The organism is Streptomyces sp. NPDC002520 (assembly GCF_053595235.1).
Genome location: NZ_JBSFXG010000020.1, coordinates 56119 through 113136, shown reverse-complemented (window position 1 = coordinate 113136; position 57018 = coordinate 56119). Strand labels below are relative to the sequence as shown.

Below are 57018 nucleotides of genomic sequence, written 5' to 3'. Positions count from 1 at the left end.
GTTCCGGTCGCTCCAGTGGATCGAGCCAACCGGACATCCAGCGCCTCGATCAATCGGGCTGACCATCCCGGACTGTTGGCGAGTGTCAAGATCCAGCGCCAGAGTGAGTGTCAAGCGCTCGCACCGTATCAGCCGCAGATAAGCCCCTCAAGGCGCACCCGGACTCCCTACGTCCGTCCAAGCCGCCGTTATGGTCTGCAACCCCCCGCAGCCACATGCCGTTCGAGCGCCGCCGAACGCCTGGGCCGGGGCCTGTGCGCCCGCTAAGCGGCCATCACGTCACGGCACCATCACCGATATTGGGCATCAGGGGCCCACGATCGTCTCGACCCGGGCACGCGAAGACGCGAGGACGTCCGTCGACAATGCGCCGCGCTCAACCGTCGAACCCGGCATGGTAAAAGCCATGGATGGCGAAATCACCCGCTGTTGACATCACGTGTGGGAAAAGTGGTGGTGTCGATATTCACCCGCTCCCCGGTTGCCAGGGTGAAGCTGACCGGCTGGCCGTACGGGACCTCGACGACCGTTCCATACCCGGACGCCTGGGGTTCCGACATCAGCGTGACCATCTTCTCGAACGGGTCGGCGATCATGTAGAAGCCGATCCCGAAACGCCCGTACTTCTGGACGTTTCGCACATAGTCCTTCTCGTCGCCCGGCTCGGACGGGACCTCGACCACCGCCAGCACGTCGAGGCAGGAGTAGCTGTTCTTGCGACGCTCGGCGTCGAAGTCGACGATCGTCAGGTCCGGCGCCGCGTCGTTCTCGCCGGGAAACGTGATGAGCACATCCCCGAAGACCCGCTCTCGAGCAATTCCCGCAGCCTTCACCGCGTCCTTCACGTCGGAGACGGTCCAATCCTGCTCCGGGCTCTGCGGCGTCATGATCACCCTGCCGTCGAAGACCTCGACCTTGTAGCCCTCGGGGATGCCTCCCCGCTCGACCAGGTCGTTCATGATGGACATGGGAGCTCACCTCCTATGGGCATTATGGCTGGCCGGGGGCGAAGATGCGGCCAAGCCGGGCTTTCCGACGCCCCGCACGCCCGATGTCCCCTTGGCCAGACAGTTCAGATAGTGAGGATCCTGTGGGTGGGTCGGCCAAACCGCGACGAGGTAGGGCCTCGGCTGCTGGCTTGCAGTACGAAAGGCGGCCCGGGAGGGGGCTGGGCACGGAGGGCAGAAAGGCACGGAAAAAGGGTGAGAGTGCCTTTGCGTGCCTCCTCCTTCTGCTGGTAGCGGGCGTCGCCGTCCTGCTGGCACTGCTCGACGTGTTCTGGGGAGACGACACATGGCGCTGGGCAGCCGACACATGGCCGGGCGGAGCGTACGGGTTCGCGGTGTGTCTGGGGGCTGCCGCTCCCTGCCTGCTCGCCCTGTCAATCTGGTCGCTGAGCAAGGCCGGCCGAAAGTCGTGGCAGATCCACCCCGCCCGCGCGGCGGGTCACACGCTCCTGACCACCCTGGCGACGGCGTCCCTCTTTCCCTTTCTCTCCCTCGCCTTCAACGCCATGGACAGCGGCAGGGGTCGACACCACTCCGGCTCACCCAGCTGGGCGTTCAGCCACTACCCATGGCTGTGGATCCTCGGACTGGCCTCGACCGTCGGCGGGGCGGTACTACTCATCGGGGTTCTCGTCGTCGTGAGCCGCCGGAGAGGAACCTCGTCAGGCTGACGTGGACCGTCCGGGCAAGCTCGTCGCCACCTTGAAATGGATCGCAATCGGGAGAGATAAGCCCCACGTGGGGAGGGTTGGTGTCCGAGCCCCGCGTCCCTACCCCAGATGGGTGCCGCCTCCAACGCGAACGCCGCCTCGCCCTCTACCTCGCCACCCTCGGCATCGACACCTTCCCACGTCGCATTCACGGCATACGCGTGGGAGCCGCCCGATGACGGCCCTGGCTTCAACGTCTACGCGCGCCCGGGCTGCGCCAGGTACTTCCCGCTGCTTCTTACAGACGTGCTGGAGTTGCCGGACGCCGCTCCGAGGGCATCCCGCATGACCGTCCACGTCCACAACGACAGCCGAGACGAGGTCACCTGGAGTCGCATCGATCCCCGCACCGCACTGCCGTTTTCCCTCCGCGTATGTGATCACGATGCAGAACATCGCGAAAGAGAAGCGGGTCCTCGCAGTCCTGCAGATGCAGCGCTCCAAGGCGTCCGGGGCCATCGCTCGATGGGGGCACGATCAGCACACAGCACACGCGAGGTTAGTACCAATTCGCCCCGAATTCGTACTCTTTGCAGGGAAGTTCGCTCTGGCGAAACCGGGAAGCCCACCGATACCGTCTTCACTCTTGACTGACTTCTGTCTCACGGGGAGCCCACTGTGAAACGCCGCTCTGTGCCCGTTACTGCCGCGCTTGCCACGACAGCAGCGCTGATACTGACTGCTTGTGGCAGCGGGGGCGGCAGCGCCAAGGCCGGTGACAAGATCGCGGGAGCGGACACTGGGAGTCCGACAGCGGCTTCGCCCGGGGCGTCGGCTTCCAGTACGACCGGCCGACCGGAGATCACCTTCCCGTCGAACGCCAAGAACCTCTTCGAAGATCAGAAGACAGACAATGCGACGAAGGACGCGGTCCTGGCGGATAGCGCGATGAGCGTCAACTCCATGGACGACGCGATCTTCAAGGGAAGCACGGACACGAAGGCTCTCGGCTTCTACAACGCAGACAAGGCCCTGAATGCGGCAATCACCTATGTACAGGGATACATCGACAAGAACGACACCTGGGTCGGCGAGACCCGGTACTTCGACCGAAAGGTGACTCTCAAGGGAGCCAAACAGGCTTACGTCACCTATTGCTCCGACGAGAGTAAGTCGTTCCTCAAGAACAAGAAGACCGACAAGGTCGACAACACCCCGACCTCAGCCGACAGTTACGTGCTTTATCACACCTCGCTCGCCAAGAACGAACAGGGAGTCTGGCAGACCACGAGTATCGTGTCGAACCGGGGGGACAAGACGTGTCAGCCATAAGGAATTTGCTCAGGACGGCGACCGTGGTCTCGCTGTCCTGCCTTCCCGTACTCGCGTCCCAGGCGGCATACGCCGGCGGCCGTGGTGACGCCGGTACCGTCGGCCAGAACCAACAACAGGGCAATGCCAGCGACGACGGGACCCTCTCGGCGAGCGTGATCGTCTACGACCGCTCCAAGAATGGCTCCACGAGCTCCGTCGGCCCCCTCACCCCTACTACCTCTTGGGCCCCGCCCGCCTGCTGGTACGCCCCGAAGTACACGCCCTCACAGTTGCAGAAGTACCTGATGCCGATCTGGGCTGCAGAGTCGACGGGCCACGAGTGGGATGCCAAGCAGCGCGACCGGTACGTCGACGGCCACCCCTACAAGGACTTCAACAAGAGCAAGTCCGGTAAGGGCTACTGGTGGGACTCTTATGTCGACGAGAATTTTCCGCCCGGCTGGGACAAGTGCAGCAAGCCCATCTTCTGGGTGAACAAGGGCGCGCCACCACCTGCCGAAATCAGGAACGCTGTCACCCCCAGGATTCTCGCCGAACTCGCCTACAACGAGATCCGTGTCCCCGGCACAAAGGTGACCCTCGCGCCCGCGGGCACCACGAAGGTCAACCTGCCCACCTGGGCCTGGCTGGACGGCGCAGAGTTCAAGCCGGTCTCCGTCACCGCCTCCGTACCGGTGCTCGGGATCTCCGCGACGACGACCGCCGAGCCCGTGTCGCTGAAGATCGATCCCGGTACGGCGGACGCAGAAAGTTACCCACGCTCCGGGGTCTGCGAGATCAAGAACGGGCGCATCGGCGAGCCGTACGCCACGGGCAAGGCGGATGAGACCCCGCCGTGCGGCGTGAACTACCTGCGCTCCTCCGGGAACGGCTCGTACCCGCTCAAGGCGACCGTTACCTGGAAGATCCACTGGACGGGCTCCGACGGCACGGGCGACAACCTCTCCGACGGCACCTTCGGCACCACCCAGGACGTGGTCGTGCAGGAGGTCCAGGCCGTCAACCGCTGATGAGACGTCGGCGGTCTGCTTTACTCAGCCCCGCCCTCGTTCTGGACACCCCGGGCAGAAGCCGCGCTGATAGCGTCGGAGCCGGGGTTCCGAGGGCGCACACGTGCCTTCGCCTGTTTGCAGAAGGAATAGCGAACGACCCGCACAGGAGGGCGAGCGGATGACCGACCATGGGACCGACGCAGCCTTCGCCGACCCGGCGACCGTCCGTGCCTGGCGGAGGGAACGCCGCCGTTCACGCACCAACCTGATCCTTTGGATATTTAGCTTGCTGGGCAGCGTAGTAATCGTTGCAATCCTGAGGGACTGGGTGGGCAACTTTGTCGCGACCACCATCCTCGTCTTGCTCGTCACTGTGACCGCAGTGGGGATTGGTTTCGTCTCGCTCCGCTGGGAGCATCTCAGTCAGATGCGAGACGTGCTGAGGGCGTATCCCTGGCAGAATCACCCTCCGCTCGGAAAGGCGCATCCTGCGGGCATCGAATACTTCCACCTACCCGATCCCGACGGAACGCAAAAGAGCATCAAAGTTGCCTTCCGGAGATACGGCCTGGGCAAGAATTGGCAACGCGCTGTGATGGATTCCAGATCTGCCGGATTCAGGTTCGCGGGCGACCCGCGGTACGCGTGCGTGGTCGCGTTGCCCGGCTATCGGAAACTGCTAGCGGTACGCCCCCAGCACCCGCACCTAAACAGCGATGGCACGCGGCCGGAGAGAGTGACTGAAGCATCCTGGCAGCGTGCACAAGAAGCCGGCATCAATGTCGCACCATCGCTCCAGGAACAACGCCGCAAGCTGGTGTACTCAATGTGGAAGAGCATCCGAAACAATCGATCGACCCCATAGAGCGCCACCTCGGCACTGCCACCAAAGCGTAAGCGAGGCCTCCATGCCGGAATTCCAATTCACCATGATCGCCGGGCAGGGCGACGTCAAAGACGGGCTCACGTTCGGTCATCTCGAAGTCCGAGGAGCGACTGGACAAGCCTCCTCGCGGACTCGCGACAAAGACGGCGGCCTCGGCATTCAGGTATTCGTTGTGCTGCCAGACCTGCTGGACGGTCTGGGTGCCCTCCTCAGACGCGGCCGGGGAACCTTCAAGTTCACGGACCCAGTGTTTTCACTGAAGTTCAAACTCGACAAGCACGGAACGCTGACCATCTCGCATCGCCGGACAGTCATTGATGAGATTGCGCCAGAAGTTGCGGCTATGGAAGTCTGGTCAGCGGTACAAGAATTCACGGGCAATTATCTCGGCAATGTCACAGAAGTAACAGAGTTCACCGAGCTCTCAGACAGCGGCGATATCCAGTTCATCAATATTCGCGCGCGAGTCGAAGCAGCGATGGCACGCTTTCAGAGCACACTGACTGAACTTAAGAGCTGAGCGCCGCCTTAGCCGGCAGGATTCCAGGCTTGTATCCAAGACCTCCGCCACCGCCGCTCACCGTGTCCATGAAGACACCGCTCGTGTCGAAATCAGCACCGAACAAGGTCGTATTGACAGTGGCCCGGGTCAAGCTGGTCACGAACCCCTGGGCAGCACCCACTGTGCTCGTACCCAAAACGTTCTTGCCGTTCAGCGCCATATTGAGTTTGCCGAACTGTTTCCGGTCCATATTGAACATGCTGCTGCGATAGAGCTTGCCCGGCAGGTGGGACAACCCCTTACTCACCAGCGTGCCCATACCGGCTCCGATGACGTTGCCTGTGAGGTTCTGCAGAGCGTTCTTCTGCATCTCGCTCCAACCGCCGTTGAGAGCGTCCTTAAGTGTCGTCTTCATCTCGCCCTTGGCGAACACGAACGCGACCTTGCGGAAGCCCTTGAAATCCTCGCCCATGCGCCACACCTTGACGAGGCGGGCGAAGGCGATCTCTGCCTTCCTGACCTTCAGCGCCATCTTGAATCCGCCCACGAACTTGCCCGCCTTCGCCAGCATGGCTGCCTTGCCGACCACCGGGATACAGTCCAGCACTGCGAAGAGGAGATCCCCCCATCCGGCCTTACCCTGGGCGAACTTGGCGATGGTGTCCGCGAGCACGAGCAGGGCCGCAGCCAACACGAACCACACCAGTGGACCGCCGATGAACAGCAGCAAGATCCCGGCGACGGCCACGAAGATCTTGGCGGCAACTACAGTCCACTTCCAGGCCGTCCCGAGCCAGTCCCCGACCTTCTCGTACCACTTCTTGTTGTGGATCCCGACGTCAGACGCCTTGTGGATCTCGTGGACGAGCTTCTCGGCAGCCTTGTCCTGGTCCTTTCCGGCGCCCTCCGCCTTCGTCTTCAGCTCTGTCAGTTGGGCGTGCAGGTTGTCGACCTGGCTCTGCATCGCCTTCTGGTGGTCATTCGCGTGTTGGGCGTCACGTGTCGCTTTGCGGACATGCTCCGGGTCGGGTGCGGGAGCGTCACCGGAGGGGTTCTTGAGCTTGTCCTGCGCGGATTGGGCGTTGCTTGCGGCAGTGGTGGCACTGGCCAGTCGGGACTGCGCCCGGGAGAGGTCACCGCGCAACGTCCGGGCCCTGGCCAGCGCGTGGTCGGCGGTCGTCTGAGCGTGCTCCATCTTCCCGGCATAGGTCAGCAGGGCGCCCGCAACTATGTCGTACGAGTCGTGCAGCTTCTGCAACTGGGCAGGAAGTTTGCCGATGTGGTCCTTGAACGCCTCCATGGCCTTGCCGGCCGATTCCTTGAGGACCGAGTCCTTCGATGCGGAGCGCATGCCCCTGAGCGCCAGGGAGATGTCCTCGACGAAGGTCTGGTACCGCTGGGCCTGGAGCGTGATCTCGTGCGAATCACCGGGCGTCGGGTCATCGTGCAGGTCTAGGTTGTGCCAGTCGGTTGGGCGGGCCATCGAGGTCAACCCTCCGTGTCGAGGTCGGCGCGGTACACGAAGCGGAACGTGCTGGTGATGAGGTCGAAGAGCTGCAGCATCGGCTCGACCAGCGCCAGTTGCGGTGTACTGGCGCTGATGACGGCGACCTTCGGGTTGTTGCCCGGGAAGGGCACGAAGGTCTGCATCATCACCGCGCGATAGCTACGGTTGTCGTCCGGAATCTCGATGTCCTCAATGCCTTCGGCACGCGCCGCCTCGCCCGCCTCCGGCAATTTCACCAGGCGCACGCGGCGCCAGGGATCCGTGGGACGACGGCCGGGAGCAATCGGCGTCAGCACCCGCAGGAATGTGTCAAGAGGAGTGGGGGCGGTCTCACCCGTGGCCTCGTTCACGGCCTCGGTCACACTGATCATGAGGCTGGCCACCATCGGTTCGTCGTCGACGATCTCGCACATGGAGCCGGAGTAGACGACGTTGTTCTTCCTGGCCTCGCGGGCCACCTTCTTCAAGGTCTTGACCAGATCGGCCTGGTACGCGGCCAGCTCCGGCCTCTGCTTGATCCGCTCCGCCACCACGTCGCGGATCGAGCGGTTGACCGTGGCGGGGTGCACGTCGAACTCGTACCACGTGCTGGGGACCTGGATGTTGATGCCGATGACGTCTCCGGGGGCGGCCCCGGCGAACGGGTCCTCGGTGAGGGTTTCTTCAGTGCCCACCCTTGCCCTCCTTCTCGTGCTTGCGGAGGGCGTTCCTGAGATCCGCGTCGAGTTTGGTCATCTTGTCGACGATGTCCTGCGCCATCTTCGCCACGCCGTCGAGGCCGACGTCGATCTCCTTGCGGCCGTCCTTCCAGCCGTGCATGAAACCTTCCATGGCGTCCAACGCCGAGCTCGAGCCCAGCTCCCCATGGCCCAGCTTGCGATCGACCTGGCCGGTGTCATCCATGCGTTTCTTGATCGACCGCAGTCGGCCGGCCAAGGTATCGAGCCCGGCCAGGCTCACGACGAGATCACCCTTGGACATTCCAGAATCCCCCAATAGCCAAGAGGCGGCGCGTTGTGATGCAAGTTACCTTCGAACATGCAACTGCTGAAGAGCACTTATCTCCGCGAGACCCACGGCTGTCGCCACCTGCGGCCCGCTGAGGCCAAGCACGCCGAGGCGTGACATGCCGGTGTGACGGAGCGACGCGTTGCGCGCCCCGTCACCTCCAGTACCCGGCTGCCGCGTCCCTTACTTGCCCTTCGCCTGCTGCGCCAGCTGGTGGTCCAGCTGCTCGTACGCTTCCTTGGCCTTCGTCAGGAAGTCCGACAGGCCGTGCAGGCCGTGGATGGTCTTGGCGGCGCCCTTCGTGAACTCCTTCACGGAGTCCTCGTACGCGCCGGAGGCCTGCTGGGTGGTGAAGCCCTGATCGACCAGATGCGAGACCCGCTTCTCGACGTTCTTGATGCGGTCCTCGAGGTCGTTCATGTCCTTGATCAGGTCGCCCGCGACCTTCTCCATCTCGGCATAAGTAAGGTCTGCGCCCTTGCTCTTGCCCATGACGGATCTCCCTCCCGTTGTGCGTTGCCGCAGGGACCTCCCCCGCGGCGCGCTCGGACCGGCGGCCTTGCGGTCCGGCCGTCCGCATGAGCAAAGATCCTACGGGTGCGAACCCAGTGGCCGCAGGAGTCCCTCAGATACGGATCGGTGAACCGGTGAGCCTCCCATTGCCGACGGCAAAGCCGGGACGGCTAAGGTCGATCCCACCGTTGAGTGTTACCAGTGTTTTCCGCGTTCCGGGGGCGGCCGCGGCCGTACGAGGAGGACGAACGTGCGCCTGAGTCTGACCGTCGCCGATCCGGTCGGCGGCACCAGCGTCGACGTGGTACTCGACGCCGATCCGGAGTCCACGGTCGGCGACATCGTCCGAGAGCTGGGCCGGCAGGTCGGTATCCGCAGCGGTCCGGGTGACGGCGACATTGCGCAGATCATCCCCATAGGGACGCATCGCGAGGGCGGCGTCGCGTCCCCCACCGGACCGCTCGCCTACGTCGACGGGTACCCCCTCGATCCACACGCGACCGTTGTCGGGTCTCCGCTGCGTGACGGAGCCGTCGTCAGCCTGCACGACCCTGCCGGGTGTCTGTTCGGCGAGCCCACCGGCATCGTGGAGTTCCGCGTGGTCGGCGGTCCCGCTGCCGGAGCCGTGCACCGGCTCGGCGTGGGGAAGTACGACATCGGCAGTGGTCCGGCGGCGCATCTGCGCGTCGAGGATCCCGAACTTCCGGCGCGTGCCGCCTCCCTGGCCATCGCCATCGACGGCGCCTGCCAGGTCACACTCCACGGCGCCGAGGGCACCGTCCGCCTGGACGGCGATGAGTTCAGCGGCGGCGAGTGGCCGCTGGGCGCGCAGCTGGCCCTCGGCAACACCCTGCTGGAGATCATCGGTTACACCCCGCCCAACGCGGCCCTGAAGTGGTCCGACGACGGCATCGGGCTCGACTACAACCGACCTCCGCGGCTGCGCCCGGCCGACCGCCAGACGCACTTCTCGCTGCCCAACCCGCCCGGCGACTACGAGGCCCGTCCCCTGCCCTGGCTGATGGCGCTGCTGCCGCTCGGCGGCGCCGCCGTGTCGGTGCTGATGTTCGGCCGCTGGTACTACCTGATCATGGCGCTGTTGAGCCCGCTCATGCTCTTCGGCAACTACTTCATGGACAAGAAGCACGGCCGGAAGTCGCACGCCAAGCAGGTCAAAGAGTACAAGGAACACAAGGAACGGATCGAGAAGGACGCCCGGGAAGCACTGGCCACCGAGCGATCGGACCGGAGGCAGGCGGTCCCCGACCCGGCCGCCGTTCTCGCCCTCGGCACGGGGCCGCGCACCCGGCTGTGGGAGCGTCGGCGTACCGACGCCGACCATCTGCTGCTGCGTTTCGGTACCGGACACCTGCCCTCCGAGGTGGAGCTGGACGACCCGCGGCAGGACGAGCACAAGCGCAAGGTCCGCTGGTACATCGAGGACGCCCCGGTGGCGCTGTCGCTGCGGGACCTCGGTGTCGTCGGCGTGGCCGGACCCGGAGACTCCGCGCAGTCGCTGGGCCGATGGGTGATCGCCCAGACCGCCGTCCTGCACAGTCCGTTGGACGTGCAGTTCTATGTCCTGACCGACAACGACGCCGGCACCCGCTGGGACTGGGTGCGCTGGCTGCCGCACGCGCGCCCGACCGGGGGCCAGGACGTCAACGTCCTCATAGGCACCGACTCCGAGACCGTCGGCGCGCGCATCGGCGAACTGACCCAGCTGCTCGACGCCCGCCAGAAGGCACTCCAGCAGGGCGGGCGCGTCAAAGTGGACGGGCCCGCCTTCGCCGACCCGGACATCGTCGTCGTCTGGGACGGTTCCCGGCGGCTGCGGTCGATGCCGGGTGTCGTACGGCTGCTGCGCGAGGGTCCGGGCGTCGCCATCCACTCGATCTGCCTGGACGAGGAGGAGCGGTTCCTGCCCGGCGAGTGCCAGGGCGTGGTCGTCGCCGAGCCCCGGCATACCGAGGCCGCCCCCGCCGTCGTCCCGGCGGCGGTCCAGCCCGCCGGCGGCTTCCCGTCGTTCCAGGCGTGGCACCAGGCCGCCCAGCCGGTGGAACAGGTCCAGGAGGAGCCAGAGTTGCGGCTGCGGGTCGAGCAGAGCGGGGCGCTGCGCAAGCGGAACGTACGGCCGGACTTCGTCTCCCCCGCCTGGTGCGCCCGGCTGGCTCGTGCGCTGGCCCCGCTGCGGGACATCAGTGGCGAGAGCGAGGACTCGGCGCTGCCCGGATCGAGTCGACTGCTCGACGTGCTCCAGCTGGAACCGCCGACCCGCGACTCGATCGCCGCCAGGTGGCGGTTGGGCGGGCAGTCGACGCTCGCCGTCATCGGTGAGTCGTACGACGGCCCGTTCGGCATCGACATGCGCAAGGACGGCCCGCACGGCCTGATCGCCGGTACGACCGGTTCCGGCAAGTCGGAACTGCTGCAGACCATCGTGGCCTCGCTGGCCGTGGCCAACACCCCGGAGAACATGACGTTCGTCCTCGTCGACTACAAGGGTGGGTCGGCGTTCAAGGACTGTGTCGAACTCCCGCACACGGTCGGCATGGTGACGGACCTCGACGCCCACCTGGTGGAGCGCGCCCTGGAGTCGCTGGGCGCCGAGCTGAAGCGGCGCGAGCACATCCTGGCCGCTGCCGGCACGAAGGACATCGAGGACTACCAGGACCTCCTGCGCAGGGATCCCTCGCACGCACCCGTCCCCCGGCTCCTCATCGTCATCGACGAGTTCGCGTCCATGGTCCGCGACCTGCCCGACTTCGTCACCGGCCTGGTCAACATCGCCCAACGCGGCCGTTCGCTCGGAATCCATCTGCTGCTCGCCACGCAGCGGCCGAGCGGTGTCGTCTCGCCCGAGATCCGGGCCAACACGAACCTGCGCATCGCGCTGCGCGTCACGGATGCCGGCGAGTCCACCGACGTCATCGACGCGCCCGACGCCGGACACATCTCCAAGAACACACCGGGGCGGGCGTACGTCCGGTTGGGCCATGCCTCTCTGATCCCCTTCCAGTCCGGCCGGGTCGGTGGCCGGCGGCCCGGCGCGGCCGACCCGCAGACCCTCGCGCCCTGGGCGGCCCCGCTGACCTGGCAGGACCTGGGCCGTGCCGCGCTGCGCAAGCCGAAGGCCGAAGTCCGCGAGGACGACGAGATCACCGACCTGAAGGTGCTGGTCGACGCCGTCGGGGAGGCGAACCGGGCACTGGGCATCCCGGCGCAGCACTCCCCGTGGCTGCCCGCGCTGGAGGACACCCTCCTCCTCGACGAGATCCCGGCGATCAGCGCTCAGGGTGCGCTGCCCGCGGCCCCGTACGGTGTCGAGGACCTTCCTGCCGACCAGGCCCGTCGCCCGGTGGCCGTCGACTTCGCCACGTTCGGGCACCTCCTCCTCGCCGGTGCCCCGCGCACCGGCCGGTCGCAGGTGCTGCGCACCATCGCCGGCTCGCTGGCACGCACCAACTCCTGTGCGGACGTGCACCTGTACGGCATCGACTGCGGCAACGGCGCCCTGAACGCGCTGACCCGGCTGCCGCACTGCGGTGCGGTCGTCGGCCGCAACCAGCTGGAGCGGGTCGAGCGGCTCATGGGCCGGCTCTCCGGGGAACTGACCCGGCGCCAGGAAGTCCTTGCCGAGAAGGGCTTCGCCGACATCGGCGAACAGCGGTCCTCGGCCTCGCAGGACGAGCGGCTGCCGCACATCGTGCTGCTGCTCGACCGCTGGGAAGGGTGGTTGCCCACCCTCGGAGAGCACAACCACGGTGACCTGACCGACCAGATCCTGGCGCTGATGCGCGAGGGCGCGAGCGTCGGCCTCCATGTCGTCATCACCGGTGACCGGCAGCTCCTGGCGGGCCGTATCTCCTCGCTCACCGAGGACAAGTACGGTCTCCGGCTCGCCGACCGCGGCGACTTCTCGATGCTGGACATCAACGCGCGCAAGGTGCCCGAGGAGATCCCGCCGGGCCGTGCCTTCCGCGCCGAGACCGCCGCCGAGACACAGTTCGCCCTGCTCGCCGAGGACACCACCGGTCAGGGCCAGGCAGCCGCGCTGCTGGCGATCGGCGACGCGGCGACGGCACGGGACGCCGAGGTACCGCGCTCCCGTAGGCCGTTCCGGGTCGACGTGCTGCCGAACCGGATCTCCTTCGAGGACGCGTGGGCGATGCGCACCCCGGAGACCGCGTCCTCCCCGCTGTGGGCCCTGGTGGGCGTGGGCGGCGACGAGCTCACCGCGTTCGGCCCCGATCTCGCGGAGGGCGTCCCGGCGTTCGTCGTGGGCGGCCCAGCCAAGTCCGGCCGCAGCACGGTGCTTTCGAGCATCGCGCGCTCCTTCCTCGCGCAGGGCGTACGGCTGGTCGTCGCGGCGCCACGTCCGTCCCCGCTGCGCGAGCTCGAGGGACAGAACGGCGTGTTGAAGGTCTTCACCGGCCGCGACATCGACGAGGACGAGCTGGAGGAAGTCATCGGCTCGGCGACGTCCGAGGAGCCCGTCGTCGTCCTCGTCGACGATGCCGAGGTACTGGAGGACTGCGACGCCGAGGACGTGCTCAAGCGGATCGTCGAACGCGGCAACGAGGAGGGGCTCGCCCTGGTCGTCGCGGGTGACGAGGACGAGATCTGCTCCGGCTTCTCCGGCTGGCAGGTCGACGCCAAGAAGGCCCGCCGCGGCATCCTGCTGTCCCCGCAGGAGTCGGGCTCGGGCGAGCTCATCGGCATCCGTACGACCCGCAGCATGGTCGGCGGCCCGATCACTCCGGGCAAGGGCATGCTGCACCTCGGCGGCGGCGACCACATCACGGTGACGACACCGCAGTAGCGCAGGCGCCGGCAACTGCGGTTCGGCGAGCTCGGGGGTTCCTCGCCCCCGAGTCCCGGCGGCGCGGCCACCGGCTTTCCCGCGGCCGAACCGCCGGTGCCGCAGGAGCCACCGGTGCCGCCGGAGCCGCCGGAGCCCGGCCGGCCGAAGGGCCGGTGGGGCCCGGCGGCGGCCGGCTCGTGGGCTCCGAGGGGCTGCCGAAGCGGCCCTACGGCCGCAGCAGATCCACCGTCACATCCGCCGGGAAGCCCGTCGTCGGACCCACCCGGCGGGCGAACTCGGTGACCGCCGCCAGCTGGGGGGCGCCGAAGCTGAAGTCGAGGGTGGTGAAGTACTGCTCCAGGGTGGCCTCGTCGAAGGCCTCCCAGCGGGAGGCCTGTTCGGCGACCTTGGAGACCTCTTCCAGGGAGAGGTTGCGGGATTCGAGGAAGGCCTCGTGGACCTGGCGGGTGACCTCGGGCTCGCGTTCCAGGTAGTCGCGGCGGGCGGCCCAGACCGCGAAGACGAAGGGCAGGCCGGTCCACTCCTTCCACAGGGCGCCGAGGTCGTGCACGTCCAGGCCGAGCTTGGGGCCGTAGTGGAGGTTGGCGCGCAGGGCGGCGTCGCCGATGAGGACGGCGGCGTCGGCCTCCTGCATCATCAGGCCGAGGTCGGGCGGGCAGCTGTAGTAGTCGGGCCGGACGCCGTACCGCTCGGCCAGCAGGAGCTGGGCAAGGCGGACCGAGGTGCGCGAGGTGGAGCCGAGGGCGACACGGGCGCCGTCGAGCCGGTCGAGGGGAACCTGCGAGACGATCACGCAGGACATCACGGGGCCGTCGCAGCCGACGGCGATGTCCGGGAAGGCCACCAGGTCGTCCGCGTTGCGCAGGAACTCGACAAGAGTGATCGGGCCGATGTCGAGATCGCCGCGCACGAGCTGCTCGCTGAGCTTCTCAGGGGTGTCCTTCGTGAGCTCGAAGTCGAGGAGCGTGCCCGTTCTCGCGAGCCCCCAGTAGAGGGGCAGGCAGTTCAGGAACTGGATGTGGCCGACGCGCGGCCGGGTGCGGGAATTGTCCACATCGCGAGACTAGACCCCATGCGGTACGGTCCTGGGACCGACCCCTTCGTCAGCACACCCATCCGGTGGTTCAAACATTCGGGTGACGTGATCTTGGCCCCTATTGCTTCCGGCTGCCTGCGTGCTAAGCTCACCGCAAGTTGCAGTTTGGTTTCCCTTGCAGTACAGAGCCTGCGGAGCATGTGACCGCGGGCTCTCGTCGTTTTCAGACGAATGCAATTGTGCAGCACCGTTTCGCACGTGCAGGTTCTGGAGCAGGGCAACCCTTTTGAGCCCAAGGAGGGCTTATGGCTACCGGAACCGTTAAGTGGTTCAACGCCGAAAAGGGCTTTGGCTTCATCGCCCAGGAGGGCGGCGGCCCCGACGTCTTCGTTCACTACTCCGCGATCAACGCCAGCGGCTTCCGCTCCCTCGAGGAGAACCAGGCCGTGAGCTTCGACGTGACGCAGGGCCCGAAGGGTCCGCAGGCGGAGAACGTCACCCCCGTCTGATCTCTGCCTGATCGCAGAACCTGAGTGCAGTACCCAAGGAGCCCCGCGCCGCAAGGCAACGGGGCTCCTGCCTTTTTCCGTTCATTTCCCGTTCATATGACGGCGCGCGAGTTCGCACGTGTTCACATGTGCTGCATGACCAGGACGAACTTCGTTCCGGCGGCGAGCGCCTCGTACGCGTGCGGCACATCTCCGCGGTACGACATGTAGTCCCCGGGGCCCAGCTCGACGCCTTCTCCGCGCGGGCCGGCCTTCATTTTCCCCTCGGTGACCACGATGTGTTCGGTGGTTCCCGGAATGTGCGGATCGGAATCCCGGACGGTTCCCGGCTCCAGCCACACGTAGTAAATGTCCCGGCGCACTCCCGGCGGGCTCGCCGACAGCAGCGAGGCCAGGTAGCTGGACCGGTCGGAATGCACCGTGGGGCCCTCGCCCGCCCTGATGACCTGGACGGCGGGGCTGGGCGGCTCGACGAGTGCACTGAAAGGCACCCCGAGGGCCACCGCCAGCGCCCAGATCGTCTCCATCGACGGGTTCCCGCTCGCCGCCTCCAGCTGCGACAGCGTGGACTTCGCGATGCCCGCGCGCTTGGCCAGCTCGGACAGCGACAGCCCGGTGCGGGTGCGCTCGCGCTTGAGGGACGCGGCGATCCACTCCATCGGGAACCGGGCGGGCGGCCCGGACGGCGTCTCGGCCGACACCTCGGGCGCCCCTTCGGGCGATGCCTCGGACATGTCGTGCGCTCCCGTTCGCTTCATCGGTACGATCGTTCGTCTTGACGAACAAACTTACTGCTGTCCAGTATAAAAAACATGCGTTCGCCACTCCGAACACCACCCCGTACACCCGATGACCACGCCCTGATCCGGGACAGCTCGCTCGTCTGGCTGGCCAGCGGCATCGTCGGTGTCTCCTTCGGCGCCGTCTCCGTCGCCGGCGGGCTGCCGATGTGGGTGCCGGTGCTGATGTCGCTCGTGGTGTACGCCGGATCGGCCCAGTTCAGCGCGGTCGGCGTGCTGCTCGCCGGGGGCGGGCCGTGGGCCGCCGTGGCCACCGGGCTGCTCCTGAACACCCGTACGGCGGCCTTCAGTCTGGCGGTGGCGGACCTCATTGGTACCAGTCGGACGACCCGTTTTCTGGGCGCGCATCTGGTCACCGACGAGACGGTCGCCTTCGCCCTCGCCCAGAGCGACCCGGTACGGCAGCGCCGGGCGTTCTGGATCTCCGGGCTGGGTCTGTTCGGCGTGTGGAACCTCGGTGTGCTGGCCGGCGCGCTCGCCGGGGGCGCACTGGGTGACACCGCCCGCTACGGCCTGGACGCGGCCTTCCCCGCCGTCCTCGTGGCCCTGGTACTGCCCGCGCTGCGCGCGGACGCGGTGGTGCGCAGGTGCGCGCTGGTGGGCGCGGCGCTCGCCCTCGCCGTGACGCCCGCCGTACCGGCCGGGGTGCCCGTGCTGGTCGCTCTGGCCGGGCTGTTCCTGCACCGCCGAGGACCCCGGGGGGCCGCCGCGTGAACGCCACCGTCGTCGTGATCCTCGCCCTCGCCCTCGGCACGTACGCCTTCCGGCTGGTGGGGCCGGTGCTGCACGGGCGCGTGGAGATACCGGCCCGCGTGCAGGAACTGACCTCCGCCGGGGCGGTCGTCCTGCTCGTCGCCCTGCTGGCCACCGGGGCGCTGACCCAAGGCGGGGGTTTCGCGGGGTGGGCGCGGCCGGCCGGGGTGCTGGTCGGCGCGGTGCTGGCCTGGCGGCGGGCGCCGTTCGCCGTGGTAGTCGTGGGCGCGGCGGCTACGACGGCGCTGCTGAGGGTGGCGGGACTGTCGTAAGGGGGCCGGGCGTTGTCAGTGCTCCCGGCTACGGTCCCTCCCCATGACCGACGCCCGTGACTTCCTCACCGCCACCCGCACCTTCTACGACGCCATCGCCGACGACTACGCCGACCGGTTCCCGGACGACCTCTCCGGCAGGCCGCTGGACCGGGCCCTCCTCGCCGCCTACGCCGAACTCGTGGGGCGGGACGGGAAAGTGGCCGATCTCGGCTGCGGGCCGGGGCGGACCACCGGCCACCTCGCCTCCCTCGGCCTGGACGTCCACGGCGTCGACCTCTCCACGTCCATGCTGAAGATCGCCCGCCGTGAGCAGCCGGGTATTCAGTTCGTGCAGGGCTCCATGCTGGACCTGGACCTGCCGGACGGGGCGCTGGCCGGGGTCGTCTCCTGGTACTCCACGATCCACACCCCGGACGAGGAACTGCCCGCAGTGTTCGCCGAGTTCCACCGCGTGCTGGCTCCGGGCGGCCATCTGCTGCTCGGTTTCCAGGTCGGGGACGTACCCCGGCGCCACGAGCAGCCGTGGGGTCACCCGGTGACCCTCGACTTCATCCGGCGCCGTCCCGAACAGCTGGTACCGCTCCTCACGGCCGCCGGCTTCACCCTCGGCTCACGCACGGTCCGCGCCGCGGATGAGCAGCTCGGGGAATCAACCCCGCAGGCCTTCCTCTTCGCCCACCGGCCCGTCTGAGAGGCGCTCCGCGAGGAAGGCGGACCAAGTCGAGGGGGAGAGGGTGAGGTGGGGGGCGGTGGGGGGTTGCTTGGAGTCGCGGATGTGGATGGCGGTGGGGTGGGCGGCAACCTCCACACACTGGCCGCCTTCGCCGTCGCTGTAGCTGGACTTCCGCCAGATGTAGGCGAGTTCGACGCATTGCCCGCCCTCGCCACTGCTGTAGCTCGACTTGAACCAGCTCAACTGCTCTATGGTCATCGCTTTTCCAGCATCTTCTCGATCAGGTCCAGGGACTCGTGTGGGTTGAGAGCCTGAGCCCGGATGATCCCATAGCGACCAGTGAGGATGCGGACTTGTTCCCGGTCAGTGATGAGCTTGGGGTGTCCCTGAATCTCCATGTACGCAACCTGCTCCTTCCCCTTCGGAGCAAGCAAGGTGAACGAGCCACCGAGCGAGGGGTGTTCGTATCGGGCCGTCGGCATGACCTGCAAGTGGACATTCCGCATGCGCCCGATCCGCATCAGCTGGCGCAGCTGGCCCCTGTGTACCTCGGGCCCGCCGATCGGCCGCTCCAGCACTGCCTGTTCCATGATGAAGCTGAACTCCGGCGGAGGCCATTGCTCGAAGACGTGCTGGCGTGAGAGCCGGTCGGCCACTCGCTTCTCGATCGTCTCCTCGTCCAGAGGAGGATGCCGTTGGGTGAACACAGCACGGGAGTATTCCTCGGTCTGGAGCAGCCCGAGGACGCCCATGGTGCTGTAGTCGTACAGGGAGACCGCCTCCGCCTCCAGCCCCGCATAACTCCGATACCACTCCGGATGCCGCGTCCGCGCCCTGCTCATCGCCTCCTCGACCTGCGGGATGACCTCCTTGAACAAGCCCTGCGCGTCCAGCAGTTCGTCCGCCTTCTCCAGGAACTCCGGCCTCGGTGTCCGTACCCCCCGCTCCACCGCGGAGATCAGATCGGGGCCGTAGCCCAGCAGCGCGCCGAACTCCCGCTGGCCGAGACCCGCCCGTTCCCGCAGCAGCTTCAACTGCCTGCCCAGGACGACGAACACCGCCACCGAGCCGTTCGCCTCGGCCGGTGTCTCCGGCCTGCGTTCCTGTTCCTCCGTCACGCCACCCTCCGACGACTCGTACTGCAAACGAACCGCACCCGTACGACTACGTACAGTCGCGGGGTCTCCCCTGGTCAGGGTAGGGAGAACCCACCACGCTCGGTGATGTGAATCTGGAAATCTCCACCCCCCTCATCGAATTCGTCCAGCGGCTCAGCGCCACCCCGCGCGGTGCCCGGCTGGCCCGCCGACTGGCCGCGAACTGGCTCGCCACCTGGGGTTACCCGCATGCCGGGGACCCGAACGACACCGTGCAACACGTCGTGGCCGAGCTGGCGGCGAACGCGGTCACCCACGGTCGCGTGCCCGGACGGGACTTCGAGCTGCGGTTGCTGCTGCTGCGCCCGCGGGACACCGTGCGTATCGAGGTGAGCGACGCGCGGGGTGACCGTACGCTCCGGTTCCTCGACGGGGCGCTGGAGGACGAGTGCGGGCGGGGGCTCGTGCTGGTGCAGGTGCTGGCGTCGCGGTGGGGGCTGGTGGAGCGGGACGTCGGCAAGACGGTGTGGGCGGAGGTCTCGCTCGGCGGCGGGCGCGGCACTGGGCGGCCGTGTCCGCCAACGCGCGCGCGGGAGGACTGAGCGCGCCCCCGGGGGCCGCTAGAGCCGCGGCCCCTGGTTGCTGCCCTCGTACAGGGCCTCCACCTGAGCGGCGAAGTCCTGCATGATCTTCTCCCTGCGCAGCTTCATCGAGGGGGTCAGGTGTCCTGCCGTCTCGGTGAAGTCGGTGGGCAGGACGGCGAAGCGGCGGATGGACTCGGGGCGGGAGACGAGCTGGTTGGCCTCGTCCACGACATGCTGGAGGATCGCCTCCAACTCGCGGTCTCCGAGGAGCAGTTCCGGCGGGACCGGGTGCTTGCCGTTCATCCGGCGCCAGTGGGTGATGCCGTCCGGGTCGAGGGTGAAGAGGGCGGCGATGTAGGGGCGGCCGTCGCCGACGAGCATGCACTGGGAGATCAGCGGGTGCTGGCGCAGCCAGTTCTCCAGCGGCGCCGGGGCCACCGACTTGCCGCCCGCCGTGATCAGCAGTTCCTTCTTGCGGCCGGTGATGGTCAGGTAGCCGTCGTCGTCGAGCGTGCCGAGGTCGCCGGTGTGCAGCCAGCCGTCGCGGGTGGCGGGGACGACGCCGCCGGCCCCCGGGTCCCAGTAGCCGCGCATGACGTGGTCCCCGGCGACCAGGATCTCGCCGTCCGCAGCGATCCGTACCCGGGTGCCGGGCATGGGCCAGCCGACCGTGCCGAGGCGGGGCTTGAGGGGCGGGGTGACCGTGCTGGCGGCGGTGGTCTCGGTCAGGCCGTAGCCCTCGAAGATCTCGATGCCGGCGCCGGCGTAGAAGGCGCCCAGGCGGCGGCCGAGCGGGGATCCGCCGCTGATGGCGTAGCGGACCTTGCCGCCCATGGCGTTGCGGATGCGCCGGTAGACGAGCGGGTCGTAGAGGGAGCGGGCCGCCTTCAGGGAGGCGCCGGGGCCGCTCCCGGTGCCGGTCTGCTGGGCCTCCAGCGCCTCGCCGTAGCGGACGGCCGTGGCCGCGGCGCGGTCGAAGGTGGAGACCTTGCCGCTCGACTCGGCTTTCGCGCGGGCCGAGTTGAAGACCTTCTCCAGCATGTACGGGATGGTGAGCAGGCAGGTCGGGCGGAACGCGGCCAGGTCCGGGAGCAGTTCGCCGGCGTCCAGGCTCGGCGCGTGCCCGAGCCGTACCCGCGCCCGGATGCACGCGATCGCCACCATGCGGCCGAAGACGTGGGACATCGGCAGGAACAGCAGCACCGACATCTCGTCGCCGGACTTCGCCTTGAAGACCGGGTGGAGGAGTTCGATGGCGTTGTCGACCTCGGCGAAGAAGTTGCCGTGGGAGAGGGCGCAGCCCTTGGGGCGGCCGGTGGTGCCCGAGGTGTAGATGAGCGTGGCGAGGGTGTCGGGGCTCAGCATGCCCCGGCGCACGGCGACCTCGCTCTCCGGTACGGGCTCGCCGACCTGGGCGAGCTGCCGCACATGTCCCTGGTCCATCGCCCACAGGTGCTTGAGGTGGGGCAGGTGCTGCATCTCGGGGCCGATCTCGGCGGCCTGCTCCTCGGTCTCGGTGACCAGGGCGACGGCGCCGGAGTCGTGCAGGATCCAGCGGCTCTGGAAGAGCGAGGCGGTGGGATAGACGGGCACGGTGACGAGGCCGGCCGCCCACGCCGCGAAGTCCAGCAGTGTCCACTCGTACGTGGTGCGGGCCATGACGGCGATCCGGTCGCCGGACACCAGCCCGGCCGCGATCAGCCCCTTGGCCACGGCCAGCACCTCGGCGGCGAACTCCGCCGCCGTCACGTCCCCCCAGCGGCCGTCGGCCCCCTTGCGGCTGATCACCACCGCGCCGGGATCGGCCTCCGCGTTGTCGAACGGCAGTTCCGCGAGCGAGCCGTGCCGCACCGGGGGCGTGAACGGCGGGACGTACGCCTCGCGCACGGTCCCGTTCAGCCGCTGGACCAGGGGCTCCACCAGGACGGGCCGGCCGTCGTAGTCGGTGGCCGTGACGGGCATGCCGGGGGAGATGGGGGCGCTCGGGTAAGAGGTCGACACGGGGCGGCTCCTGTGGCGTGCAGCGGCGGACTGCTTGCTGCATGACGTACGTGCCTCGCACACCGAGGCGTTCACCGTGGGCGGACCTTGGGGCGAGTTACCGCCGGTTAGCCAGGTGATCGTACGAGGCCGTTGTGGTGAGCTCGTGCGGGTTCGGCGGTGTTCCGGCGCCGGGGGTGTGCAGCCTCGGAGTTTTCGTGAGGGCGGCTCCGTTCCACCGCATCAGCACGGGCTTACCACCGGTAACTTTACTCCACGGTAAACAAATTGCACCCACTCGCGCGGGAGTCGCACATGGCCGTCGTCACGCTCACCTCCGCGCCCGCGCTCGCCCCGCTGCTGACCGCCGGCGCCCTGCGCTCCCCCTTCAAACGCCCCTCCCCCGCAACGGACTTCCCGTGCACCCGCCTCGTCCTGCCCGGCCTGCGTGTCGACTCCGCGCGGCTGACGGCGTACGAACGGGTCTGCGGCTTCACGGCGGACCCGGCTGGGGGCGGAGGTGGGAGCGGGGGCGTCCTCCCCGTCACGTATCCGCACGTCCTCGGATTCTTCGCGCAGTTCCCCGCGCCCCTTGGGTACGTACCCGCACCCGGTGCCGGAGAGGGCCCCTTACTGCGTCACGTCTTCCTGGCTGCGGTTGGCCTCCAGGTTGGCCTTCATCCGGTCGACCCGGTTCACGATCTGCGCGGACGCCCGGTCCCGCTCCTTACGCAGGACCACGAAGCTGATCGGCGCCGAGAGGATCAGCGAGAGAAGCAGGACCCACAGGAAGTTGGAGCCGCCGAAACCGCGCGGGACGATGCCGGAGTAGACGGCTCCCCAGACGACCACGAAGCAGCCGGCGAAGACACCGAGGCGCATCAGCGTGTAGCGGAGCATCTCAATCCACTCTTCCGATTCCAAAAAGGGGCACCGTCCAGTGAAGCACGGTGCAAACCGGATCTTGCAGGCGGGTCGGTGCGGGGTCAGTGCAGCGGCAGCAGCATGAAGATGTCGTCCCGGTCGTCGCCGGGTGCGACCCGGATCGCACCCGGTACCCGGCCGACCTCCTTGTAGCCGCAGGAGCCGTAGAACCGCTCCAGGCCGAGGCCGCCCCGGCAGGTGAGCCGTATCGCCTCGATGCCCTCGAAGCCGCGGGCCGCGTCCTCGGCGGCGGCCAGCAGGTCGCGGCCGTAGCCCTTGCCCTGGTGGCGGGGGTGCACCATCACCGTGTACAGCCACAGCCAGTGCTTCATCAGCCGGTGCGTGTTGTGCGTGAGGAACGCGGTCGCCGCGACCGCTCCCGTCCCGTCCCGGCCGACCAGCAGCCGGGCGCGGCCCTCGACCATGGCCACGAAGTGCTTGACCAGCTCCGGGCGTATGTCCTGCGCCGTCACCGGCGGCACGAACCCGACGGAGCCGCCCGCGTTCGAGACGTCCGTCCACAACGTGAGCAGATCGTCCCTCAGGGCAGGCGAGACCGCCGGGTCCAGCTCGAAGGTCAGCGCCACGCGGTCACACCCGCATCGGCTGCGGCGACTCCCGGCGCAGCGGGTCCGGGCCGTCGTACTCGCGGATGATCTCGTAGCGGGTGTTCCGCTCGACCGGGCGGAAGCCGGCGTCGCGGATCAGGTCCAGCAGGTCCTCGCGGGTCAGCTTGTTCGGGGTGCCGTAGTTGTCCGCGTCGTGCGTGATCTTGTACTCGACGACCGAGCCGTCCATGTCGTCGGCGCCGTGCTGGAGGGCGAGCTGGGCGGTCTGCACGCCGTGCATCACCCAGAAGACCTTCACGTGCGGGACGTTGTCGAACAGCAGCCGGGAGACGGCGAAGGTCTTGAGTGCCTCCGCGCCGGTCGCCATGGTCGTACGGGCCTGGAGCTTGTTGCGGACCTTGCCGTCCTTCATGTCCACGAAGTCGTGCTGGTAGCGCAGCGGGATGAAGACCTGGAAGCCGCCGGTCTCGTCCTGCAGCTCACGCAGCCGCAGCACGTGGTCCACGCGGTGGCGCGGCTCCTCGATGTGGCCGTACAGCATGGTGGCCGGGGTCTTCAGACCCTTCTCGTGCGCCAGGCGGTGGATGCGGGACCAGTCCTCCCAGTGGGTCCGGTGGTCCACGATGTGCTGGCGGACCTCCCAGTCGAAGATCTCCGCGCCGCCGCCGGTGAGGGACTCCAGGCCGGCGTCGATCAGCTCGTCGAGGATCTCGGAGGCGGAGAGCCCGGAGATGGTCTCGAAGTGGTGGATCTCCGTGGCCGTGAAGGCCTTGAGGGAGACGTGCGGAAGGGCGGCCTTCAACTCCCGCAGCGAGCGCGGGTAGTAGCGCCACGGCAGGTTCGGGTGCAGGCCGTTGACGATGTGCAGCTCGGTGAGGTTCTCCGACTCCATCGCCTTGGCGAGCTTCACCGCCTCCTCGATGCGCATCGTGTACGCGTCCTTCTCGCCCGGCTTGCGCTGGAACGAGCAGTAGGCGCAGGACGCCGTGCACACGTTCGTCATGTTGAGGTGCCGGTTGACGTTGAAGTGCACGACGTCGCCGTTCTTACGCGTCCGCACCTCGTGGGCGAGACCGCCCAGCCACGCCAGGTCGTCCGACTCGTACAGCGCGATGCCGTCCTCACGAGTCAGCCGCTCACCGGAGCGGACCTTCTCCTCCAGCTCGCGCTTGAGCCCGACGTCCATGCTTACACCTTTCTCCGACAGCCCGACCAACGGTATCCCTACACCTCTTCGGGGAGTTCCCCGACCCGGTTCTCCCACTTCGTCGACAGCACGATGGTGGTACGGGTCCGGGACACCCCCTTGGTCCCGCTGAGGCGCCGGATGATCCGCTCCAGGCCGTCCACGTCCGCCGCCCGCACCTTGAGCATGAACGAGTCGTCGCCGGCGATGAACCAGCAGTCCTCGATCTCCGGCAGGTCCTTGAGCCGCTGGGCCACGTCCTCGTGGTCGGCGGCGTCGGACAGCGAGATGCCGATCAGGGCGGTCACGCCGAGGCCGAGGGAGGCCGCGTTCACCGTGGCCCGGTAGCCGGTGATGACACCGGCCGCCTCCAGCCGGTTGATGCGGTCGGTGACGCTGGGGCCCGACAGGCCGACGAGGCGCCCCAGCTCCGCGTACGAGGCCCGGCCGTTCTCCCTCAGGGCCTGGATGAGCTGCCTGTCCACCGCGTCCATGCGATCGAAGCCTTCCGCTGAAGAGTTCTCGAAGTGAATGAGAGGTACTGCGCCGTGCCCGGCTACCGGGCCGACGTACCGCCGGCCGCGCCGGCACCGCCGCCCAGTTCGCCCTTCCAGCGCCGGTACAGGCCGTGCCCGACGCCCGCCGCGTCCAGCACCCGCCCGGCGACGAAGTCCACCAGGTCCTGGATGTGGGTGGCGCCCGCGTAGAAGGCCGGCGAGGCCGGGACCACGCTCGCACCGGCGTCGTCCAGCGCCACCAGGTGCCGCAGGGTCTGCCCGTTCAGCGGGGCCTCCCGTACGGCCACGACCAGCGGCCGGCGTTCCTTCAGTGTCACGCTCGCCGCGCGCTGGAGCAGGTCCTTGGACAGCCCCAGGGCGACACCGGCGACAGCGGCCGTGGAGGCCGGGACGATGAGCATTCCCTTCGCCGGGTACGACCCCGAGGACGGCCCGGCCGCGAGATCCCCCGCGCTCCAGTACCGCACCCCGCCGATGTCCACGGCGAAGGTCCCGGGCTTGCCGTCGGCGCCCAGGGTCAGCCATTCCCGCAGGTCCTCCTGCCAGTGCGCGTCCCGGAACGAGATGCCCGTCTCGTCCAGCAGCGTCAGCCGCGAGGCCCGGCTGACCACCAGGTCCACCGCCTCACCGGCGTCCAGCAGCGCGCGCAGCACGGCAGCCGCATACGGTGTCCCGGAAGCTCCGGACACCCCCACGATCCAAGGCGCGCGCTGCGTTTCTCCTGCGTTCACACCTTGAGCGTACCGGCGGGTCGGGGGGTGCTCAGGCCGGGTCGGTCACTTGGCGCCGCCGCATCCGACGTCAGACGGTCAGACCCCGAACGAGGAGATCGAGCAGCGCGCACACGAACAGGGCAATGCCGATGAATCCGTTGACCGAGAAGAACGCGCGGTTCACACGGGACAGGTCGTGCGGGCGGACGATGGTGTGCTCGTAGACGAAGGCGCCGGCGACGACGGCCAGGCCCAGCCAGAAGAACGCGCCGGCGTGGGTGGTGAGGGCGTACCAGACGAACAGGGCCGTGGTGATCGCGTGGCAGACGCGGGCGCCCCAGATCGCGGCCGGGATGCCGAAGCGGGCCGGGACCGACATGACGCCGATCTCGCGGTCGGTCTCGACGTCCTGGCAGGCGTAGATCAGGTCGAAGCCGCCGATCCAGATGCCGACGGCGAGGCCGAGGATCACCGCGTCCCAGGACCACGAGCCGGAGATGGCGAGCCAGCCGCCGACCGGGCCCATCGCCTGGGCCAGGCCCAGGATGGCCTGCGGGAAGTTCGTGAACCGCTTGCCGTAGGGGTAGACCACCATCGGGATCACCGCGATGGGGGCCAGGGCCAGGCAGAGCGGGTTGAGGAGGGCCGCGGCGCCCAGGAAGACCACCAGGGCGATCAGGGCGCCCGTCCAGGCGTGCCGCACCGACATCGCGCCGGTGACGAGCTCGCGGTGGGCGGTGCGGGGGTTACGGGCGTCGATCTCGCGGTCGATGATCCGGTTGACCGCCATCGCGAAGGTGCGCAGGCCGACCATGCAGATCGTCACCAGCAGCAGCCGGCCCCAGTGGATGTTCTTGTCCCACTGGAACATCGCGGTCAGCGCGGCGATGTAGGCGAAGGGGAGCGCGAAGACCGAGTGCTCGATCATCACCAGGCGCAGGAACGCCTTGGTGCGTCCCGGCCGCGGGAGTGCCGCGGAGGCGCTGCTCACAGGCCGTACTCCTTCCAGCGGCGGTCCACCAGGGCCGCCGTATCCGGGTCCGACAGGACCATGTCCGGCCACCCGCCGTCGCGGGTGTAGCCCTCCTCCGGCCACTTCTTCGTGGCGTCGATGCCCGCCTTGCCGCCCCAGAACTGCTGGTAGGAGGCATGGTCGAGATGGTCGACGGGGCCTTCCACGACGGTCAGGTCGCGGGCGTAGTCCGTGTTGCCGAGGGCCCGCCAGGCGACCTCGTGCAGGTCGTGGACGTCGCAGTCGGAGTCCACGACCACGATCAGCTTCGTGAGGGACATCATGTGGGCCCCCCAGATCGCGTGCATGACCTTCTGGGCGTGCTTCGGGTACTTCTTGTCGATCGAGACGATCGCACAGTTGTGGAAGCCGCCGGCCTCGGGCAGGTGGTAGTCCACGATGTCCGGGACGATGATCTTCAGCAGGGGCAGGAAGAAGCGTTCCGTGGCACGGCCGAGGGGGCCGTCCTCCGTGGGCGGGCGGCCGACCACGATCGACTGGAGCAGCGGCCGCTTCCGCATGGTCACGCAGTCGATCGTCAGGGCCGGGAACGGCTCCTGCGGGGTGTAGAAGCCGGTGTGGTCGCCGAAGGGGCCCTCCGGCAGCATCTCGCCCGGCTCCAGCCAGCCCTCCAGGACGACCTCGGCGTTCGCCGGCACCTGGAGCGGGACGGTCTTGCAGTCGACCATCTCGATCCGCTTGCCCGCGAGGAACCCGGCGAACAGGTACTCGTCGATGTCGCCGGGGAGCGGGGCGGTGGAGGCGTAGGTGACGGCGGGCGGGCAGCCGAAGGCGATGGCGACGGGCAGGCGCTCACCACGGCGCGCGGCGACCTGGTAGTGGTTGCGGCTGTCCTTGTGGATCTGCCAGTGCATGCCGATCGTGCGCCGGTCGTGGCGCTGGAGCCGGTACAGGCCCAGGTTGCGGATGCCGGTCTCGGGGTCCTTGGTGTGGGTGAGCCCGAGGTTGAAGAAGGAGCCGCCGTCCTTCGGCCAGGTGAACAGGGCGGGCAGCTTGTCCAGGTCCACCTCGTCGCCGCGCAGGACGACCTCCTGCACGGGGGCGCTGTCGGCCTTCACCTTCTTCGGCGGCACGTGCGCCATCGCGCCGAGCTTCCCGAACGCCTCGCGCACACCGACGAAGCCGTGCGGCAGCTCGGGCCGCAGCAGCCCGCCGATCTTCTCGGAGATCTCGCCGTACGACTTCAGGCCCAGCGCCTTCAGCAGGCGGCGGTCGGTGCCGAAGACGTTCATCGCGAGGGGCATCGCCGAGCCCTTCACGTTCTCGAAGAGCAGCGCGGGTCCGCCGGACTTCTGGACCCGGTCGACGATCTCCCCGACCTCCAGGTACGGGTCGACCTCGGCCTTGATGCGCTTGAGGTCTCCCTCGCGCTCCAGTGCGCGCAGCAGGGAGCGAAGATCGTCGTAAGCCATGGGGCCAAGTATCGCCGACGGACGGATTCGCGCCGTGGGTGGGCTGGCCGTTGCCGGGTGCGGGTCTGTGGGGGCTGGTCGCGCAGTTCCCCGCGCCCCTGGGGAGTTACCGCTAGCCTTGCCGAGTCGTCAGGATCGTCTCGGTTGTCGGGGGATTTGCGCTTCATGCTCAGATATCTGCCGTTTCTTATGGTCCTGGCGTTGTGGATCTACGCCTTCGTGGACTGTCTGAACACCCCTGAGGAAGAGGTGCGGCACCTGCCGAAGGTGGTGTGGGTGATCATCATCCTGCTCTTCGGCGAAGTGCTGGTGGGCCCGGTCGCCTGGCTGGTCACCGGCAAGGTGCGGCGCGCCCCCGAGACGGGCTCCACTCCTTTCGAGTGGCACCGCAACACCGCCGCCACCTGGGTCGCCCCCGACGACAACCCCGAGTTCCTCAAATCCCTCGACAAGGACGACCCGAAGAGCGACTGACACATGGAACTGAGGCTGCTCGTCACCTTCCAGAAGGTCGCCACCGTGCTGAGTTTCACGCGGGCCGCGGCCGAGTTGTCGTACGCGCAGTCCAGTGTGACCAGCCAGATCCGGGCGCTGGAGTCCGACCTGGGCGTGGAGCTGTTCGACCGGCTCGGCAGCCGGATCAGGCTCACCGAGGCGGGCGAGCGGCTGCTGCCGTACGCCCGGCAGATCATCGAGCTGGCCGAGGAGGCGCGGGCGGCGGTCACCGAGCCGGAGGAGCCGTCCGGGACGCTGACCGTCGGCACCATGGAGTCCCTGACCTCCTACCGGCTGCCCCCGCTGCTGGAGTACTTCCACCACCGCCACCCCAAGGTGCGGCTCGCGCTGCGCACCACCATCGGCGACGAGACGCGGCAGGCGCTGCGGCAGGGCACGTACGACGTCGGGTTCCTGATGGAGGAGGAGACCGAGCACCCGGGGCTGGAGAGCGCGGTGCTGGCGGTGGAGCCGCTGGCGCTGGTCGCGGCCCCCGGACACGCCCTGGCCGGGCGGCCGGTCGCGACGGCCGAGCTGACCGGGCAGTCCCTGCTCGCCACCGAGCCCGGCTGCGCCTACCGGGACCTGTTCGAGCGGGAGTTGACGGCACTGAAGCCGGTGGCGTTCATGGAGTTCGGCACCATCGAGGCGACCAAGCGCGCGGCGGCGGCCGGCCTCGGGATCACGCTGCTGCCCGAGGTGACGGTCGCCGCCGAACTCGCGGAGGGCTCTCTCGTACGCCTTGGCTGGGAGCCGCCGTTCACGCTTCGCACGCAGCTGGCGTGGCGGGCCGGGAAGCGGCTTCCGGCGCATGCGCGGCTGTTCGTGGAGCGGGCCCGGCAACTCGTCGCGGAGCAGAGCGGGCGGTCCGGGCCAGCGTGACCTTCAGGCTCGCCGTCACGATCAGCGGGACGCCGAGGGCCTGGACGAGGCCGATGTGGTGGCCGTACACCATCCAGTCCATGAGCATCGCGACCGCCGGGTAGACGAAGGCGAGGACGGCGATCTTCGCGGTCGGGAGCTGGGCGTAGGCGGCGTACATCAGGACGTACATCACGCCGGTGTGCACGAGGCCGAGTCCGACCAGCCAGCCCCAGTCCCAGCCCGTGCCCCGCATGGCGCCGAAGTCGGCGAAGGGCAGCAGCAGCGGGATGCCGACCAGGACCTGGACCAGGGCGATCAGGTGCGGGCGCACCCCGGTGATCCGCTTGGTGACCAGCGTGGACAGGCCGTAGAGGAGGGCGGCGAGCAGGGCCTGGCCGATGCCGGTGAGGTATGTGCCGCCTCCGGTGAAGTCGGCCGGAGTCACGCCGGAGACGAGGATCAGCCCGGCGAACGCGACCACGATCCAGCCCACCCTCGCGGCGGTGAGCCGCTCCCGGAACAGCAGGGCGCCGAGCAGGACCACGTAGAAGGGCTGCGTGTGGTAGACCACCGTGGCGACCGAGATGGACGTGTTCTCGTACGACTGGAAGAGCAGCACCCAGTTGAAGACGATGAACACCCCGCCCAGGACGGCGAGTCCGAGCGTGCGCGGGGTGAAGCCGTGGTCGCGCAGCCAGCCCCGGGCGACGACGTAGCCGCCGAGGGCGAGGGCGCCGAACAGGACGCGGAAGAAGACGACGTCGAAGGGCGGCGCCCCGGACTCGACGACGAAGACGCCGAGGGTGCCGGAGAGCATCATCGCGGTGGTCAGCTGGGCCGTGCCCCTGTTTTCCGGTGTCATGGCGTCGACGCTACGAAGGGCGGGCTCCCCCGGTCCACGAGCCAGCGAGGGGTGCTGCCGATGGGGGTATCGGCGCGGCCGATGACCGCAGTTCAGGCGTTCCGCCGCGCCGTGGACCGTGGGCCAGCCGGAGCTCTACCCCCTCGGCGTCTCCGTCTCCGGATTCTCCATCCTCACCCTCGCCACGACGGCACCGGCCGAGCTGCGCCGGCTCACCGAGCAGGCCTTCGCCAAGGCGCTCGACGGCACGGTGTCCCTGCCGGTGACCGCCGAGTTCCCGCTGGAGGACGCCGCGGAGGCCCACCGACTGATGGGCACCCGCACGAGCACCGGGAAGCTGCTGCTGCGGGTGGGCGCGTAGCCACCCGTCACGTCCTGGCCCAGCTCTGGGAGGAGGCTCCCGACGTGCAGGTCGCCTCGGCAACACCGCCGCCGTAGGCGAGGTCGAGACAGCCGCCGTCGTAGACGGTGTACAGGGAGTTACCCGATCCCGTCTTCCAGAGGCGGACGTCGGAGGCCTGGGCGCAGTCGCCGACGAAGACGGCCTGGTTCATGCCGTTCGCGCTCAGGCAGGCGCCGCTCGACACGTTGACGACCTTGACGCTGCCGCCCGCGGCACTGCGGAAGGTCCAACGGGCGGAGGAGGACGAGCAGTCGCCGAGACCTGTGGAGCCGTAGACCTGGATCAGGCACTTGCCGTTCTCGCCGTTCTTGAGGTGGAAGGTGCCTGAGCCGGGGTTGGTGGGGGAGGTTCCTCCGGAGGAGGAGCCGCCCGAGGAACCTCCGGAGGAGGAACCCCCCGAGGAACCTCCTCCGGAGACGGATCCTCCCGAGCTACCGGAACCGCCCGAGCCGGAGACGGATCCTCCCGAGCCGCCGGAACCGCCCGAGCCGGAGGCCGAGTTGTCGCTCGCGCCTCCAGAGGTTCCGCCGCTCGACCCGCTCGACCCGCCCGAGCCGCCGGACGCCCCCGAGTCCTTCGTACCCCTTCCGGGCTTCTTCTTGCCCGAGGGAGAGGGCGAACTCTTCTTGTCCGGCTTCGGTGTACCGGAGGGACTCGCGAAGGACGAGCCGGGTGTGGGGACGACCGACGCGGAGACGGAGGCCGCCGGGCCGGCGGCCGTGCCGTCACGGCCGGTGTCCCTGGCGTACGGGAGGAGCTGGAAGGCCAGGGTCGCCGTACCGACGACGACCACGGCCGGCAGGACGGCCAACAGGACGCGGGAGCGGCGCCGTTCGTGGGTGCCGTCGCCCTTGCGCCCGCTCTCGGAGGGCCGTACGACCACCTCGGGCTCAGCCTCGGGACCGGGCTTCGGCTCGTGGGCCGGGGCTGGGGCCGGGGCTGGGGCCGGGGCCGGGGCCGGCGCCGGGGCCGGGTCCACCACCGTCGCCTCCGGCACCACCGTCGCCTCCGGCACCGCCGCCGCGAACGCCGCCCGCTCGGTCAGGCGCTCCGTGAGGGAGGCGGGCCACAGCGGAGGCTCGGACAGGCTGTGGCCGGTGGCCAGTTCGACGAGTTCGGCGGCGGTGGGGCGGCCCTCGGGGTCCTTGTCCAGGCAGGACGCGACGATGCCCGCCAACTCTGGTTCATTCTCGCCCAGTTGCTCCAGGTCGGGCTGCTCGTGGACGATCCGGTACAGCACGCCGTGCCCGGACTCGTCCCCGAAGGGCGGCCTACCGCATGCCGCGTACGCGACCACCGAACCCAGCGCGAACACATCCACCGCACCGGTCAACCGCCGTGCGCCAGAGGCCTGTTCGGGCGACATGTAGGCGGGGGTGCCCACCACCATGCCGGTCCGGGTCAGCTGGCTCTGCTCGGCGGCCCGGGCCACGCCGAAGTCGATGAGGGTGACACCCTCCAGGGTCAGCATGACGTTCGACGGCTTGACGTCCCGGTGCACCATGCCCAGCTCGTGCACCGCCGCCAGCCCCGCCGCGGCCTCCCGCAGCAGCAGCCACAGCGCCTCGGGCGGCAGCGCGCCGCCGTGCGCCTCCAGGGCCTCACGCAGAGTCAGCCCGGGGACGTAGGCGGTGGCGAACCACGGCGGCCTGGCCTCGCGGTCGCCCGCGAGCAGTGGGGCCGTGGCCCCGGCGGGCAGCCGCGAGAGGTTGTCCAGTTCGTGCCCGAAGCGCCGTACGAAGTCCTTGTCCTCGCCGACCACCGAGGGCAGCACCTGCTTGACGGCGGCGTACCTGCCCTCGTGCACGCCCAGATAGACGCGTCCCATGCCGCCGGATCCGAGCCGGCCGACCAGCGGGATCGGGCCGATCCGCCGGGGGTCCTCGGTCTCCAGCGGCTCGACCCCGTCATGTTCCCCGTGCTCCTCGTTCAACGCGCTCCCCCTGCGTACACTGTTCCACGGTTCTAAAATTCGTTTCTAGAAAAGTATTCCAGAGTGAGCCGTAAACAACAGCGGGGCGAGGCCACCGTCGAGCACCTCCTGGACGCCGCGCTGCGCGTGTACGCCAAGGGGGGCGACCAGGGGCTGACGGTCGGCGCCGTCACCAAGGCCAGCGGGGTGAGTCTGGGCAGCCTCTATCACCACTTCGGCAGCCTCGACGGCCTCATGAACGCGCTGCTCACGCGATGGCTCGGCCGACTGCTGGACGAGCTGGCCGCCGCCTTGGCGGGCACCCGCACCGCCCACACCGGCATCCGGGCCCTGGTCGTGGCCTACCTGGGCTTCGTCCAGCAGCACCGGGAGGCGGCCGTCCTCCTCCACTCCTCCTACGCCGACCGGGCGGGCATGGCCGACGGCCGGCGCCTGCGCGACGCCCAGGAGGCCCGCCTCTCCCCCCTCGCCCAGTGGGCCCAGTCGTACGTCGACGCCGGTGAACTCGCCCCCCTCCACCCGGCGTTGATCGAGTCCCTCGTCCTCGGCCCGGTCATCGCCCTGGCCCGCCGCAGGCTGTCCGGCATCGACGACGTCGACCTCGACGAAGCGGCCCTGATCCTGCCGGACCGCATCTGGCGCGCGGTCGCGGCGGAACCGAAGTGACCACGGAAGTCCCGGCCACCCGCGCGCGGGCGTAGCGGCCCGGCCGGTCACCGAGGGTTATTCAGTCCCGCGTTCGCACCGACACCCGTTCCGTTGAAATGGTCCGGGCGGGCATGTCCGCGACGGGTCCGACGGCATTCCTTTGAGGGGGCCCTCGTCCAGGAGTCCCTTCTTGCGATCGGAGACGCGTGCGCATCACAGACATCCAGCGTTGCGGGGTCCGGCCGGGACGGCTCGTCGAGTGGACCCTCGCTCCGGCGACCGTCGCGGCGGCGAGGGGGCTTCCGGAGGACTCCCGGCCGCCCGCCTACATCCAGGAGTCGCACATCAGAACCGCCAAGTCCGTACGGGACGACGGCCTGTTCGTGCCCACCTGGCTCGGTACGGTCTTCGACCTGCCCGGACCGGTCGACCTCGACCTGCTCCAGGAGGCGCTGCGCACCTGGACCGTGCGGCACGAGACGCTGCGCAGCGGGTTCCGCTGGGCGGGCGGGGCGGGCGACGAGCTGCGCCGGTTCACGCTGGACGCCGAGGACGTGTCCCTGCACCGCGAGAGCGTCGGCGACTTCACCGACCCCGACGCCCTGGCCGCGCACCTGCAGAACCGCTTCGACACGGTCGCGGACGCGCTGCGCTGGCCGAACCTGATCTACGCGGCCGTCGTCCGGGACGACTCGGCCAGCGTGTACCTGGCCTTCGACCACAGCAACGTGGACGCCTACTCGCTGCACGGCATCCCCGCCGAGATCGAGGAGCTGTACACGGCCGCCCGCGAGGGGCGCGGGCCCGTCGTGCGCACCCCGGCGGCCAGTTACGTCGACTTCTGCGAACTGGAGCGGGCGGACGCCGACCGCGTCGACGGCGGCCACGATGTCGTCTCCCGCTGGCGGGAGTTCATCCGGCGCTGCGACGGCACCCTGCCGAGCTTCCCGGTGGACCTCGGCATCGAGGATGTCGAGCCCGGCGGCCCGCTGCCCCGGCAGCGGATGATCTGCGAACCGCTCGCGGACGCGGACGCGGCGGCCGCGTTCGAGGCGGCCTGCCGGCCGTACGGCGGCAGCCTGGTCGGGCTGCTCGCGGCCACCGGGATGATCGTGCACGAGCTGGGCGGGGTGCCGGTGTACCGGACGGTGGTGCCGTTCCACACCCGGGTGAAGTCCCGCTGGTCCGACTCGGTGGGCTGGTTCGTGGGCGGCGCCCCCATCGAGGTGGCCGTGGCGGACACCCCCGATCTTCCGGCCACGATGCGGGCGGTGCGCGCGCAGCTCCAGGCGAACCGGCCGCTGTCCCGGATGCCGCTCGCCCGCGTGCTGCGCCTGCTCGGCGCCGACTTCCGGCCCACCTCGCCCGACCTGTACTCGATCGTCTCGTTCGTCGACACCCGCGGCATCCCGGGCGCCGCGCGCTGGGCCGAGCAGAAGGCGTACGGGCTGCTGCGGGTGTCGTACGGCGACCAGGTGTGCGTGTGGGTCAACCGGCTGCACGACGGCCTGTGGCTGGCGAGCCGCCATCCGGACACCGACGTGGCGACGAAGAACATGCGGCTGTACGTCGAGCGGCTCCGCGACCTGATCGCGGCGACGGTCACACCACCGACGACCGCGGCGACCGTCTCACCACCGACGAGCGCGGCCCCGGCCACACCACCGCCACCGCTCGGCCACACTTCGTGACCGAACGGACACCACGGGCTCTGGTACGAAGCAACTCCCCCTTCCTACACTTCTGTTGAGGGGGGTGCGGTGGGCGGACGATTGCACGGGCGTGGAGCGCTGTTCGATGTCGAGCCGGCCGGTCTCGCGCCCCGGCTGGTGGGCCTGCGCCCCTTCCATCACCGAAGTCACCCCTTCGAGCACCCGGCCGAGCCGCCGTTCGTGGTGCTGACCGGGGCGCGCGGGCTGGGCAAGACCGCGGTCCTCGACGCGTTGCGGGAGGCCTACCGGGGGCACACACCGCTCGCGTCGGTCGACTGTGCCGAGGAGCAGTTCACCGCCCCGCCCGCGGAGCGGCCCGCCGAGTCCTGGTCACCGGTGGCCCAGGCGCTGCAGGTGATCGCCGAGCAGCTGGCGGAACCGGTGACGGGCGCCGGGCGGATCACCTTCCCGCGGCTGGCGTCCGGGCTGGTCGCGGTGGCCGCGGGCGGCTGGGGCGACGCCGACTCGGAGCGGATCCGCCGGGAGGTCGAGCGGATCCTGCTGCTGAACGAGCGCGGGTCGTGGATCAGCGGGTTCGCCGGCCGCTGGGCCGGAAAGGTGGCGGCCAAGGTGGTGGCCGCGGCCACCGGTACCGGGGCGCTGGTGTCGGGCGCGATCGAGGCGACCCTGGAGTCGATCGCCGAGGGCTTCGCCAGCCGCCGGCACCAGAAGGCGTCGGTGTGGTACCGGACGTACCCGAACGCGGGCGGGCACGCCCAGCGCGGGCTGATCCTGCTGTCGGACCACTTCCGGGCGGGCGGCACCTCCCGGGAGCACGCCGAGCGCCATCTGGTGCGGGCGCTGCTGGCCGACCTGACGGAGGCGTACGCGGGGGTGCTGCCGCGCATGCAGCGCCTGGGCCGGCCGCTGGTGCTGCTCGACAACGCGCAGACCGCGCCGGGACCGGGACTGATCGACGCGGTGCTGCGCGACCGCGCCGAGGGCGTCGCCGACCAGGTGGTGTTCGTCGCGGCCCGGCGCGGCGAGGGCCGCCGGGAGCTGCGCAGCGCTCTGCGGCGGAACCTGCCCGAGGTGGCCCGGCGCACCGACTGGACACGGGACGCGGCCCCCTCCTCGCGGGCACTGGTCCTCGCACTGCCCCCGCTGAGCCCGGACGACACCCTGCACATCGTCGGCGCGGTCTGCGAGGACAACCCCATCCCGCCCCAACTCCCGCACGCCATCCATCGGTTGACCGGCGGTAATCCGCTCGGCATCGTCCTGCTCGCCCGGTCCGCCGCGCAGAACCTGCCCGGGGCGGCCACGCTGGGCGAGCTGCTCACCGCGGGCGTCCGGCCGGGCGAGGACGAGCCCGCCGTACCCGCGTACCGGGCGCTGCTGGACCGGCTGGTGCCGGCCGAGCACCTGGAGGAACTGACCGTGCTGGCCGCCGCCCACGACCACGGCTCGGCCGGCGCGCTGGCGGCGACGCTGCTCCCGGACACCTTCGGCCCGGCGAACGTACGGGAGTTGCAGACCCTGCTGGCCGAGGAGGGGCTGCCGGTCGTGCCCGGACGGTTCGTCGGAGACCCGTTCGTGCGGACCCTGCTCCTGCTCCGGCTGCATCTGCGCGACAGCAGCGATGGGGGCGCGGACCACGCGTCGTGGCGCACCGCGCACGAGACGCTGATCGCCCACTACCCGGAGCCCGAGGACGCCCGCTACCGGCTCCACCACGAACTCGCCCTGGGCACGACGGAGCCGGCGGTCGCCCACCTGCGCGACACCTTCCGCACCGAGGACACCCGCGCCTGGCTGCGCACCCTGCGGTTCGTCGCGTCGGCGCCGTACTTCCACGCGCACGACGCCGAGGGCCGCGACTTCACCGGCCGCGCGGACCGGCGGGCCGCCGTCGCGCTCGGCCGCACGGACGCCGGGCACGCCGTACCGGAGGGCGCGGACGCCGTCCTGCACCTGCGGATACGGCGGTTGCTGCACGCGGTGTGGCTGCTGGCGGACCCGCTGGTGCTGCCCGACCCGCAGGTCGGTGACCGGCTCCGGTTCGAGCTGGAGCAGCTGTCCAACCTGCGGCCCGCGGGCAACGCGCTGCTGTGGCGGGCCTCCCGGGACTGGCCGGCGGCGCTCGCCGGGCGCCCCATGGACGGGCCCGAGGACGACGGCGACGGCGACGGCGGGGACGACGGCCCGGACTCATCGAGCGGGGAGGCGTGATGGCGGGCAGGGGTGTGGGCACGTGGCTGCGCGAGGGCGTGTGGGAGATCCCGCTGCGCCGCTATCTGGCGCTGCTGCTGGCGGCCTGCCTGGTGACCGGCCTGGTGTTCGCGGTGCGGACCCTCACCCACCAGGACCGGTCCTGCGCGCCCGGGGTGGCACGACCGGAGGACGACGACGAGTGCGTGGGCGTGGCCACGGGTCCGTACGACTTCGGGCACGCCCAGCTGCGGGACGTGGTGCGGGCGATCGCGCGGGAGAACGACAGCCTCGGCCCCAAGAAATATGTGACGGTGGCGCTGATGCTGCCGTACAGCTCCTCCGCCACGACGAACCTGAACGACATCCAGCACCAGCTCCAGGGCGCCTACCTGGCGCAGTACCAGGCCAACAAGAAGTCCAACGGGGAGGACCCGAAGATCCGGCTGGTGCTCGCCAACCCCGGTTCCGACGGCGGCCATTGGCGGCAGGTGGTGGACCGGCTCGTCGCCATGACGACGAGCACGGACCGGCTGCGGGCGGTCGCGGGCATCGGGCAGAGCACCGACAACAACAAGAAGGCCGTACGGGAACTGACCCGGCACCACGTCCCGGTGATCGGCTCCTCCATCACCGCCGACGACCTCGCCAACGGGCAGCGGGGCAAGGACCCCTTCCCCGGCCTCGCCCGGGTGGCGCCGACCAACACCGACGAGGCCCGCGCGCTGGCGTCCTTCGCCAAGGTGAGCGCGGGCAAGGCCCTGCTGGTGTACGACAAGCCGGGCGACCCGTACACGCGCACGCTGCAGGAGTCGTTCGCGGCGCTGATCAAGGGCTCGCCGTACGAGCCGCAGCCGTTCACACCGCCCGCCGACCGCAGCCAGGAGGGCACGACCGCGAACACCTTCCGGCAGATCACGCACCTGGTGTGCGACACCTCCCGGGAGACGGACACGATCCTGTTCGCGGGCCGGCACACCCAGCTGCGGCAGTTCATCAACGCGCTGGGCGGGCGCGGCTGCCAGGACCGGGCGTTCACGGTGCTCACCGGCGACGAGGCCTCGTACCTGACCCACGAGAAGACCCTGGACCGCGAGGCCCTGCGGCACAACCTCTCGGTCCGCTACACCTCCCTCGCCCACCCCGACGCCTGGACGAAGGCCTCCGCGAGGACCGGCGGTTCCGCCGCCGACCTCCAGGCGATGCGCACCCTGCTGACGTCCGCGCAGCGCGCACCCGTCGGCCCGATCGGCACGGTCGCCCTGGACGACGGTCAGCTGATCATCGGCTACGACACCCTGCGCCTCGCGGTCCACGGCATCCGCGAGGCGGTCCCGGACGGGCGGACCGTCCCGGCCCTGCAGGACGTGGGGCTGCAGTGGCCGCAGGTCAAGGGGTCGCTGCGGGTGAACGGGGCGAGCGGCTGGATCTGCCTGGACGCGCACGGCAACCCGTACGACAAGGCCGTACCGATCGTCGAGCTGACCCCGGAGGGCGGCTCCCGGTTCGTCCGCATCGCCTGGCCGGAGGGCAAGCCACCGACGAAGGAGTGCCTGCCGCCGTCCTAGGCCTGCGACGGCTGTGGCGGCTGCGACCGCTGTGGCGGCTGCGACGGCTGTGGCGGCTGCGACGGCTTGAGAATGTCGATCAGATGTTCGAACCTGGCGCGCCAGCCGGCCTCCGACTCCCCCTCGCCCCGGAACTCGTGCGTGAACCGCAGCACGCACCCCTCGTCCCCGGCCCGCTCCAGATGGAACCGGATCCGCCCCCCGCCCCCGACGGTGTACTCGGCGACCCGGTCCACGTCCCACGCGGTGACCCTCCCGGTCCCCACATCACGCAGCGTGACCGCCCCGTCGAGCCTGGGCTCGAGAACGTCGACGGCGGTGAACCAGCCCCCGAGCCCCGCGGGAGTGGCCACCGCCGGCCAGACGTCCTCCATCCGCCGCGGAATCCGCACCAGGAAGTGGAGTATGTGCGTGGTCCCCTGCGTCCGGCTGGCCCCCTGTTCGATGGAACCGTTCATGACACCAGCCTGCTCCTGGGGCAGGGGATGCGCACCTGGTCACGGACGCCCGTCCGTACGACGAAGGCCGGTTCCCGTGACCTGAGTCACGGGAACCGGCCTCGGCGGAAAGGGACTTACACGCCCGCGTAGGAGTGCTTGCCGGTCACGAAGATGTTGACGCCGTAGTAGTTGAACAGCCAGCAGCCGAAGGCGATCATCGCCAGGTAGGCGGCCTTGCGACCCTTCCAGCCGGCGGTGGCGCGGGCGTGCAGGTAGCAGGCGTAGGCGACCCAGGTGATGAAGGACCAGGTCTCCTTGGGGTCCCAGTTCCAGTAGCGGCCCCAGGCGTCGCCGGCCCAGATCGCGCCCGCGATGATCGTGAACGTCCACAGCGGGAAGACGGCCGCGTTGATGCGGTAGGCGAACTTGTCGAGGGACGCCGAGGCGGGCAGGCGCTCCAGGACCGAGGTCGCGAACTTTCCGGGCTTGCCGCCGGTCTGCAGCTTGTTCTCGTACGAGTCCTTGAACAGGTACAGGATCGTGGCGACCGCGCCGACGTAGAACACCGCGCCGCAGAAGATCGCGGTGGACACGTGGATGTACAGCCAGTACGAGTGCAGGGCCGGGACCAGCTGGTCGCTCGCGGTGTACAGCACGGTGACCGCGAGGCCGAGGTCGAGCAGGACGGTGGTGACCAGGAAAAGACCGAGCCAGCGCACGTTCTTCTTCAGCGCCAGCAGCCCGAGGTACACGGCGACGGCGACCGTGGAGAAGGTGATGTTGAACTCGTACATGTTGCCCCACGGCGCCCGCTGCACGGAGGCCGCGCGGGCGACGACGCCGGCCAGCTCCACCAGGAACGCCAGCACCGTCAGGGAGATGGCGATCCGTCCGTACATGTCGCCCTGGACGTCACCGCCGTGCGCACCGGGCCCGTCCGGCACGTCCCGGGCGCCGGACGCGGAGCGCACGACGACCTCGGGCCGCTCCAGCACGGCCGTCCCTCCGGCCTTCTTCACGGTGACGACGGGGCCGTTCGCCTTCTGCGCGGCGCCGGAGGTGTCCGCGGTGAGCGCGGCGGCCGTACGGGCCACCTTGCTGCGGCTGCCGAAGAGCCATTCGGCGATGTGTGCGAAGAAGGCCAGCGTGTAGACGGCCATCGACGAGTAGATCAGGGTGTTGCTGATGCTCGCCAGGTGTTCGTTGGTGGCTGCGGCAAGCTCGTGTGCGGCGGCGAGAGTCATTTCTCAGCCCCTTCGGCAGGTACGACTTCGGGGTCGGGGGTTGCTTCGTCGGATGCTGGAGAATCGTCGGGGTCGGGTGCCCCCGGCGCCTGGTCGTAGAGGATCCCGGCGAGGTCGCCGAGTTCCTCGGGCACCTTGGCGGACTCGCTGCGGCCGAGCCCGGCCATCTCGACGACCGTGACGCCGTCGGCGCCGCGCACCGCCCGCACCCACACGCGGCGGCGCTGGATGAACAGGGACGCGGCCAGACCGAAGATCGCCACGACGGCACCGCCGAGCGCCCAGCCGCTGCCCGGCTCCTGGACGATCTCGAAGCCGGCCCATTCCTTGACGTCCTTCTCGAACGTGATGGACCCCGCGCCGTTCGGCAGCTGCATGCTGTCGCCCGGCTTGAGCAGCTTCTTCAGCAGCTGCCCCTTGGAGTCCGTGAACTTCTTCATGTGTTTCAGGTCGAGCTGGTACACGCTCTGCGGCAGACCCGAGTCGACGCCCAGGTCGCCGTGGTACGCGTTCACCGCGAGCAGCGGGTTCAGCAGCGCCGGGAACTGGGAGAGCATCGTGCCGCTGCGCGCGTCGAAGGTCGGGACGAAGAAGGCCTGGAAGCCGAGCTGCTCCTTCCCGCCCTTGGGATTGCGGTAGCCGTCCATCACCTTGACCACGCCCTGGGAGCTGACGTTGCCGTCGAGCGGCAGCAGCGGGACGGCGTCGCGGTAGACGACCTTGCCCTTGCCGTCGCGGACGGTGATGACGGGCGCGTAGCCGTGGCTGACGAGGTAGACCTTGGCGTCGCCGATCTTCAGCGGCTCGTTGACCTTGACGGTGGTCGGCTTCTGCTTGCCGAACGCGCCCTCGCTGTAGTCGATCCTCGCTTCGAAGGTGCGCGGGGTGCCACGGTTCGGACCGGTGAGCTCGTAGGTGCCCTTGAAGTCCTTCAGGTCGAAGCTGAACGGCACCAGGTCGTCGTTGCTGAAGAGGCTGCCGGACTTGAAGTCGTCGTACTGGATGAGCGAGTTGGAGAACCCGTCGCCCTCGACGACCAGCTTGGTGCCGTCCGACTTGAACATCTGGCCGCAGGCGAAGGCGATCAGCAGCACGATCAGCGCGATGTGGAAGGCCAGGTTGCCCAGCTCCCGCAGATAGCCCTTCTCGGCGGCGACGGCGTCACCGGCGAGGTGGGCCCGGAAGCGGCGCTTCTGCAGCAGCGCGAGCGCGGCCTCGCGGACCTGCTCGGGGTCGGCCCGCGTACGCCACGTCGTGTAGGCGGGCAACCGGGTGAGCCGCCTCGGCGCACCCGGCGGGCGGCCGCGCAGCTGGCCGACGAACTGCCAGGTGCGCGGGACGATGCAGCCGATGAGGGAGACGAACAGCAGGATGTAGATCGCGGAGAACCACACCGAGCTGTAGACGTGGAACAGGCCGAGCTTGTCGTAGACCGGCGCGAGCGTCTCGTGCGCCTTGCGGAAGTCGTCGACCTTGGTGACGTCGGCGCCGGTCTGCGGGATCAGCGAGCCGGGGATCGCGCCGAGGGAGAGCAGCAGGAGCAGCAGCAGCGCGACCCGCATGGAGGTCAGCTGCCGCCAGAACCAGCGGATCCAGCCGACGACGCCCAGCGAGGGCAGGCTCACCGCGTCCTCCTGGGGCGCGGTGGACAGCTGCGAGCCGGCCGCCCCCAGGTCCTCCTGGTCCTGGCTCTTGTCGGTTTCGGTCTTGCTCATCGATCAGATCCCCACAGTGAAGCCGTCGGACCAGGTCTGCATCTCCTGCACCAGGCGGTCCCAGGCCCCGGTCAGCAGCAGCACACCGGTCACGATCATCATCGTGCCGCCGATGCGCATCACCCAGACATAGTGGCGCTTGACCCAGCCGAAGGCGCCGAGCGCCTTGCGGAAGGCCACGGCCGCCAGCACGAAGGGCACGCCGAGCCCGAGGCAGTAGGCGACCATCAGCAGGGCGCCGCGCCCGGCGCTGGAGTCGTGCAGGGAGAGGAAGCTCACCGAGGCGAGGGTCGGACCGAGGCAGGGCGTCCAGCCGACGCCGAACAGGGCACCGAGTAGCGGTGCGCCCACCAGACCCGCGACCGGACGCTTGTGGAAGCGGAACTCGCGCTGGGTGAGCCAGGGCATCAACCCCATGAAGAAGACGCCCATGAGGATCATGAGCACGCCGAGCACCGTGGACAGGGTGTCCTTGTACTCCTGCAGGTGCCAGCCGAAGAACCCGAACAGCGCCCCGCCGGAGACGAACACGGCGCTGAAGCCGAGCACGAACAGGGCGGCTCCGGTGACCATCCGCCCGCGCTTGGCCTCCGCCAGATCGGTGCCGGCGACCCCGGTGACGTAGGAGAGGTAGCCGGGGACCAGCGGGAGCACACAGGGCGAGAAGAAGGAGACCAGTCCGCCGAGCAGGGCGACCGGCAGGGCGACCAGCAGGGCGCCGTTGAGGACGGTCTGGTTCCGGCCCGTCTCAGCGGCGAGCGTCAGCAATGCGCTCACGTCACTTCTCCGCGAGGACCGGCTGGAGCATCTTCAGCAGCGTGGTGTCGTCGAGCGCCTCCAGGGCGCGCGCCGCGACCTTCCCGTCCTTGTCGATGATCAGCGTGGAGGGGATCAACTGCGGGTTGAGCGTGCCCTTCTTGAAGCGGAGCATCAGCTTGCCCGTCGGGTCGTACAGGCTCGGGTAGCTGATCCCGTGCTCCTTCTCGAAGGCGACCGCGGGGGTGGTGCTGCTGTCACGGGTGTTGATGCCGACGAACTGCACGCCCTTGTCCGCGTAGTCCTGGGAGACCTTGGAGAAGTACTTGGCCTCCTCGCGGCACGGCCCGCACCAGGAGCCCCAGACGTTGACGACGACGACCTTGCCCTTGTAGTCGGCGACGTCCAGCGACTTGCCGTCGATGGTTGTGCCGGACAGGTCGGGGGCCGCGGCCCGCTCGCCCTTGGGGGCCGTGTCGATGCCGTTGTTGCCGGTGATGAAGTTGGTGTTGCCGCCCCCGCCGGAGGTGCCGCCCTTGCCGCACGCGGACAGGGTCAGTGCCGCGACGGCGGCCACAGCGCTGAGCAGGACGGCGCGGCTACGGGTACTCATGTGAAAAGTTTCGCATGTCGGTTCCGGGGATCTCGCGCGCCCCCCTGGCGGGCGGAAAACCGCATTTCAGGAGGTATTTACTCCGGACATTTCGGCCAGCGCTCCGGCGGCTCCCCAGGTGGCGTCCGCGGTGGCGGACTTGGCGCCGCGCAAGTGGCGCGCATGGAGATCCCCGATTCGTCAGGCCCGCTGTGGTCGACCAGCTGGGGGCCGTGACGATCGGGGAGGTTCCGTGCGCTTCTTATGCTTTACACAACAGGCCTGGCAAAGCGTGCCGGAGGCATGGGTGCTCAGGAGCCCTCAGGCACTCTCAGGAACTCTCGGAACTCTCAGGCCCCGAAGGCCTTGCTCTTCCCCTTCACCGGCTTGGCGCCGGCGCGGAGGTGGGCCGGGACGAGGTCGATCGCGGGCTCGGTGTAGCCGACCGAGACGATTCTGTCGCCCTGGTACGTGAACGTCGTCAGCGAGGCGAGCGTGCACTGCCGCTTGCGCGGGTCGTGCCACAGCCGCCGCTTCTCGACGTAACTGCGCACGATCCAGATCGGCAACTGATGGCTGACCAGCACCGCCTCGTGCCCGCGGGCCTGGTCCTTGGCCGCGTTCAGCGCGCCCATCATCCGGACCACCTGGTCGATGTACGGCTCACCCCAGGACGGCTTCAGCGGGTTGACCAGGTGCTTCCAGTTCTCCGGCCGGCGCAGCGCACCGTCGCCGACACCGAAGGTCTTGCCCTGGAAGACGTTGTCGGCCTCGATGAGCCGCCCGTCGGTGGAGAGGTCGAGCCCGTGCGCCTTGGCGATCGGCGTGGCGGTCTCCTGCGCGCGCTCCAGCGGGGAGGCGACGACATGGGTGACGTCCCGCGGGGCGAGGTGCTCGGCGACCCGCTCGGCCATCTTCCGGCCCAGGTCGGACAGGTGGTAGCCGGGCAGCCGCCCGTACAGGACCCCGCTCGGGTTGTCGACCTCGCCGTGCCGCATGAGGTGGACGACGGTGATGTCCTTGTCGTTGGTGCCGTTGGTGCCGTTGGTGCCGTTGGTGCCGTTGCCGTTGTTGGTCACGCGGTCGCCTCCGCAGCGGCCCGGGCCGCCGCCGGAAGGGCGTCGGCGATCTTCTGGATGGCCCGCTCGTCGTGGGCCGTGGACACGAACCAGGACTCGAAGGCCGACGGGGGCAGGTATACGCCGTTCGACAGCAGCGAGTGGAAGAAAGCGGTGAAGCGGAACGACTCCTGCCGCTTGGCGTCCTCGTAGGTGCGCACCTGCCGGTCGGTGAAGAACACCGAGAACATGTTGGAGGCGGTCTGCAGCCGGTGCGCCACGCCCTCCTTGCTCAGCGCCTCGGTGACGAGGCCCTGGATCTGCGCGGACACGGCGTCGACCTTCTCGTACGCGGCGTCGTCCAGGAGCCGGAGCTGGGCGAGGCCGGCCGCGGTGGCGACGGGGTTCCCGGAGAGCGTGCCGGCCTGGTAGACGGGCCCGGCGGGCGCGAGATGGGCCATCACGTCCTCCCGGCCGCCGAAGGCGGCGGCCGGGAAGCCACCGCCCATGACCTTGCCGAAGGTCATCAGGTCGGGCTTCACGCCGTCGATCCCGTACCACCCGGCCCTGCTGGTGCGGAAGCCGGTCATGACCTCGTCGGAGATGAAGAGGGCACCGTTCTTCCGGCAGGCGTCCTTCAGACCCGCGTTGAACCCGGGGTCCGGCGGCACGACGCCCATGTTGCCGGGCGAGGCCTCGGTGATGACACAGGCGATCTCGCCCGGGTGCCGGTGGAAGGCCTCGTGCACGGCCTCCAGGTCGTTGTACGGCAGCACGATCGTGTCGCCGGCCTGGGCGCCGGTGACACCGGGGGTGTCGGGCAGCGCGAACGTCGCGACCCCGCTGCCCGCCGCGGCGAGCAGGGAGTCCACGTGGCCGTGGTAGCAGCCGGCGAACTTGATGACCTTGGTGCGCTGCGTGAACCCGCGGGCGAGCCGGATCGCGGACATGGTCGCCTCGGTGCCGCTGCTGACCAGCCGCACCTGCTCGACGGGCTCCACCCGGGCGACGATCTCCTCGGCGAGGGCGACCTCCCCCTCACCGGGCGTGCCGAAGGACGTACCGCGCGCGACCGCGTCCTGGACGGCGGCGATGACCTCGGGCTGCGAGTGCCCCAGGATCATCGGACCCCAGGAGCACACCAGGTCGACGTACTCGCGCCCGTCGGCGTCGGTCAGGTACGGCCCGCTGCCGGAGACCATGAACCGCGGCGTGCCGCCGACCGCGCGGAAGGCGCGCACCGGCGAATTCACGCCGCCCGGCGTGACGACGGAGGCGCGGTCGAAGAGCGCCTGCGAGGCGGGCGCGTCGTAGGGATAGGGCGTTTCGCTCTGGGCAGTCATGGTCTGCGACTTCTCCGGCTTCTCGGACTCCGGTTGCGTGGTGACCTCCTCAGGGTAGGCGGAGCGGTGCGCCGCCCGGACAACCACGTGCCCGATTCCCGGCGGCTCCGCCCCCTCCCCGCGCCCCGATCCCGGCCCCGGCCCCTGCTCTCCCGGCCGTTCCGCCGCTTCGATCCCCTTGCCCCACCCGGCCTCCCCGACTTGCCCCGGCCTCCCCGGCGTACCCCCGGCTTCCCTGACCTCCCCGACTTGCCCCGGCTTCCCTGGCCTCCCCGACTTGCCCCGGCTTCCCTGGCTTGATCCCCTGGCCGCTCGCTCGCCATCTGCGAGACTGACAACTGACACACGCAGTGATACACAAAGCCCCTGTGGCACGTAGTGATCGGGGACCGGAGGGATCCCGCGGACTGGTGTTTCACCGCACGTTTCGGCGAGCGGCCGTGGGGGAGGTCACTGACACGATGATCGGGTTGCGCGGCCGGGGCCGAGCGTCCTAGAAATGCAGTCGGGTGGAGATATGCATCGCGGTGGCGGACTGGGCGAGGGGACTGACGACCTGGGTCCTCGGCGTGCCCGGCGGGGCAGGCACCGGCGCGAGGCGGAGGAAGCGGCCGAGAAGCGGCAGAGCGACGCACGTCAGGCACAGGGCGTACCGAGCGAGCCCGAGCGTCTCCGGGCGGGGAGCGGGAATGGTGGTCGGGTGGGGGTGACGTACAAATACTTCGGTGCGCCCGACGGTGCGACCGCGGCCCGCGTCCCCATCTCGATGCGCCCCGAGGAGCTCGGCGGCGACGAGCTGGGCATGAACGGCATGTTCACCAAGATCAAGCCGGAGACGATGGCCGCGATGGTCCTCACGGGCATCGAGGGCGTACCCCTGCACAAGGTCCCGCCCCTGGAACTGGTCGTCCTGCACCCCGACTACGCGGTCGTCAAACTCCCGATGACGGTCGTCGACCCACTGCGCGGCATCGGCGAGGAAGCCGTGGGCGCGGCGGCCTTCATCTGGTCCACGGTGCCGGACCGGGGCGGCCCGCGCGACGCGTTCAACGTGTACCAACTGCTGCACGAGTGGCAGGACTTCTCGCATCGGCTGCATGAGGCGGGGCATCAGCCGTATTGCTTGGTTTGGCCCTGAGCCGGGGTTTCTTGCGGATCGGGCGGGGCTTTCGGGTCCCGCCCTCGTCGTGTGCCGGGAGGGTCCGTCAGGCGGCCAGGGCACATTGAGGGGCCGGCCCCCGGCTACCCCCGGGTCGAGCCGTCGTCGGTCAGCCGAATGATCAGCCGAACATCCCGGAGCCGAGCGGGTGTTGCCGGTCGAAGCCGGGGAGGATCAGGAAGGTCGCGCTGGCGGTCGTGGTGGTGAATCGCAGCAGTGCGTCCGAGGTGTCCATGTGGGTGAGGGTGGCGGTGAAGGTCCGCAGGTCGTTCTGGAAGCTGATGAAGAGCAGGCCGGGGGCGGGATCGTCGATGGTGTAGGAGCGGCGGAGCATGAGGCCGGCGCCGACGACGGCGGGGTTGGCCCTGCGCACGTGGGCGTCCACGGGGACGAGATAGCGTCCGTCCGGTGTCTTGGCGCCGAGGTTCGGGCCCGAGGCGACGGGGCCGCCGGAGAGGGGGGCGCCGCTGGTCCGCCGCCGCCCGAAGACGGCTTCCTGCTCGGCCACGGACAGGGCGGCGAACCGCGGCAGGTCGAGTTCCATGCGCCGCAGTACGGCAAGGGTGCCGCCGGCGACCGCGTCAGGCCCGGCAAGCCACAAGTCGCGTTGTCGCTCGGCGGTCGTGTGCGGGCCCACGATGCCGTCGATGAAACCGAGCGGGTTTCGTGGCGCGGTGAGGCCGTTGCCGACGGGCACGTCCGTACCGCGGCGTGCGGACTGGCGCCAGCGTTCGTGGACGCGGTCACCAGCCTGGTCCAGGAGCGCGGCGGCGACGACGGGCAGGAGCAGCGCGTCGCCGGCACAGATCTGTAACAGCAGGTCTCCGCCGCGTGCCCCTGGGGAGATCCGCTCGCGGGAGAAGCGCGGGAGGTCGGCCGCGCCGGGCAGGGAGGCACCGGCCGTGCGCACCAGTCGGGGGCCCACGCCGACGGTCACGGTCAGGTCGCCGGGCGGCAGGCCCAGCAGTCGCGCGTCGGTTCCGGTGGCGAGTGTGCGGATGGCTTCGCCGAGGTCGGCCAGTAACGGGCCGACTGCCACGCCGTCATCGAGGTCGGCCACCACGGCCAGCAGGTTGCGCTGGGCCGGCTGAGGGAGCGTGATGCCCGCCTGGTGCCGGCCCGTCACCGGAACCGGCGTCGGCGTGGCCGCCCCGGAAGGGCCGTGCCGGCCTGGCTCGGCGGAGTCCGATGTGCACCCGGCGGTCAGACCGACGGCCATCATGGCGCCGGTGACATCGAGGAACGCGCGGCGCGACGGATGGTGATCGGCTCGGTGCATGGTGTGCAGGGTGCCACACCCGAATCGCGCATGCCGGTCAACCTTCCGATTCTGGCGTGGAATTGGGCACCATGCGCGAGACTGGGATCATGCCTCGATTAGCTCTTCGCGTGGTGGCGGCGGTACTGGGCACGCTGACACTTGTGGTCGGTTGCGGCGGTGGCGACGACGGCGGCGGATCCGGCAAGGGCCGGCGACCGAGCGGTGCGCATGTGACGATCCGTGTGCCTGCCGATGCCCCGACGATCTCGGACGCGGTGTCGTTGGCCCGGCCCGGTGACCTGGTGCTGGTCGCACCCGGTGTGTACCACGAGTCGGTGAGGATCGACACGGCTCGCGTCACTCTTCGCGGCGCGTCCCGGGACAAGGTCGTCATCGACGGGCAGTTGCGGCAGCCGAACGGTGTCGTCGTCACGGCGCCCGGGGTGGCCGTGGAAAACCTGACCGTGCGCAACAACACGCAGAACGGGGTCCTGGTCACCGGTTCGGCGAAGGCGGCCGCCGGGATGCCGGGGCATTCCGGGGGGTACGACACCGGCGACGAGCCCGTCACCTTCCTGAAGTCGTTCCTGGTCTCGTATGTGACCGCGACCCGCAACGGGCTGTACGGCATCTACGCGTTCTCCGCGCAGAACGGTGTCATCGAGCATTCGTACGCCTCGGGCGGGGCCGACTCGGGGATCTACGTCGGACAGTGCAAGCCCTGTCGCATCGTGGTGCGGGACAACGTCGCCGAACTCAACGCGGTCGGTTACGAAGGCACCAACGCCAGCGGGGACATGTACGTGGTCGGCAACCGCCTGGTCGGCAACCGGGTCGGGCTCACCACCGACTCCGACCACCAGGAGAAGCTGCTCCCGCAGCAGGGCGCCGTCATCGCCGGCAATCTGATCGCCGCCAACCAGCAGACGGCCACCCCGGAGCAGGCCGACGGCGGGTGGGGCACCGGCATCGGCATCGACGGCGGCAGCGACAACCAGTTCGTCCGCAACCGCATCGCCGACAACAGCAACGCCGGACTGGTGATCACCGCGACCGCCGACATGCCTCCCATCGGCAACCAGATCGTGGACAACACGTTCACCGGCAACGGCGTCGACGTCGGCTGGACGTTCCCCACCGCCACGCGGGGACGGGGCAACTGCCTGCGCGGCAACGAACTGCGCACCACAGTGCCCGCCCGGCTCGCGACCACCGCGTCCTGCCCGCTTCCGGCCAGGTCGCCCTCTCCGACGGGCAGGTGGGCGATGCCGACGGCACCCGGTGGCATCCCGTTCACCGAGATCGCGGTGCCTGGTCCACAGCCGCAGTTCCCCCGCGCCACCACCACGGGCGCCACCGCTGTCCCGGCTTCACCGGCCCTACCGGACACGGCAGGCGTCCCGCTGCCGCCGGCGTCCCTGCTCGCCGCGGGTGCGCGGGTGCATACGTCCTGAACAGCGGCTACCGCGTCGGGGTGACTCCGGGTACGGGCTTGACCGGAACGTACCTCTGGGTGTCGAAGGCGATGACCACCGGCTGTGACTCGGAACCCACTCTGACGCGGACCCGGTACATGGTGCCGTCCGGGCCGACCCAGTAGCGCACGTTGCCCGCCGTGCCGGAGCGGCCAGGGGAGGACGGCCCGGTCATGACGTCCACCCGATGCCCGTCCACCTCGTCTCGTCCCCACCAGGCGGCGCCGTTCTGCGGCAGCAGTTGGGCGTTGTCCGGCCGGTCGCTGCCGAGACCGAGTGCGATGGCCAGCGAGGTGTCCAGCGAGTTGCCGGACGACTGCAGCGGACGGCCGTACCAGCCCGAGCGGGGCGGCGACGCGGGTGCGTGCGCCGGGGCGTTCGCCATCGGGTGGAAGAACACCGAGGCGCCCGTCCACTCGATCAGCCCGTCGCTGGATCTGTCGCGCCCGGTGCCGTGCACCACCCCGTAACCGAGCTTGCCCCGGTAGTCGACGGACCCGGTGACGACCAGCCCACCGGCGGTGTCCGGCACAGTGATCGTCACCGCGCGGCCGTGCGCCTCGTAGTTGCGGAACCGCGTGATCGCCAGCAGGTTCGCCTCATCCGACGTCAGCGCGCGCGGACCGCCGGCGCCGGAGCCGCCGCCGGTGACCAGGACCGCGGTCACCACGACGGCCGCTATGCCGCCGATGACGGCTGCCGCCCAGCGTGGCCTCAGCCATCGGCGCCGGTCAGCCGCACGGCCCGGTAGAGCTTGCTGGATTCTCACGCTCCGCACGCGGCTCGACGCTGACACTCTTCTGGTTCACCCTCTCCATCACGCGACTGCTCGGCCGCCGTACGGTCGCGGCGGCACTCGGCAGCCCATCGGCATACGACGCCAAGGCCGGCCCTCGCGGACCGGCCGGGACGTGATCTGCCCGACCGCGCCATATCCGGGTCGCGGGCGGGCAGATCGCTGTTGTTCGGTTCGTTCAGTGTTTCCGGGCGCGACGCTTGCGACTCACGAACGCGATGACCAGGCCCGCACCCACCAGCACACCGGCGAGGGCGATCGTCTCCGGCACCCCGGACATACCGGTGTTCGCCATCGAACCCGAACTCCCACCGGCCGGGGCCGGGTTGTGGGCAGGCGGCGCGGGTGACGGCGGCGTAGAGGCCGGCGGCGAGGTCGGGGTCGGCGTCGGGGTCGGCGTCGGCGTCGGTTTCGCCTTCGGGATGTACACCCCGGCGTCGATCGTGTGATCGACCCCGCCCGGCTTGTCCGGCGCCGTGACAGGCGCGGAGCCGTTGCACAACTCCCCCGTGGTCGGCGGGGTCACATTGGAGTCATGCGCACGGTCGGCACCGGCCCGCGGGAGCGTGAACCGCAGCTCGCTCGCCGGGGGCTGCTCGGGCACCTTGCTGGTGTCCGCGGTGCACACGTCGAACTGCACCGTGTATTTCGCACCTGGCGTGAGCTCGTACGCGGCGCCGACGCCACCGAAGTAGTACTCGCCCGCGGCATCGGTCTTGGTCGTCGCGACCTGCTTGCCGTCCGCGTCCAGCAGGTTGATCGTCGCCCCCGGCAGCAGCACGTGCCCCGGGTCCTGGATCCCGTTGTGGTCGCCGTCGAACCACACGACGTTGCCGATCTGGATCGGCGCGTTCGCCGCCGCGTACGCGATGTCACCGAGCCCGCCGGCCTTGCCGAACCCGTTCTGTTCCTGACCGACGAACTGGTACGCGTTGGCGGCCGGAGCGTTACCCGGGCCCTGACCGGTCGTGATGTGGTGATAACCGGTACCGGCGGTTTCGATGTTGACGGTCGGGTCGAACTCCGTGCTGACGACCCACGGTTGCTGTGGAATGTAGGCCACCGACCCCAGCGCGGTTTCCTGGTGCCCTCCGGCGAAGTACTCGCCCGGGAAGTATTCGACGACGCCGTTTTCCTCGTTGTCGTCGTTGGCGGGGGTGGCGTGGTTGGGGCAGTCTCCGGTGCCTTCCCACGCGTATCCACCGGTGGGACTGGCGCAGGCCATGTTGATGTCACCACCGGACATGCCGAGTTCCGGCGTGTTGTTCAGCGGGCGGGGGTCCAGCCCCTTCGCACTGAGAACGTCCATGAACCGGTCGCGGAAACCAAGGATCATCGAACCGTCGCGCCCGAAGGCGAGGGAGGCGAGCTCCGGCTGCGGATCGATGAAGGCGCCGCCCAACTTCCTTTCGTCCCACGTGGCCAGGCTGGTGTTCCACGGGTTCCAGTGGGTGGCCTGGTCGACGTTGCCGGCACCGGTGAAGACGGTGCCGCGCTTGTCGGTGAGTGAGTGGGTCAGCACCGGGGTGAACCGCTTGCCGTCATAGGTGTAGACGACGGCTTTCAGGTCCGCGCGCTGCTGCGTGCTCTCCGCGTTGCACACGCCACCGACGTACAGCTTGTTGTCGTGGACGGTGAGACCGAACGGCCGCCAGTCGGTGGGACTCGCGCACCCCGGGTCCGGGATCCGCACCGTCGCCTCGGGCACCGAGGCGGTGGCCCCGGTCGCGTCGAAGCTCACCAGGCTGCGGGTCAGCAGGTTCACCGCGTACAGCGTGGAGCCGTCCTCCGACAGGGCCAGGCCACCGATGCTCTCCTTGCCCGGTGCGTCGGTGAACCCGGGATCCTTCATCATGTCGGCGGCGTCGTGCGGCGTCACCGCAGCGCCCGGCACGCGCGCGAACAGCTCCGGCGCACCGCCGCCGTTGACCGGCACCGTATAGATTGCGTCGGCGCCCTTCGGCCCGTACGGGGCGTACCGGCGGGCGAACGCACCCTGGAACAGCCGGCTCCGGTACTTGTCGTACGCCAGCGCGAACGTCGTGCCCACCTGGGCCTGCGTGGCCAGCGTGGCCGGGCACGCCACATCGGTGGGACACGTGCCTCGGGTCTTCGTTCCGAACGCCACCAATGCCCGGGTGTCGGTTCCGTTGGCGCCGTTCTGGACCGGTACGAAATACCGCGAGTCCGGCAGCGTGTAGTCGGCCGGATTCCACACCCCCGTCACCACCGAGGCGTTCTTTCCGCCCGACACGTCCACGAACGACGTGAAGCTGTCGAAGTGGTTCTGCGTCGTCGACGCGGGCGCCGCCCGCAGATAGTCGCTGTACGGCGCCGGGATGCTGACGTCGACGCGGTACTGGCCGCCGCTCAGCTCGGTCGACTGCGACACCACGACCTTTCCGGTGGCGTCCGTGACGCCGGTGACATGGTGCCCGGCGGGGTCGGAGACCTCCACCTTCATGCCCCGCTGCGGCACGTCCATCGTCGCGTTGATGACGCCGGTGCCGAAGAAGTCGCGCAGTACCTCGACCGTCAGCGTGCCGTCGGCGGTCGAAGCGGCGGCCGTTCCGGACGTCGCTCCCACGGCGCCGCCCGCCAGTAAGAGAACGGATAACCCTACGCGTGCCAGCGGCTCCACAAGCCTGTGGGCCGGCTGGCGCGAGTCTCTGCCGACTCGGTTCATGGCATCACACTCCACACTTCTCTTGTCTTGAAAACGAGGCACCCGCTTCTCGCCGCACGTCCACTTCCCGGCCCCCGAAACGGATGCCGATCATGAACGCCGAGGCAAAGAAAAAGGGCCCACTGCCGTTGCGTGGACCGCATTGTGATGATCGTCTGAAGATATTGCGGGCAAGCCGTAAACACCGCAGGCCAGCAAAGGCGAACGCGCGTTCAGAACCTCGGGCGGAACCGCCCCGGGTTGTGTGTTTTCGCAGCTCAATCACGGTGCCTTCGCCCCCCCCCACCGCCGACATCACCGACCGCCATCGCGAGCAGCGCGCGATATTCTATCCACCGAAGTCACGCCGTCACCACAAGAACCTCTGGAATCCCATCGGGATCCGCAATTTTCCCCGAGCGCCCAGAGAATGATGATCGGAAGGGCGTACGACAGCGGCGTCATGACCGGATCCGGTCCCCGTTGGTTGCGTGGAGCCCGGAAGACGCGCCCGGGACGTGTCCGTCACGCATGGGCGATGTGCAGTCGAAATTTGGTTCGGTTCGCCACGTCACCGACCACCGACCGGCCCCGCCGACTTCTCGATCCCCGATGCCCGCGGGGTCCGGGCGTGGAGCGGCTCCTGCGGCTCCTTGTGTTACGCATGGTAGCCGCGCGGGAAAGAGGCGACCGGGAGCGACTCCCCGGCTTCCATTGTTATTACTTAATGTCATCGTCCAAGTGTTCCGTTCGGGCCACCCGGACAACTCTTTCGGGGGATTCATTCCCCCGAATGCTCGACACCCGCACTCCATCGAGCCTCGTTATGTGAGCGTGTCACTGTCAGGGGATGAAGCATGCGGAGCCATGAATCATCCGGCGGGTCTCGGCAGTTGCTGGGACCTCCTCGATGATTTCTTGGACGAGATCAGGATCATGGAAACTGAATACCTGCGGGCGGCCCGCGAACGGAATAGCGAGACGAGCGCCGCCTGGGCGGCATCGCGCAGACCCCGTGTTCCAGACGGAACAGCTTCCTGAACGAGGACACGGAGGAATCACCGGATGGACCGGAACAGTTACGAGGCACACCCCTACGACCCGCAGCAGGTCTTCCGGGACGAACGCGACACGCTGAGCCAGCCCGCGTTCGACACCGTCTCCTTTCCGTCCCAGCAGTCCTGGCACGCTCCGGCGCCGGAGGCCTCGCCCTGGGACCTGGACGAAGAACTCGCCCACATGCTGTCGGGGGCGACCCGTGCGGCGGCCGCCGCCCCCTCTCCCGTCCCGAACGCCGGTCCGGCCTCTCCGGAGCGGTCGTCGCATCGCAAGATCAGCCGGCGTCGGCCCCCGGCCGAATCGCACCTCCTCGACGGCGGTCAGCGCATCACCCACGTCACGGTCCTGATCGCCTCGATCGGCGTGGCCGCGGTGTCCCTGCTGACCTGGGCGATCAGCTACTCCTACGGCCAGCTGCACACCATCGCCGAGACCGTCCTGCCCGCGAACCTGGCCCAGTGGTGGCCGCTCACGGTGTACGGGCCGTGGTTCGTCGCGGCCCTCTCGATCCTGCGGGCGACGGTCCAGCGCCGCAGCGCCCACCGTTCCTGGGGCGTGATCCTCACGGCCTCGGGGGTGGCGGTGGCGCTGTGCGTCAGCCACGCGTCCCAGGCGATTCTGACGTTCGTGATGCTCGGAATTCCCCCGATCACCGCCCTGGTGTGCTTCTGGGAACTCGTCGGTCAGGTCTCCTCGAAATACCGGTCGCCGGCCCGGCAGGGTGCGCACGCGCAGCGGAATTCGAAGCGATAACACAATCACGTCGGAGAAAAACTAAAAAGCAGAGTAAATGAGAATGGGATGGGGAAGGGTTCGCCCCGGTGTCGTGTTCCGATCCGCATGTCATCAGATTTCGGTACGACGCCGGGACGGCGACTGCGGCTGCGGCTGTGACTGCGACTGCGACTGCGACTGCGACTGCGACTGCGAATCCGTGGATCGTCCCGGATGAACTGTGGGACCGTCTGGAGCCTGGCGCCGGCTGCGGGACTGGAACGAGACCGGCGTCTGGCAGCACCTGCACGAGGTGCTCCGTACGGAACGTCGTCACTCCGTGGCCAGGAAGTCGACCGCCGCGAGAGCGAAGAGCAGGGCCAGGGCGAGGCCGACGACGACCCAGCCGGTGGGGTGGTTCCAGAGCACGAAGGCGACGGCGGCCGCGACCACCAGGAGCCAGCCGATCCAGGCGCGGCGGCGGCGTACGAACGGGCCGACCGGGCCGGTGCGCAGGCCGAGTCGGTCCGTCTGGGCGCGGGACGCGGCGATGCCCGCGTGCCACACCTGGCGGACGGCGCGGGCGGAGCGGGCGGGTCCGGTCAGCCAGGCGGCGAGGGCGACGATCACGCCGAGCGCCGCCACCGCCCGTACCTCCTTGCGCAGGAAGCGGGTGAGCGTGTCGTAGACGGACGCGGCGGCCGGCTGGGAGACCCCGTGCGGCAGCGAGTCCAGGTAGACGGCCCGGAAGACGGTGAGACCGAGGCCGAGCAGGAGGGTGGCGAAGGCGACGCCCAGTGCGGCGGCGATCAGGGCACGGCGGCGGTGCGCGGCCGTGAGCACGCCGGCCGCGGTGAGGACGACAGCGAGCACCGGCAGCCACAGGCCCGCCAGTTCCAGCACCCGGAACCAGGTCTTGATCCGGCTGACCTTGTCCCCCTGGAACACGGTGAACTGGGTGTGCACCGCGGGGATCTTCTCGGCGGCCGTCAGCCCGGAGTCGGCCAGCCGGGTCTTGACCCGGTCGATGACCGGCGCGAGGTCGACGGTCACCGTGTCGTCCACCAGCCGGACCGCGCCTCCGCCGCTGCCGGTCAGGGCCTTGTCCAGGGCGGTGTGGACCTGCCGGTTGGCGTCGCGCCAGATCTTGTCGAAGGCGTCGGAGGCGACGACCTCCCGCGCCTTGTCGTGCACGAAGCTGCGCACCGCTCCCTCCACCGAGCCGCCGAGGACGCCGAGCCCCTTCTGCAGGAGCGGCCGGTCCTTCGGGGCGACGCCGTTCAGGAGGTCGGGGATGTCCAGGTGGACCATGAGGGCGTCGGTGGCCCGGTCGGCCACGGCGTTCTGGACGGCGGGGTCCGCGGCCAGCGGGGCGACGGTGGCCACGTAGCGGTCGGTGTCGCCCAGCAGGTCGGAGGTCCAGGTCGCGAGCACGCCGAGCGGGGCGAGGACACAGCCGAGGACGATCAGCAGCGCGGCGAGCGCGGACCTCGTCCGGTGCCGGGGCCATTCCTTCCCGCCGCGTGCCGGCCGGGCCTCCAGAGCGGCGACCCGGGCACGCAGTCGGTCCAGTTCCGCGCGGTCTGGTTCCGCGCGGTCCGGTTCGGCCTGATCCGCATCCCGGCCGTGCTCGTGCGCACCTCCGTCCCCGCCGTCCCCGCCGTCCTCCCCTGTCGGCTCCCGCTCCGTCATCCCCGTCCTCCTCCGCTCGTGCCCGGACGGCCGTACCCCTGCCAGCAGCAGATCCCGTGGCGGACGGGCGCGCGAGTGACGGTGGGCCGTTCGGGTGCGGGTTCACCCCGACTGCGGACGGGCGAGGCCGAGGTCGTACGCGAAGATGACGGCCTGGACGCGGTCGCGGGCGCCGATCTTGGCGAGGACCCGGCCGACGTGGGTCTTCACGGTGGACTCCGACAGGACGAAGCGGTCGGCGATCTCGCCGTTGGTCCAGCCCTTGCCGACGGCGACGAGGATCTCGCGCTCGCGGTTGGTCAGGGAGGTCAGCCGCCTGTCCTCGGCGGGGTCGCCCGCGCGGTGCGGGTGCGGGACGTGCCGGGTGTACTCCTCCAGGAGGCGGCGGGTGAGCGCGGGGGCGATGACGGCGTCGCCGCCGGCCACGGCGCGGATGCCGGCGAGGAGGTCCTCGGGGCGGGCGTCCTTGAGCAGGAAGCCGCTGGCTCCGGCGCGCAGGGCGGAGTGGACGTACTCGTCGAGGTCGAAGGTGGTCAGCACCAGCACGCGGGAGCGCGCGCCGGTGGCGACGATGCGCCGGGTGGCCTCGATGCCGTCCATGCCGGGCATGCGGACGTCCATGAGGACGACGTCGGGGCGCAGTTCGGCGGCCTTGCGGACGGCCTCGGCGCCGTGCGCGGCCTCGCCGAGGACCTCGGTCTCGGGGACGGAGTCCAGGAGGATGCGGAAGGCGTAGCGCTGGAGCGGCTGGTCGTCGACGACGAGCACGGTGGTGGTCATCGGTCACCGCCGCGGGGTGCGAGGCCGCCGTCGCGGGAGGCGGAGTCGCCGTCGCGGGAGGCGGAGTCGCCGTCGCGGGAGGCGGAGTCGCCGTCGCGGGATCTGAGGTCGCCGCCACGTGGGGTCAGGGCGAGGACGGCGTCGACGCGCCAGCCTCCGCCGGCGGCGGGGCCCGCGCTGACGGTTCCGCCGTAGAGTGCCGCTCTTTCGCGCATGCCCACCAGGCCATGTCCTTCCTCGTTCGGCGGTCCGGACAAGACGGCCCGTCCGCTGTCCTGGACCCGGATGGTCACCCGGGTGTCCTCGGCGGCGACCGACAGGTTCACCCGGGTGCCGGCGCCCGCGT

The 57018-nt window shown here is 69.6% G+C and carries 49 protein-coding genes and 4 pseudogenes (1 of these 53 only partly in view); 21 read left to right on the top strand and 32 right to left on the bottom strand.

Going from position 1 to position 57018, the window contains the following annotated elements:
• Positions 1-419: 419 nt before the first annotated feature.
• Positions 420-968 (bottom strand): Uma2 family endonuclease, encoded by a 549-nt coding sequence (locus tag ACWD5D_RS26145; RefSeq protein ID WP_451375174.1) that lies wholly within the window; start codon positions 966-968, stop codon positions 420-422.
• A gap of 1367 nt (positions 969-2335) precedes the next feature.
• On the opposite strand from ACWD5D_RS26145, the gene ACWD5D_RS26140 reads away from it, so the two are divergent.
• The 4 genes from ACWD5D_RS26140 to ACWD5D_RS26125 all read left to right on the top strand — a co-directional run bounded on the left by ACWD5D_RS26140 (position 2336) and on the right by ACWD5D_RS26125 (position 5390).
• Positions 2336-2989 carry a hypothetical protein gene (locus tag ACWD5D_RS26140; protein ID WP_451375173.1) on the top strand — a complete coding sequence of 218 codons (654 nt, stop codon included), beginning with the start codon at positions 2336-2338 and terminating at the stop codon, positions 2987-2989.
• Between the two features lie 32 nt (positions 2990-3021).
• Positions 3022-4002 carry a hypothetical protein gene (locus ACWD5D_RS26135; RefSeq protein WP_451375238.1) on the top strand — a complete coding sequence of 327 codons (981 nt, stop codon included), beginning with the start codon at positions 3022-3024 and terminating at the stop codon, positions 4000-4002.
• A gap of 160 nt (positions 4003-4162) precedes the next feature.
• Entirely contained in the window at positions 4163-4849 is a 687-nt protein-coding gene (locus ACWD5D_RS26130; RefSeq protein WP_451375172.1) for a hypothetical protein, read from the top strand.
• Between the two features lie 43 nt (positions 4850-4892).
• Entirely contained in the window at positions 4893-5390 is a 498-nt protein-coding gene (locus ACWD5D_RS26125; protein ID WP_451375171.1) for a hypothetical protein, read from the top strand.
• Here the strand turns inward: ACWD5D_RS26125 and ACWD5D_RS26120 are convergent.
• The 4 genes from ACWD5D_RS26120 to ACWD5D_RS26105 form a co-directional block, all read right to left on the bottom strand.
• Positions 5380-6855 (bottom strand): hypothetical protein, encoded by a 1476-nt coding sequence (locus ACWD5D_RS26120; RefSeq protein WP_451375170.1) that lies wholly within the window; start codon positions 6853-6855, stop codon positions 5380-5382. The two genes, ACWD5D_RS26125 and ACWD5D_RS26120, sit on opposite strands and share 11 nt — an antisense overlap.
• 5 nt (positions 6856-6860) lie before the next feature.
• Positions 6861-7553: a hypothetical protein gene (locus ACWD5D_RS26115; protein WP_451375169.1), complete on the bottom strand. Its 693-nt coding sequence runs from the start codon at positions 7551-7553 to the stop codon at positions 6861-6863.
• Positions 7543-7860 (bottom strand): hypothetical protein, encoded by a 318-nt coding sequence (locus tag ACWD5D_RS26110; RefSeq protein ID WP_451375168.1) that lies wholly within the window; start codon positions 7858-7860, stop codon positions 7543-7545. Before ACWD5D_RS26110 ends, ACWD5D_RS26115 begins: the two co-directional genes overlap by 11 nt.
• Positions 7861-8070: 210 nt before the next feature.
• A complete protein-coding gene (locus ACWD5D_RS26105; protein WP_451375167.1) occupies positions 8071-8379 on the bottom strand; it encodes a WXG100 family type VII secretion target in 309 nt (102 codons plus the stop codon).
• 271 nt (positions 8380-8650) lie between these two features.
• Between ACWD5D_RS26105 and ACWD5D_RS26100 the strand changes: the two genes are divergently transcribed.
• On the top strand, positions 8651-13222 hold the full coding sequence (locus ACWD5D_RS26100; protein ID WP_451375166.1) for an FtsK/SpoIIIE domain-containing protein: 4572 nt from the start codon (positions 8651-8653) through the stop codon (positions 13220-13222).
• A gap of 208 nt (positions 13223-13430) precedes the next feature.
• Here the strand turns inward: ACWD5D_RS26100 and ACWD5D_RS26095 are convergent, their stop codons facing one another.
• Positions 13431-14279, bottom strand: a complete 849-nt coding sequence (locus ACWD5D_RS26095) for a menaquinone biosynthetic enzyme MqnA/MqnD family protein (RefSeq protein WP_451375165.1) — start codon at positions 14277-14279, stop codon at positions 13431-13433.
• A 287-nt stretch (positions 14280-14566) separates the two neighbouring features.
• Here ACWD5D_RS26095 and ACWD5D_RS26090 point away from each other — a divergent pair, with 287 nt between their 5' ends.
• On the top strand, positions 14567-14770 hold the full coding sequence (locus ACWD5D_RS26090) for a cold-shock protein (RefSeq protein WP_003998944.1): 204 nt from the start codon (positions 14567-14569) through the stop codon (positions 14768-14770).
• Positions 14771-14892: 122 nt separating this feature from the next.
• On the opposite strand, the gene ACWD5D_RS26085 is transcribed toward ACWD5D_RS26090, so the two are convergent.
• Positions 14893-15504: a helix-turn-helix domain-containing protein gene (locus ACWD5D_RS26085; RefSeq protein WP_451375164.1), complete on the bottom strand. Its 612-nt coding sequence runs from the start codon at positions 15502-15504 to the stop codon at positions 14893-14895.
• Between the two features lie 78 nt (positions 15505-15582).
• Here ACWD5D_RS26085 and ACWD5D_RS26080 point away from each other — a divergent pair, with 78 nt between their 5' ends.
• Genes ACWD5D_RS26080 through ACWD5D_RS26070 form a run of 3 tightly spaced genes read left to right on the top strand, consistent with a single transcriptional unit; the run spans position 15583 to position 17289 of the window.
• Entirely contained in the window at positions 15583-16284 is a 702-nt protein-coding gene (locus ACWD5D_RS26080) for an AzlC family ABC transporter permease (RefSeq protein WP_451375163.1), read from the top strand.
• Positions 16281-16595 carry an AzlD domain-containing protein gene (locus ACWD5D_RS26075; RefSeq protein ID WP_451375162.1) on the top strand — a complete coding sequence of 105 codons (315 nt, stop codon included), beginning with the start codon at positions 16281-16283 and terminating at the stop codon, positions 16593-16595. Before ACWD5D_RS26080 ends, ACWD5D_RS26075 begins: the two co-directional genes overlap by 4 nt.
• Before the next feature lie 43 nt (positions 16596-16638).
• Positions 16639-17289, top strand: a complete 651-nt coding sequence (locus tag ACWD5D_RS26070; RefSeq protein ID WP_451375161.1) for a class I SAM-dependent DNA methyltransferase — start codon at positions 16639-16641, stop codon at positions 17287-17289.
• Here ACWD5D_RS26070 and ACWD5D_RS26065 read toward each other — a convergent pair.
• Both ACWD5D_RS26065 and ACWD5D_RS26060 read right to left on the bottom strand, forming a co-directional pair.
• Complete coding sequence (locus ACWD5D_RS26065; RefSeq protein WP_451375160.1) at positions 17248-17529, bottom strand: DUF397 domain-containing protein; 282 nt, start codon at positions 17527-17529, stop codon at positions 17248-17250. The genes ACWD5D_RS26070 and ACWD5D_RS26065 overlap by 42 nt on opposite strands.
• Entirely contained in the window at positions 17526-18389 is an 864-nt protein-coding gene (locus ACWD5D_RS26060) for a helix-turn-helix domain-containing protein (protein WP_451375159.1), read from the bottom strand. The genes ACWD5D_RS26065 and ACWD5D_RS26060 overlap by 4 nt, the downstream gene beginning before the upstream one ends.
• Positions 18390-18496: 107 nt before the next feature.
• On the opposite strand from ACWD5D_RS26060, the gene ACWD5D_RS26055 reads away from it, so the two are divergent.
• Positions 18497-18970 (top strand): ATP-binding protein, encoded by a 474-nt coding sequence (locus tag ACWD5D_RS26055; protein WP_451375158.1) that lies wholly within the window; start codon positions 18497-18499, stop codon positions 18968-18970.
• 18 nt (positions 18971-18988) lie between these two features.
• Here the strand turns inward: ACWD5D_RS26055 and ACWD5D_RS26050 are convergent, their stop codons facing one another.
• Positions 18989-20914 carry an AMP-dependent synthetase/ligase gene (locus ACWD5D_RS26050; RefSeq protein WP_451375237.1) on the bottom strand — a complete coding sequence of 642 codons (1926 nt, stop codon included), beginning with the start codon at positions 20912-20914 and terminating at the stop codon, positions 18989-18991.
• 333 nt (positions 20915-21247) lie between these two features.
• On the opposite strand from ACWD5D_RS26050, the pseudogene ACWD5D_RS26045 reads away from it, so the two are divergent.
• Positions 21248-21502: pseudogene (locus tag ACWD5D_RS26045) on the top strand (hypothetical protein); the annotation flags it as partial.
• Between the two features lie 60 nt (positions 21503-21562).
• On the opposite strand, the gene ACWD5D_RS26040 reads toward ACWD5D_RS26045, so the two are convergent.
• From ACWD5D_RS26040 to ACWD5D_RS26010, 7 genes are all read right to left on the bottom strand, one after another.
• Complete coding sequence (locus tag ACWD5D_RS26040; RefSeq protein WP_451375157.1) at positions 21563-21832, bottom strand: DUF4229 domain-containing protein; 270 nt, start codon at positions 21830-21832, stop codon at positions 21563-21565.
• Between the two features lie 86 nt (positions 21833-21918).
• Positions 21919-22443 (bottom strand): N-acetyltransferase family protein, encoded by a 525-nt coding sequence (locus tag ACWD5D_RS26035; protein WP_451375156.1) that lies wholly within the window; start codon positions 22441-22443, stop codon positions 21919-21921.
• A gap of 4 nt (positions 22444-22447) precedes the next feature.
• Positions 22448-23611, bottom strand: coding sequence for an aminofutalosine synthase MqnE (gene mqnE / locus ACWD5D_RS26030; protein WP_451375155.1), 1164 nt, complete (start codon positions 23609-23611; stop codon positions 22448-22450).
• Between the two features lie 38 nt (positions 23612-23649).
• Positions 23650-24105, bottom strand: a complete 456-nt coding sequence (locus ACWD5D_RS26025; protein ID WP_393877371.1) for an Lrp/AsnC family transcriptional regulator — start codon at positions 24103-24105, stop codon at positions 23650-23652.
• A 62-nt stretch (positions 24106-24167) separates the two neighbouring features.
• Positions 24168-24860, bottom strand: coding sequence for a UbiX family flavin prenyltransferase (locus ACWD5D_RS26020; RefSeq protein WP_451375154.1), 693 nt, complete (start codon positions 24858-24860; stop codon positions 24168-24170).
• Positions 24861-24930: 70 nt separating this feature from the next.
• Positions 24931-25833: a menaquinone biosynthesis prenyltransferase MqnP gene (mqnP, locus tag ACWD5D_RS26015; protein WP_451375153.1), complete on the bottom strand. Its 903-nt coding sequence runs from the start codon at positions 25831-25833 to the stop codon at positions 24931-24933.
• Positions 25830-27287 (bottom strand): menaquinone biosynthesis decarboxylase, encoded by a 1458-nt coding sequence (locus ACWD5D_RS26010; RefSeq protein ID WP_451375152.1) that lies wholly within the window; start codon positions 27285-27287, stop codon positions 25830-25832. The genes mqnP and ACWD5D_RS26010 overlap by 4 nt, the downstream gene beginning before the upstream one ends.
• A 165-nt stretch (positions 27288-27452) precedes the next feature.
• Here ACWD5D_RS26010 and ACWD5D_RS26005 point away from each other — a divergent pair.
• Positions 27453-27758, top strand: a pseudogene (locus ACWD5D_RS26005) (PLD nuclease N-terminal domain-containing protein); the annotation flags it as partial.
• A 6-nt stretch (positions 27759-27764) separates the two neighbouring features.
• Positions 27765-28646, top strand: a pseudogene (locus tag ACWD5D_RS26000) (LysR family transcriptional regulator); the annotation flags it as partial.
• On the opposite strand, the gene ACWD5D_RS25995 reads toward ACWD5D_RS26000, so the two are convergent.
• The gene (locus ACWD5D_RS25995) at positions 28543-29508 is read right to left on the bottom strand and encodes a DMT family transporter (RefSeq protein WP_451375151.1); all 966 of its coding nucleotides are present in this window, start codon (positions 29506-29508) and stop codon (positions 28543-28545) included. The pseudogene ACWD5D_RS26000 and the gene ACWD5D_RS25995 sit on opposite strands and share 104 nt — an antisense overlap.
• A gap of 100 nt (positions 29509-29608) precedes the next feature.
• Here ACWD5D_RS25995 and ACWD5D_RS25990 point away from each other — a divergent pair.
• Positions 29609-29869, top strand: a pseudogene (locus tag ACWD5D_RS25990) (zinc-binding dehydrogenase); the annotation flags it as partial.
• Between the two features lie 7 nt (positions 29870-29876).
• Here the strand turns inward: ACWD5D_RS25990 and ACWD5D_RS25985 are convergent.
• Positions 29877-31844, bottom strand: a complete 1968-nt coding sequence (locus ACWD5D_RS25985; protein ID WP_451375150.1) for a protein kinase domain-containing protein — start codon at positions 31842-31844, stop codon at positions 29877-29879.
• Positions 31845-31907: 63 nt separating this feature from the next.
• Between ACWD5D_RS25985 and ACWD5D_RS25980 the strand changes: the two genes are divergently transcribed.
• From ACWD5D_RS25980 to ACWD5D_RS25965, 4 genes are all read left to right on the top strand, one after another.
• The gene (locus ACWD5D_RS25980) at positions 31908-32510 is read left to right on the top strand and encodes a TetR/AcrR family transcriptional regulator (protein ID WP_451375149.1); all 603 of its coding nucleotides are present in this window, start codon (positions 31908-31910) and stop codon (positions 32508-32510) included.
• A 188-nt stretch (positions 32511-32698) separates the two neighbouring features.
• Positions 32699-34183: a condensation domain-containing protein gene (locus ACWD5D_RS25975; RefSeq protein WP_451375148.1), complete on the top strand. Its 1485-nt coding sequence runs from the start codon at positions 32699-32701 to the stop codon at positions 34181-34183.
• A gap of 69 nt (positions 34184-34252) precedes the next feature.
• On the top strand, positions 34253-36376 hold the full coding sequence (locus ACWD5D_RS25970) for a hypothetical protein (protein WP_451375147.1): 2124 nt from the start codon (positions 34253-34255) through the stop codon (positions 36374-36376).
• Positions 36376-37923, top strand: a complete 1548-nt coding sequence (locus ACWD5D_RS25965; RefSeq protein WP_451375146.1) for a hypothetical protein — start codon at positions 36376-36378, stop codon at positions 37921-37923. Before ACWD5D_RS25970 ends, ACWD5D_RS25965 begins: the two co-directional genes overlap by 1 nt.
• On the opposite strand, the gene ACWD5D_RS25960 is transcribed toward ACWD5D_RS25965, so the two are convergent.
• From ACWD5D_RS25960 to hemL, 7 genes are all read right to left on the bottom strand, one after another.
• Positions 37920-38381 (bottom strand): hypothetical protein, encoded by a 462-nt coding sequence (locus ACWD5D_RS25960; protein WP_451375145.1) that lies wholly within the window; start codon positions 38379-38381, stop codon positions 37920-37922. The genes ACWD5D_RS25965 and ACWD5D_RS25960 overlap by 4 nt on opposite strands.
• Before the next feature lie 116 nt (positions 38382-38497).
• Entirely contained in the window at positions 38498-39607 is a 1110-nt protein-coding gene (gene ccsB / locus ACWD5D_RS25955) for a c-type cytochrome biogenesis protein CcsB (RefSeq protein ID WP_451375144.1), read from the bottom strand.
• Complete coding sequence (resB, locus tag ACWD5D_RS25950; RefSeq protein ID WP_451375143.1) at positions 39604-41322, bottom strand: cytochrome c biogenesis protein ResB; 1719 nt, start codon at positions 41320-41322, stop codon at positions 39604-39606. Before resB ends, ccsB begins: the two co-directional genes overlap by 4 nt.
• Positions 41323-41325: 3 nt before the next feature.
• Positions 41326-42099, bottom strand: coding sequence for a cytochrome c biogenesis CcdA family protein (locus ACWD5D_RS25945; protein WP_451375142.1), 774 nt, complete (start codon positions 42097-42099; stop codon positions 41326-41328).
• Position 42100: 1 nt separating this feature from the next.
• On the bottom strand, positions 42101-42691 hold the full coding sequence (locus tag ACWD5D_RS25940) for a TlpA family protein disulfide reductase (RefSeq protein WP_451375141.1): 591 nt from the start codon (positions 42689-42691) through the stop codon (positions 42101-42103).
• 329 nt (positions 42692-43020) lie between these two features.
• On the bottom strand, positions 43021-43668 hold the full coding sequence (locus ACWD5D_RS25935; protein WP_451375236.1) for a histidine phosphatase family protein: 648 nt from the start codon (positions 43666-43668) through the stop codon (positions 43021-43023).
• Between the two features lie 77 nt (positions 43669-43745).
• Entirely contained in the window at positions 43746-45071 is a 1326-nt protein-coding gene (gene hemL / locus ACWD5D_RS25930) for a glutamate-1-semialdehyde 2,1-aminomutase (protein ID WP_451375140.1), read from the bottom strand.
• A gap of 517 nt (positions 45072-45588) precedes the next feature.
• Between hemL and ACWD5D_RS25925 the strand changes: the two genes are divergently transcribed.
• Positions 45589-46209 carry a hypothetical protein gene (locus ACWD5D_RS25925; RefSeq protein ID WP_451375139.1) on the top strand — a complete coding sequence of 207 codons (621 nt, stop codon included), beginning with the start codon at positions 45589-45591 and terminating at the stop codon, positions 46207-46209.
• A 142-nt stretch (positions 46210-46351) separates the two neighbouring features.
• Here ACWD5D_RS25925 and ACWD5D_RS25920 read toward each other — a convergent pair whose 3' ends face one another.
• Entirely contained in the window at positions 46352-47509 is a 1158-nt protein-coding gene (locus ACWD5D_RS25920; protein WP_451375138.1) for a Dyp-type peroxidase, read from the bottom strand.
• A gap of 89 nt (positions 47510-47598) precedes the next feature.
• On the opposite strand from ACWD5D_RS25920, the gene ACWD5D_RS25915 reads away from it, so the two are divergent.
• The gene (locus tag ACWD5D_RS25915) at positions 47599-48945 is read left to right on the top strand and encodes a right-handed parallel beta-helix repeat-containing protein (RefSeq protein ID WP_451375235.1); all 1347 of its coding nucleotides are present in this window, start codon (positions 47599-47601) and stop codon (positions 48943-48945) included.
• 7 nt (positions 48946-48952) lie between these two features.
• On the opposite strand, the gene ACWD5D_RS25910 is transcribed toward ACWD5D_RS25915, so the two are convergent.
• On the bottom strand, positions 48953-49648 hold the full coding sequence (locus tag ACWD5D_RS25910) for a hypothetical protein (protein WP_451375234.1): 696 nt from the start codon (positions 49646-49648) through the stop codon (positions 48953-48955).
• Between the two features lie 292 nt (positions 49649-49940).
• On the bottom strand, positions 49941-52448 hold the full coding sequence (locus ACWD5D_RS25905; RefSeq protein WP_451375137.1) for an SdrD B-like domain-containing protein: 2508 nt from the start codon (positions 52446-52448) through the stop codon (positions 49941-49943).
• Between the two features lie 1044 nt (positions 52449-53492).
• On the opposite strand from ACWD5D_RS25905, the gene ACWD5D_RS25900 reads away from it, so the two are divergent.
• Positions 53493-54239, top strand: a complete 747-nt coding sequence (locus ACWD5D_RS25900; protein WP_451375136.1) for a DUF2637 domain-containing protein — start codon at positions 53493-53495, stop codon at positions 54237-54239.
• Between the two features lie 294 nt (positions 54240-54533).
• Here ACWD5D_RS25900 and ACWD5D_RS25895 read toward each other — a convergent pair whose 3' ends face one another.
• The 3 genes from ACWD5D_RS25895 to ACWD5D_RS25885 form a co-directional block, all read right to left on the bottom strand.
• Positions 54534-55892 (bottom strand): hypothetical protein, encoded by a 1359-nt coding sequence (locus tag ACWD5D_RS25895; RefSeq protein ID WP_451375135.1) that lies wholly within the window; start codon positions 55890-55892, stop codon positions 54534-54536.
• A gap of 102 nt (positions 55893-55994) precedes the next feature.
• Positions 55995-56672: a response regulator gene (locus ACWD5D_RS25890; RefSeq protein WP_451375134.1), complete on the bottom strand. Its 678-nt coding sequence runs from the start codon at positions 56670-56672 to the stop codon at positions 55995-55997.
• Positions 56669-57018 carry the 3' portion of a sensor histidine kinase gene (locus ACWD5D_RS25885; protein WP_451375233.1) on the bottom strand. It continues 1012 nt past the right edge of the window, so 350 of the gene's 1362 nt are visible here — the last part of the coding sequence; its start codon lies beyond the right edge, outside the window; it ends in the stop codon at positions 56669-56671. The genes ACWD5D_RS25890 and ACWD5D_RS25885 overlap by 4 nt, the downstream gene beginning before the upstream one ends.

Bases quoted from the DNA above. Each gene is read 5' to 3' on its own strand.
- ACWD5D_RS26040 (WP_451375157.1), bottom strand. From the start codon at position 21,832: ATGCTCCGCTACACGCTGATGCGCCTCGGTGTCTTCGCCGGCTGCTTC.
- ACWD5D_RS25940 (WP_451375141.1), bottom strand. From the start codon at position 42,691: ATGAGTACCCGTAGCCGCGCCGTCCTGCTCAGCGCTGTGGCCGCCGTC.
- ACWD5D_RS26085 (WP_451375164.1), bottom strand. From the start codon at position 15,504: ATGTCCGAGGCATCGCCCGAAGGGGCGCCCGAGGTGTCGGCCGAGACG.
- ACWD5D_RS25890 (WP_451375134.1), bottom strand. From the start codon at position 56,672: ATGACCACCACCGTGCTCGTCGTCGACGACCAGCCGCTCCAGCGCTAC.
- ACWD5D_RS26105 (WP_451375167.1), bottom strand. From the start codon at position 8,379: ATGGGCAAGAGCAAGGGCGCAGACCTTACTTATGCCGAGATGGAGAAG.
- ACWD5D_RS25960 (WP_451375145.1), bottom strand. From the start codon at position 38,381: ATGAACGGTTCCATCGAACAGGGGGCCAGCCGGACGCAGGGGACCACG.
- ccsB (WP_451375144.1), bottom strand. From the start codon at position 39,607: ATGACTCTCGCCGCCGCACACGAGCTTGCCGCAGCCACCAACGAACAC.
- ACWD5D_RS25995 (WP_451375151.1), bottom strand. From the start codon at position 29,508: ATGACACCGGAAAACAGGGGCACGGCCCAGCTGACCACCGCGATGATG.
- ACWD5D_RS26050 (WP_451375237.1), bottom strand. From the start codon at position 20,914: ATGCCCGTCACGGCCACCGACTACGACGGCCGGCCCGTCCTGGTGGAG.
- ACWD5D_RS26010 (WP_451375152.1), bottom strand. From the start codon at position 27,287: ATGGCTTACGACGATCTTCGCTCCCTGCTGCGCGCACTGGAGCGCGAG.
- ACWD5D_RS26065 (WP_451375160.1), bottom strand. From the start codon at position 17,529: ATGACCATAGAGCAGTTGAGCTGGTTCAAGTCGAGCTACAGCAGTGGC.
- ACWD5D_RS25965 (WP_451375146.1), top strand. From the start codon at position 36,376: ATGGCGGGCAGGGGTGTGGGCACGTGGCTGCGCGAGGGCGTGTGGGAG.
- ACWD5D_RS26090 (WP_003998944.1), top strand. From the start codon at position 14,567: ATGGCTACCGGAACCGTTAAGTGGTTCAACGCCGAAAAGGGCTTTGGC.
- ACWD5D_RS26120 (WP_451375170.1), bottom strand. From the start codon at position 6,855: ATGGCCCGCCCAACCGACTGGCACAACCTAGACCTGCACGATGACCCG.
- ACWD5D_RS25935 (WP_451375236.1), bottom strand. From the start codon at position 43,668: ATGCGGCACGGCGAGGTCGACAACCCGAGCGGGGTCCTGTACGGGCGG.
- resB (WP_451375143.1), bottom strand. From the start codon at position 41,322: ATGAGCAAGACCGAAACCGACAAGAGCCAGGACCAGGAGGACCTGGGG.
- ACWD5D_RS26025 (WP_393877371.1), bottom strand. From the start codon at position 24,105: ATGGACGCGGTGGACAGGCAGCTCATCCAGGCCCTGAGGGAGAACGGC.
- ACWD5D_RS26145 (WP_451375174.1), bottom strand. From the start codon at position 968: ATGTCCATCATGAACGACCTGGTCGAGCGGGGAGGCATCCCCGAGGGC.
- ACWD5D_RS26070 (WP_451375161.1), top strand. From the start codon at position 16,639: ATGACCGACGCCCGTGACTTCCTCACCGCCACCCGCACCTTCTACGAC.
- ACWD5D_RS26125 (WP_451375171.1), top strand. From the start codon at position 4,893: ATGCCGGAATTCCAATTCACCATGATCGCCGGGCAGGGCGACGTCAAA.
- ACWD5D_RS25900 (WP_451375136.1), top strand. From the start codon at position 53,493: ATGGACCGGAACAGTTACGAGGCACACCCCTACGACCCGCAGCAGGTC.
- mqnE (WP_451375155.1), bottom strand. From the start codon at position 23,611: ATGGACGTCGGGCTCAAGCGCGAGCTGGAGGAGAAGGTCCGCTCCGGT.
- hemL (WP_451375140.1), bottom strand. From the start codon at position 45,071: ATGACTGCCCAGAGCGAAACGCCCTATCCCTACGACGCGCCCGCCTCG.
- ACWD5D_RS25915 (WP_451375235.1), top strand. From the start codon at position 47,599: ATGCCTCGATTAGCTCTTCGCGTGGTGGCGGCGGTACTGGGCACGCTG.
- ACWD5D_RS25905 (WP_451375137.1), bottom strand. From the start codon at position 52,448: ATGAACCGAGTCGGCAGAGACTCGCGCCAGCCGGCCCACAGGCTTGTG.
- ACWD5D_RS26110 (WP_451375168.1), bottom strand. From the start codon at position 7,860: ATGTCCAAGGGTGATCTCGTCGTGAGCCTGGCCGGGCTCGATACCTTG.
- ACWD5D_RS25920 (WP_451375138.1), bottom strand. From the start codon at position 47,509: ATGCACCGAGCCGATCACCATCCGTCGCGCCGCGCGTTCCTCGATGTC.
- ACWD5D_RS26130 (WP_451375172.1), top strand. From the start codon at position 4,163: ATGACCGACCATGGGACCGACGCAGCCTTCGCCGACCCGGCGACCGTC.
- ACWD5D_RS26080 (WP_451375163.1), top strand. From the start codon at position 15,583: ATGCGTTCGCCACTCCGAACACCACCCCGTACACCCGATGACCACGCC.
- ACWD5D_RS25895 (WP_451375135.1), bottom strand. From the start codon at position 55,892: ATGACGGAGCGGGAGCCGACAGGGGAGGACGGCGGGGACGGCGGGGAC.
- ACWD5D_RS25925 (WP_451375139.1), top strand. From the start codon at position 45,589: ATGCATCGCGGTGGCGGACTGGGCGAGGGGACTGACGACCTGGGTCCT.